At 71.6% G+C, this 56,934-nt stretch carries 47 protein-coding genes (2 of these 47 only partly in view); 18 read left to right on the top strand and 29 right to left on the bottom strand.

The features are described from left to right. A protein-coding gene (locus ACZ7HQ_RS06950) for a SpoIIE family protein phosphatase (protein WP_470987108.1) crosses the window boundary here: on the top strand, positions 1-670 show its 3' portion. The gene continues 2,018 nt to the left of window position 1, outside the view; 670 of the gene's 2,688 nt are visible here — the last part of the coding sequence; its start codon lies beyond the left edge, outside the window; it ends in the stop codon at positions 668-670. 462 nt (positions 671-1,132) lie between these two features. On the opposite strand, the gene acnA is transcribed toward ACZ7HQ_RS06950, so the two are convergent. Then, positions 1,133-3,850, bottom strand: a complete 2,718-nt coding sequence (gene acnA, locus ACZ7HQ_RS06945) for an aconitate hydratase AcnA (RefSeq protein WP_470985759.1) — start codon at positions 3,848-3,850, stop codon at positions 1,133-1,135. A 201-nt stretch (positions 3,851-4,051) separates the two neighbouring features. Then, positions 4,052-4,693, bottom strand: a complete 642-nt coding sequence (locus tag ACZ7HQ_RS06940) for a hypothetical protein (protein WP_470985757.1) — start codon at positions 4,691-4,693, stop codon at positions 4,052-4,054. 219 nt (positions 4,694-4,912) lie between these two features. Here ACZ7HQ_RS06940 and ACZ7HQ_RS06935 point away from each other — a divergent pair, with 219 nt between their 5' ends. The 6 genes from ACZ7HQ_RS06935 to sbnA all read left to right on the top strand — a co-directional run bounded on the left by ACZ7HQ_RS06935 (position 4,913) and on the right by sbnA (position 15,786). Next, positions 4,913-6,442 (top strand): helix-turn-helix domain-containing protein, encoded by a 1,530-nt coding sequence (locus ACZ7HQ_RS06935; protein WP_470985755.1) that lies wholly within the window; start codon positions 4,913-4,915, stop codon positions 6,440-6,442. Positions 6,443-6,714: 272 nt separating this feature from the next. Further along, entirely contained in the window at positions 6,715-9,321 is a 2,607-nt protein-coding gene (locus tag ACZ7HQ_RS06930) for a Pls/PosA family non-ribosomal peptide synthetase (RefSeq protein ID WP_470985752.1), read from the top strand. Positions 9,322-9,334: 13 nt separating this feature from the next. Then, positions 9,335-12,598: a non-ribosomal peptide synthetase gene (locus ACZ7HQ_RS06925; RefSeq protein WP_470985749.1), complete on the top strand. Its 3,264-nt coding sequence runs from the start codon at positions 9,335-9,337 to the stop codon at positions 12,596-12,598. Positions 12,599-12,640: 42 nt separating this feature from the next. After that, positions 12,641-13,645 (top strand): TauD/TfdA family dioxygenase, encoded by a 1,005-nt coding sequence (locus ACZ7HQ_RS06920; protein ID WP_470985745.1) that lies wholly within the window; start codon positions 12,641-12,643, stop codon positions 13,643-13,645. Then, entirely contained in the window at positions 13,642-14,712 is a 1,071-nt protein-coding gene (gene sbnB / locus ACZ7HQ_RS06915; RefSeq protein WP_470985742.1) for a 2,3-diaminopropionate biosynthesis protein SbnB, read from the top strand. Before ACZ7HQ_RS06920 ends, sbnB begins: the two co-directional genes overlap by 4 nt. Before the next feature lie 36 nt (positions 14,713-14,748). Next, positions 14,749-15,786 carry a 2,3-diaminopropionate biosynthesis protein SbnA gene (gene sbnA / locus ACZ7HQ_RS06910; RefSeq protein WP_470985739.1) on the top strand — a complete coding sequence of 346 codons (1,038 nt, stop codon included), beginning with the start codon at positions 14,749-14,751 and terminating at the stop codon, positions 15,784-15,786. On the opposite strand, the gene ACZ7HQ_RS06905 is transcribed toward sbnA, so the two are convergent. From ACZ7HQ_RS06905 to ACZ7HQ_RS06865, 9 genes are all read right to left on the bottom strand, one after another. Continuing rightward, the gene (locus tag ACZ7HQ_RS06905) at positions 15,754-16,941 is read right to left on the bottom strand and encodes an MFS transporter (RefSeq protein ID WP_470985736.1); all 1,188 of its coding nucleotides are present in this window, start codon (positions 16,939-16,941) and stop codon (positions 15,754-15,756) included. The genes sbnA and ACZ7HQ_RS06905 overlap by 33 nt on opposite strands. Continuing rightward, the gene (locus ACZ7HQ_RS06900) at positions 16,941-17,444 is read right to left on the bottom strand and encodes a GNAT family N-acetyltransferase (RefSeq protein WP_470985733.1); all 504 of its coding nucleotides are present in this window, start codon (positions 17,442-17,444) and stop codon (positions 16,941-16,943) included. Before ACZ7HQ_RS06900 ends, ACZ7HQ_RS06905 begins: the two co-directional genes overlap by 1 nt. Then, complete coding sequence (locus ACZ7HQ_RS06895; RefSeq protein WP_470985730.1) at positions 17,441-18,631, bottom strand: type III PLP-dependent enzyme; 1,191 nt, start codon at positions 18,629-18,631, stop codon at positions 17,441-17,443. Before ACZ7HQ_RS06895 ends, ACZ7HQ_RS06900 begins: the two co-directional genes overlap by 4 nt. After that, positions 18,628-19,884 (bottom strand): DUF6271 family protein, encoded by a 1,257-nt coding sequence (locus ACZ7HQ_RS06890; protein ID WP_470985727.1) that lies wholly within the window; start codon positions 19,882-19,884, stop codon positions 18,628-18,630. Before ACZ7HQ_RS06890 ends, ACZ7HQ_RS06895 begins: the two co-directional genes overlap by 4 nt. After that, a complete protein-coding gene (locus ACZ7HQ_RS06885) occupies positions 19,881-20,915 on the bottom strand; it encodes a phytanoyl-CoA dioxygenase family protein (RefSeq protein WP_470985724.1) in 1,035 nt (344 codons plus the stop codon). The genes ACZ7HQ_RS06890 and ACZ7HQ_RS06885 overlap by 4 nt, the downstream gene beginning before the upstream one ends. A 100-nt stretch (positions 20,916-21,015) precedes the next feature. Continuing rightward, positions 21,016-22,527, bottom strand: coding sequence for a glycoside hydrolase family 3 protein (locus ACZ7HQ_RS06880; protein WP_470985721.1), 1,512 nt, complete (start codon positions 22,525-22,527; stop codon positions 21,016-21,018). Between the two features lie 8 nt (positions 22,528-22,535). Further along, the gene (locus ACZ7HQ_RS06875; protein WP_470985718.1) at positions 22,536-23,366 is read right to left on the bottom strand and encodes a carbohydrate ABC transporter permease; all 831 of its coding nucleotides are present in this window, start codon (positions 23,364-23,366) and stop codon (positions 22,536-22,538) included. After that, positions 23,363-24,361 (bottom strand): carbohydrate ABC transporter permease, encoded by a 999-nt coding sequence (locus tag ACZ7HQ_RS06870; protein WP_470985715.1) that lies wholly within the window; start codon positions 24,359-24,361, stop codon positions 23,363-23,365. The genes ACZ7HQ_RS06875 and ACZ7HQ_RS06870 overlap by 4 nt, the downstream gene beginning before the upstream one ends. A gap of 99 nt (positions 24,362-24,460) precedes the next feature. Then, positions 24,461-25,744 carry an extracellular solute-binding protein gene (locus ACZ7HQ_RS06865; RefSeq protein WP_470985712.1) on the bottom strand — a complete coding sequence of 428 codons (1,284 nt, stop codon included), beginning with the start codon at positions 25,742-25,744 and terminating at the stop codon, positions 24,461-24,463. A 324-nt stretch (positions 25,745-26,068) separates the two neighbouring features. On the opposite strand from ACZ7HQ_RS06865, the gene ACZ7HQ_RS06860 reads away from it, so the two are divergent. Further along, positions 26,069-26,887, top strand: coding sequence for a GntR family transcriptional regulator (locus tag ACZ7HQ_RS06860; RefSeq protein WP_470985709.1), 819 nt, complete (start codon positions 26,069-26,071; stop codon positions 26,885-26,887). A 67-nt stretch (positions 26,888-26,954) separates the two neighbouring features. Here ACZ7HQ_RS06860 and ACZ7HQ_RS06855 read toward each other — a convergent pair whose 3' ends face one another. After that, positions 26,955-27,386 carry a DUF6299 family protein gene (locus ACZ7HQ_RS06855; RefSeq protein WP_470985706.1) on the bottom strand — a complete coding sequence of 144 codons (432 nt, stop codon included), beginning with the start codon at positions 27,384-27,386 and terminating at the stop codon, positions 26,955-26,957. A 234-nt stretch (positions 27,387-27,620) separates the two neighbouring features. Here ACZ7HQ_RS06855 and ACZ7HQ_RS06850 point away from each other — a divergent pair, with 234 nt between their 5' ends. Beyond that, positions 27,621-27,824, top strand: a complete 204-nt coding sequence (locus ACZ7HQ_RS06850; protein ID WP_470985703.1) for a DUF5999 family protein — start codon at positions 27,621-27,623, stop codon at positions 27,822-27,824. 9 nt (positions 27,825-27,833) lie between these two features. Here the strand turns inward: ACZ7HQ_RS06850 and ACZ7HQ_RS06845 are convergent, their stop codons facing one another. Both ACZ7HQ_RS06845 and ACZ7HQ_RS06840 read right to left on the bottom strand, forming a co-directional pair. Next, positions 27,834-28,232 (bottom strand): RidA family protein, encoded by a 399-nt coding sequence (locus tag ACZ7HQ_RS06845; protein WP_470985700.1) that lies wholly within the window; start codon positions 28,230-28,232, stop codon positions 27,834-27,836. Next, a complete protein-coding gene (locus tag ACZ7HQ_RS06840) occupies positions 28,229-29,365 on the bottom strand; it encodes an acyl-CoA dehydrogenase family protein (protein ID WP_470985697.1) in 1,137 nt (378 codons plus the stop codon). Before ACZ7HQ_RS06840 ends, ACZ7HQ_RS06845 begins: the two co-directional genes overlap by 4 nt. A 271-nt stretch (positions 29,366-29,636) precedes the next feature. On the opposite strand from ACZ7HQ_RS06840, the gene ACZ7HQ_RS06835 reads away from it, so the two are divergent. Together ACZ7HQ_RS06835 and ACZ7HQ_RS06830 are read left to right on the top strand one after the other, a co-directional pair. Further along, positions 29,637-31,229, top strand: coding sequence for an AMP-binding protein (locus tag ACZ7HQ_RS06835; protein ID WP_470985694.1), 1,593 nt, complete (start codon positions 29,637-29,639; stop codon positions 31,227-31,229). Positions 31,230-31,244: 15 nt separating this feature from the next. Then, positions 31,245-32,057, top strand: a complete 813-nt coding sequence (locus tag ACZ7HQ_RS06830) for a PaaX family transcriptional regulator (protein ID WP_470985691.1) — start codon at positions 31,245-31,247, stop codon at positions 32,055-32,057. A gap of 11 nt (positions 32,058-32,068) precedes the next feature. Here ACZ7HQ_RS06830 and ACZ7HQ_RS06825 read toward each other — a convergent pair whose 3' ends face one another. From ACZ7HQ_RS06825 to ACZ7HQ_RS06815, 3 genes are all read right to left on the bottom strand, one after another. Next, the gene (locus ACZ7HQ_RS06825; RefSeq protein WP_470985688.1) at positions 32,069-32,485 is read right to left on the bottom strand and encodes a hypothetical protein; all 417 of its coding nucleotides are present in this window, start codon (positions 32,483-32,485) and stop codon (positions 32,069-32,071) included. Positions 32,486-32,563: 78 nt separating this feature from the next. Beyond that, entirely contained in the window at positions 32,564-34,855 is a 2,292-nt protein-coding gene (locus tag ACZ7HQ_RS06820) for a bifunctional salicylyl-CoA 5-hydroxylase/oxidoreductase (RefSeq protein ID WP_470985685.1), read from the bottom strand. A 6-nt stretch (positions 34,856-34,861) separates the two neighbouring features. Next, a complete protein-coding gene (locus tag ACZ7HQ_RS06815; protein ID WP_470985683.1) occupies positions 34,862-35,689 on the bottom strand; it encodes an enoyl-CoA hydratase family protein in 828 nt (275 codons plus the stop codon). Between the two features lie 297 nt (positions 35,690-35,986). Here ACZ7HQ_RS06815 and ACZ7HQ_RS06810 point away from each other — a divergent pair, with 297 nt between their 5' ends. Continuing rightward, positions 35,987-36,442 carry an ATP-binding protein gene (locus ACZ7HQ_RS06810; RefSeq protein WP_470985681.1) on the top strand — a complete coding sequence of 152 codons (456 nt, stop codon included), beginning with the start codon at positions 35,987-35,989 and terminating at the stop codon, positions 36,440-36,442. Here ACZ7HQ_RS06810 and ACZ7HQ_RS06805 read toward each other — a convergent pair. The 6 genes from ACZ7HQ_RS06805 to ACZ7HQ_RS06780 form a co-directional block, all read right to left on the bottom strand. Next, positions 36,399-37,847, bottom strand: a complete 1,449-nt coding sequence (locus ACZ7HQ_RS06805; protein ID WP_470985678.1) for an amino acid permease — start codon at positions 37,845-37,847, stop codon at positions 36,399-36,401. The two genes, ACZ7HQ_RS06810 and ACZ7HQ_RS06805, sit on opposite strands and share 44 nt — an antisense overlap. Before the next feature lie 124 nt (positions 37,848-37,971). Further along, a complete protein-coding gene (gene argF / locus ACZ7HQ_RS06800; RefSeq protein ID WP_470985675.1) occupies positions 37,972-38,982 on the bottom strand; it encodes an ornithine carbamoyltransferase in 1,011 nt (336 codons plus the stop codon). A gap of 60 nt (positions 38,983-39,042) precedes the next feature. After that, the gene (locus ACZ7HQ_RS06795) at positions 39,043-40,266 is read right to left on the bottom strand and encodes an arginine deiminase (RefSeq protein ID WP_470985672.1); all 1,224 of its coding nucleotides are present in this window, start codon (positions 40,264-40,266) and stop codon (positions 39,043-39,045) included. 93 nt (positions 40,267-40,359) lie between these two features. Continuing rightward, positions 40,360-42,906, bottom strand: a complete 2,547-nt coding sequence (locus ACZ7HQ_RS06790; protein ID WP_470985669.1) for a polynucleotide kinase-phosphatase — start codon at positions 42,904-42,906, stop codon at positions 40,360-40,362. Further along, positions 42,903-44,366 (bottom strand): 3' terminal RNA ribose 2'-O-methyltransferase Hen1, encoded by a 1,464-nt coding sequence (locus ACZ7HQ_RS06785; RefSeq protein WP_470985667.1) that lies wholly within the window; start codon positions 44,364-44,366, stop codon positions 42,903-42,905. Before ACZ7HQ_RS06785 ends, ACZ7HQ_RS06790 begins: the two co-directional genes overlap by 4 nt. Before the next feature lie 57 nt (positions 44,367-44,423). After that, entirely contained in the window at positions 44,424-45,353 is a 930-nt protein-coding gene (locus tag ACZ7HQ_RS06780; protein WP_470985665.1) for a hypothetical protein, read from the bottom strand. A 145-nt stretch (positions 45,354-45,498) separates the two neighbouring features. Between ACZ7HQ_RS06780 and ACZ7HQ_RS06775 the strand changes: the two genes are divergently transcribed. Then, complete coding sequence (locus tag ACZ7HQ_RS06775; RefSeq protein ID WP_470985662.1) at positions 45,499-46,416, top strand: D-alanyl-D-alanine carboxypeptidase family protein; 918 nt, start codon at positions 45,499-45,501, stop codon at positions 46,414-46,416. A gap of 44 nt (positions 46,417-46,460) precedes the next feature. Here ACZ7HQ_RS06775 and ACZ7HQ_RS06770 read toward each other — a convergent pair whose 3' ends face one another. Continuing rightward, the gene (locus ACZ7HQ_RS06770; RefSeq protein WP_470985661.1) at positions 46,461-47,384 is read right to left on the bottom strand and encodes an LLM class F420-dependent oxidoreductase; all 924 of its coding nucleotides are present in this window, start codon (positions 47,382-47,384) and stop codon (positions 46,461-46,463) included. 235 nt (positions 47,385-47,619) lie between these two features. On the opposite strand from ACZ7HQ_RS06770, the gene ACZ7HQ_RS06765 reads away from it, so the two are divergent. Continuing rightward, positions 47,620-47,766: a hypothetical protein gene (locus ACZ7HQ_RS06765; RefSeq protein WP_470985658.1), complete on the top strand. Its 147-nt coding sequence runs from the start codon at positions 47,620-47,622 to the stop codon at positions 47,764-47,766. 14 nt (positions 47,767-47,780) lie between these two features. Here ACZ7HQ_RS06765 and ACZ7HQ_RS06760 read toward each other — a convergent pair whose 3' ends face one another. From ACZ7HQ_RS06760 to ACZ7HQ_RS06745, 4 genes are all read right to left on the bottom strand, one after another. Continuing rightward, positions 47,781-48,272 (bottom strand): DUF6099 family protein, encoded by a 492-nt coding sequence (locus ACZ7HQ_RS06760; protein WP_470985655.1) that lies wholly within the window; start codon positions 48,270-48,272, stop codon positions 47,781-47,783. 166 nt (positions 48,273-48,438) lie between these two features. After that, positions 48,439-48,807: a nucleotide pyrophosphohydrolase gene (locus tag ACZ7HQ_RS06755; protein ID WP_470985652.1), complete on the bottom strand. Its 369-nt coding sequence runs from the start codon at positions 48,805-48,807 to the stop codon at positions 48,439-48,441. Further along, positions 48,804-49,985: an AAA family ATPase gene (locus ACZ7HQ_RS06750; RefSeq protein ID WP_470985649.1), complete on the bottom strand. Its 1,182-nt coding sequence runs from the start codon at positions 49,983-49,985 to the stop codon at positions 48,804-48,806. Before ACZ7HQ_RS06750 ends, ACZ7HQ_RS06755 begins: the two co-directional genes overlap by 4 nt. A 441-nt stretch (positions 49,986-50,426) precedes the next feature. Beyond that, positions 50,427-50,816: a cell division protein SepF gene (locus ACZ7HQ_RS06745; RefSeq protein WP_055706353.1), complete on the bottom strand. Its 390-nt coding sequence runs from the start codon at positions 50,814-50,816 to the stop codon at positions 50,427-50,429. A 279-nt stretch (positions 50,817-51,095) separates the two neighbouring features. Between ACZ7HQ_RS06745 and ACZ7HQ_RS06740 the strand changes: the two genes are divergently transcribed. Then, positions 51,096-52,805: a hypothetical protein gene (locus ACZ7HQ_RS06740; RefSeq protein WP_470985646.1), complete on the top strand. Its 1,710-nt coding sequence runs from the start codon at positions 51,096-51,098 to the stop codon at positions 52,803-52,805. A 12-nt stretch (positions 52,806-52,817) separates the two neighbouring features. Here ACZ7HQ_RS06740 and ACZ7HQ_RS06735 read toward each other — a convergent pair whose 3' ends face one another. Continuing rightward, complete coding sequence (locus tag ACZ7HQ_RS06735; RefSeq protein WP_470985644.1) at positions 52,818-53,333, bottom strand: YceI family protein; 516 nt, start codon at positions 53,331-53,333, stop codon at positions 52,818-52,820. A 114-nt stretch (positions 53,334-53,447) separates the two neighbouring features. Here ACZ7HQ_RS06735 and ACZ7HQ_RS06730 point away from each other — a divergent pair, with 114 nt between their 5' ends. The 3 genes from ACZ7HQ_RS06730 to scpA all read left to right on the top strand — a co-directional run. Beyond that, positions 53,448-53,957: a MarR family winged helix-turn-helix transcriptional regulator gene (locus ACZ7HQ_RS06730; RefSeq protein ID WP_470985641.1), complete on the top strand. Its 510-nt coding sequence runs from the start codon at positions 53,448-53,450 to the stop codon at positions 53,955-53,957. Positions 53,958-54,042: 85 nt separating this feature from the next. Then, positions 54,043-55,842 (top strand): methylmalonyl-CoA mutase family protein, encoded by a 1,800-nt coding sequence (locus ACZ7HQ_RS06725; RefSeq protein WP_470985638.1) that lies wholly within the window; start codon positions 54,043-54,045, stop codon positions 55,840-55,842. Continuing rightward, positions 55,842-56,934, top strand: partial view of a methylmalonyl-CoA mutase gene (gene scpA, locus ACZ7HQ_RS06720; RefSeq protein ID WP_470985635.1) — the 5' portion only. Its footprint extends 1,082 nt past the window's final position; 1,093 of the gene's 2,175 nt are visible here — the first part of the coding sequence; the start codon lies at positions 55,842-55,844; the stop codon falls past the right edge of the window. Before ACZ7HQ_RS06725 ends, scpA begins: the two co-directional genes overlap by 1 nt.

Below are 56,934 nucleotides of genomic sequence, written 5' to 3'. Positions count from 1 at the left end.
CCAGACGGCCGAGCTGGACCTCCCCGAGGGCAGCCAGCTCGTCCTGTACACCGACGGGCTCATCGAGGACCGCATGCGGGACCTGGACGTGGGCATGGAGCTGCTGCGCCGGGCGCTCGCGGGTCACCCCGACCGGTCGCCGGAGGAGAACTGCCAGGCGGCGCTGGACGCGCTGCTGCCCGAGCGGCCCGTGGACGACGTGGCGCTGCTGATCGCGCGCACCCGGGCGCTGCCGTCCGAGAACGTCGCCGACTGGGACGTGCCGCGCGACCCGGCGGCCGTGTCGGGCATGCGCGCCGCCGTCTCCGAGAAGCTCGACACGTGGGGCCTGTCCGAGCTGGGCTTCGGCATGGAACTGGTACTGAGCGAGCTGATCACCAACGCCATCCGCTACGGCTCCGATCCGATCCATGTGCGGCTGATCCACGACCGCACGCTGATCAGCGAGGTGGCCGACGCCAGCAGCACCTCGCCGCATCTGCGGTACGCGGCGACGACCGACGAGGGCGGCCGGGGCCTGTTCCTGGTCTCGCAGCTGGCCGAGCGCTGGGGCACCCGCTACACGGGCCAGGGCAAGGTGATCTGGGCCGAACTGGCCGTCCCGGGCCCGGAGACCGGCCCGGGCGCCCTGCCGGGCCTGGGCGACTTCCTCCTCGACGACATCGACTAGGGCCTGTCCGGCGAATCGGGCCGGCTCCGGGCGACGGCGTCGTGTCGGTGCGGGCGAGCGGGGCAGGGTGCGTCCCGCTGCACGGCGGAGGCAAGCGCCGACGCGGAGCCCACGGCCCGGCGACAACGCCGCAGACGGGCATGCCACGCCCATCCGCCGGACAGGCCCCAGGAGCTCCGGCCGGGCGAGGCCAGGGGGCGTGGCTTGCCCGGGGTGGTTTCCCGCTCGTGGGGGACGGCGGGGCGGGCAGGCTCGTCGGCCGCGTCGAGGTGGCTCGTGAACACGGTGCGGCCGGGCTCGCTGTGTACGTCGGTGTGCCCTCCGTGTGCGCCTGATCGCCGCCGCGGCCGCCGGCCCCGGCCCCGAGCCGCCCTCGGCGTGGCCCGTCGTGGGAACGGGCGGACGGCGAAGGGCCGCACCCCGGCTGTCGGGGTGCGGCCCTGAACCGCTCAGCCGTGCCGCTTACTTGCGGATCAGGTTGCGCAGGACGTACTGCATGATGCCGCCGTTGCGGTAGTAGTCGGCCTCACCGGGGGTGTCGATGCGGACGACCGCGTCGAACTCGACACCGGTGTCGGTGGTGACCTTGACCGTGCGCGGCGTGGTGCCGTCGTTCAGCTCGGTCACGCCGGAGATGGAGAAGGTCTCCTCGCCGGTCAGGCCGAGGGAGGCGGCGGTGGCGCCCTCCGGGAACTGCAGCGGGAGCACGCCCATGCCGATGAGGTTCGAGCGGTGGATGCGCTCGTACGACTCGGCGATGACGGCCTTCACGCCGAGCAGCGCGGTGCCCTTGGCGGCCCAGTCGCGGGACGAGCCGGAGCCGTACTCCTTGCCGGCCAGGACGACCAGCGGCACACCGGCCGCCTGGTAGTTCTGCGAGGCGTCGTAGATGAAGGAGACCGGGCCGCCCTCCTGCGTGAAGTCACGCGTGTAGCCGCCCTCGGTGCCCGGCGCGATCTGGTTGCGCAGGCGGATGTTGGCGAACGTACCGCGGATCATGACCTCGTGGTTGCCGCGGCGGGAGCCGTAGCTGTTGAAGTCGCGGCGCTCGACGCCGTGCTCCGTGAGGTACTTGCCGGCCGGGGTGTCGGCCTTGATCGCGCCGGCCGGCGAGATGTGGTCGGTGGTGACCGAGTCGCCCAGCTTGGCGAGCACGCGGGCACCGGAGATGTCGGTGACCGGGGCCGGCTCGTGCGCCATGCCCTCGAAGTACGGGGGCTTGCGGACGTACGTCGACTCCGCGTCCCACTCGAAGGTGTTGCCGGTCGGGATCGGCAGCGCCTGCCACTGGGCGTCGCCGGCGAAGACGTCGGAGTAGGACTTGGAGAACATGTCCTCGCCGATGGCGTTCGCCACGACGTCGTTGACCTCGGCCTCGGAGGGCCAGATGTCCTTCAGGTGGACCGGGTTGCCGTCCTGGTCGATGCCCAGGGCGTCACGGGTGATGTCCACCTTCATGGAGCCCGCGATGGCGTAGGCGACGACCAGCGGCGGGGACGCCAGGTAGTTCATCTTGACGTCGGGGTTGATCCGGCCCTCGAAGTTCCGGTTGCCGGAGAGGACCGAGGTGACCGCGAGGTCGTGGTCGTTGACGGCCTTGGAGACCTCCTCCGGCAGCGGGCCGGAGTTGCCGATGCAGGTGGTGCAGCCGTAGCCGACCAGGTTGAAGCCGACCTTGTCGAGGTACGGGGTCAGGCCCGCCTTCTCGAAGTAGTCGGTGACGACCTTGGAACCCGGGGCGAGGGTGGTCTTGACCCAGGGCTTGCGGGTCAGGCCCTTCTCGACCGCCTTCTTGGCCACCAGGGCGGCGGCGACCATGACGTACGGGTTGGAGGTGTTGGTGCAGGAGGTGATGGCCGCGACCGTCACCGCACCGTGGTCCAGCTCGTAGGTCGTGCCGTCGGGGGCGGTGACCTGGACCGGGTTGGTCGGGAAGCCGTTGGGGTGGACGGCCGGGGCGTCGGAGGCCGGGAAGGACTCCTTGCCCGCCTCGTCGATGTCGTCCACGTAGTTGCGGACGTCCAGCTTGAACTGCTCGGCGGCGTTCGCGAGGACGATGCGGTCCTGCGGGCGCTTCGGGCCGGCGATGGACGGGACGACCGTGGACAGGTCCAGCTCGAGCTTCTCGGAGAAGTCCGGCTCGGCCTTCGGGTCCAGCCAGAGGCCCTGCTGCTTGGCGTACGCCTCGACGAGGGCGACCTGCTGCTCGGAACGGCCGGTCAGGCGCAGGTAGTTCAGGGTCTCGTCGTCGATCGGGAAGATCGCGGCGGTGGAGCCGAACTCCGGCGACATGTTGCCGATGGTGGCGCGGTTGGCGAGCGAGGTGGCGGCCACACCCTCGCCGTAGAACTCGACGAACTTGCCGACCACACCGTGCTTGCGCAGCATCTCGGTGATGGTGAGCACGAGGTCGGTGGCGGTGGTGCCGGTGGGCAGCTCGCCGGTCAGCTTGAAGCCGACGACGCGCGGGATGAGCATGGAGACCGGCTGGCCGAGCATGGCGGCCTCGGCCTCGATGCCGCCGACGCCCCAGCCGAGGACGCCGAGGCCGTTGACCATCGTGGTGTGCGAGTCGGTGCCGACCAGGGTGTCCGGGTAGGCCTTGCCGTCGCGGACCATCACGACGCGGGCCAGGTGCTCGATGTTGACCTGGTGGACGATGCCGGTGCCCGGCGGGACGACCTTGAACTCGTCGAAGGCGGTCTGGCCCCAGCGCAGGAACTGGTAGCGCTCCTTGTTGCGGCCGTACTCCAGCTCGACGTTCTGCTTGAAGGCGTCGTTGGTGCCGAACTTGTCGGCGATGACGGAGTGGTCGATGACCAGCTCGGCCGGGGCCAGCGGGTTGATCTTGGCGGGGTCGCCGCCGAGCTCCTTCACGGCCTCACGCATGGTCGCGAGGTCCACGACACAGGGCACGCCGGTGAAGTCCTGCATGATCACGCGGGCCGGCGTGAACTGGATCTCCTGGCTGGGCTGGGCCTGGGAGTCCCAGCTGCCGAGGGCACGGATGTGGTCGGCGGTGATGTTCGCGCCGTCCTCCGTGCGGAGCAGGTTCTCCAGCAGGACCTTGAGGCTGTACGGCAGGCGGGCCGAGCCCTCCACCTTGTCCAGCCGGAAGATCTCGTACGACTCGTCGCCCACCTGCAGCGTGCTGCGGGCGTCGAAGCTGTTCGCCGACACGACAGTCTCCTTCATTGATGTGCGCGTACCACCGTCAATCCTGCCGCCACGCCGGCTTGGCCGATCCGATAAGGTCAGGCTAAGTTAGGCAAGCCTTACCGGGGCGGCGGCTACGGTGCGCCTCGGGTAGATATCTCGATGTCGAGATAACTCTAGTACATGGGCGCTGGATGGTCATGCCCGACCCGGCCCGGCCGGTGGCTACCAGCTCAGATCGGCGTCCATCTTGGCGGGGGCCAGGGCGGTCACGTGGCCGTGGTCGCCGTACACGGACTGCCGCCAGCGGGCGAACGCCTTGGCGGCGTCGTTCAGCTCACGGTCCTGCCACACCCCGTAGTCGACCCACACGTCGGCCTCCGTGCGGCCACTGTCGTCGGGCGTGCGGATGCAGACCCGGGTGACATGGGCGGCGATGGCGGCGTCCCCCTTCGGGGCGTTCGCCGTCAGGTAGGCGCGGAATTCGCGCGCCATCGAGAACCAGCGGTGCGGACCGGCCTCCGGCGCACCCCCGCCGTCCTCGGTGGTGTCACCCGGGGGCGCCCCCTGGTCGTCGGTGGTGGTGTCGGGGAGCTCCTGCTGGTCGTCGGACGTCGTGTCCGCAGACCCCTGGTCCGCAGGCCCCTGGTCGTCGGTGGTGGTGTCCGGAAGCTCCTGGTCGTCGTCCGTACTGTCCGGAACATCCTCGATGTCGCATGACCTGTCGACCGTGGACGATTGCGGTACCGGCGACTTCCCCTGCGCGGCGCCCACGCGCTGCGTGCCGCAGGAGACGAGCGCGCAACAGCCGGCGAGCAGCGCGGCGACGAGGTGGCGGCGCATCGTGACCCCCATGTGTATGCCCATGTGTATCCCCCTTCGGGGACAGAGAGGGGCACGTGTGGGCCGGGGTTGCCCGGGTAACCGAGTGTCATGCCGAGCCTCGTACAACGCTGTCCGATTTGCCCAGGTCTTTCCGAGTATCGTCCTACCGTGACACCAGGGCACACTGACGGGCCGTCACGGGCGTCACCCGAACGGACCCCCCAACAGGCACCATCTCATATCTGAGATAACCTCAACCTCATGGCAGACGACTACCTCGTACGCATCGGCAAGCTCATCCGTGATGCCCGGCAACACCGAGGCTGGACACAGACGCAGCTCGCGGAGGCACTCGGCACCAGCCAGAGCGCGGTCAACCGCATCGAGCGCGGGAACCAGAACATCAGTCTTGAGATGATCGCCCGAATCGGTGAAGCCCTGGACAGCGAGATCGTGTCGCTGGGATACGCGGGTCCGATGCATCTGCGGGTCGTCGGCGGCCGCCGGCTGTCCGGTGCCATCGACGTCAAGACCAGCAAGAACGCCTGCGTGGCGCTGCTGTGCGCCTCGCTGCTCAACAAGGGGCGCACGGTGCTGCGCCGGGTCGCCCGGATCGAGGAGGTGTACCGCCTGCTGGAGGTGCTGAACTCCATCGGCGTACGCACCCGCTGGATCAACGACGGCGTCGACCTCGAACTCGTCCCGCCCGCCGAGCTGGAGATGGCGGCGATCGACGCGGACGCCGCCGTACGCACCCGCTCCATCATCATGTTCCTCGGCCCGCTGCTGCACCGCATGGACGCCTTCAAGCTGCCCTACGCCGGCGGCTGCGACCTCGGCACGCGGACCATCGAGCCGCACATGATCGCGCTGCGCCGGTTCGGCCTGGACATCGCGGCCACCGAGGGCCAGTACCACGCCCGGGTCGACCGCACGGTCCGCCCCGACCGCCCGATCGTGCTGACCGAGCGCGGCGACACCGTGACCGAGAACGCGCTGCTGGCCGCCGCCCGGCACGATGGTGTGACGGTCATCCGCAACGCCTCCTCCAACTACATGGTCCAGGACCTGTGCTTCTTCCTGGAGGCCCTCGGCGTCAAGGTCGAGGGCATCGGCACCACCACCCTCACCGTGCACGGCGTGCCGAACATCGACGCCGACGTCGACTACTCCCCCTCCGAGGACCCGGTCGAGGCGATGAGCCTGCTGGCCGCCGCCGTGGTGACCGAGTCGGAGCTGACCGTGCGCCGGGTGCCGATCGAGTTCCTGGAGATCGAGCTGGCGGTCCTGGAGGAGATGGGCCTCGACCACGACCGCAGCCCCGAGTACTTCGCGGACAACGGCCGTACCCGCCTGGTGGACCTGACCGTCCGGCCCTCCAAGCTGGAGGCGCCGATCGACAAGATCCACCCGATGCCGTTCCCGGGTCTGAACATCGACAACGTCCCGTTCTTCGCGGCCATCGCGGCGGTCGCGCAGGGCCAGACGCTCATCCACGACTGGGTGTACGACAACCGCGCGATCTACCTCACGGACCTCAACCGCCTGGGCGGCCGGCTGCAGCTCCTCGACCCGCACCGGGTGCTGGTCGAGGGCCCGACCCGCTGGCGGGCCGCCGAGATGATGTGCCCGCCGGCGCTGCGCCCCGCCGTGGTCGTCCTGCTGGCGATGATGGCGGCCGAGGGCACCTCGGTGCTGCGCAACGTGTACGTCATCAACCGGGGTTACGAGGACCTCGCCGAGCGACTGAACTCGATCGGCGCCCAGATCGAGATCTTCCGCGACATCTGACCCCTCTCCCGGCATCCGGCCGCCGCACCCCTCCGCCCGCACAGGTACGGGCCGAGGGGTGCGGCGTGTTCCGGGCCCGCCGTTCGGGTGATTCCCGGGTGTGCCCCATTCGTGCGCGGAACCAGGGAACACGCACCCCGCGAGCGTTCCTCGGGCGCGGGGCGATCGACGAGAAGTGGCAGCCTGTCGTCTGCCTGGCCACACTGAATCTGCCGGTTCGTGATCAGGGAAGAACCAGCCACTGGCTTTTCACACGTTCTCCGGGAGATCGCATGGTGGAGCAGTCCTCCGAGGTCCCTATATCCGGGCCGGACAAACCCGCCGTCACATCGAGCGACAGCGGCCCAGACCGGACGGAGACCGAGCGCAGGCTCGCGGAGGCCCTGGCCGATGTCACCGGAGCCGAGCGCGTCCCGGTCGACAGTCACTTCTTCACCGACCTCGGCGCCAATTCCCTGGTCATGGCCCAGTTCTGCGCACGGATCAGGAAAAGGGCGGATCTGCCGTCCCCGTCCATGAAGGACATCTACCGGCACCCGACCGTCCGGAGCCTGGCCGAGGCCCTGGGGGAGGCCGCTGCGGCGCCTGCCGAAGCGGCGGCCGCCGCGTCGGCGCCCGCGCCCGCGACGTCCTCGGAGCCCGCGCCGCCACCGGCCGTACGGGAAGGCCGAAAGCGGCTGAACCACCTCCTGTGCGGCACTTTCCAGTTGCTGGTCTTCCTCGGGTACTCCCTTGTCTCCGGTTTCGTCACGGCCACGGGATACGAGTGGGTCGCCACCGGTTCGGGCATGGCCGGCATCTATCTGCGGTCGCTTCTGTTCGGAGGAATCGGGTTCACCGTTCTGTGCGCATTCCCGGTCGCCGCGAAATGGCTTCTCATCGGCCGCTGGAAACCGCGTGAGTTTCCCGTATGGGGCCTGACGTATGTGCGGTTCTGGCTCGTCAAGGTCCTGCTCCACGCGAATCCGATGGTTTTCCTCACCGGAACTCCGCTGTACGTGCTGTACCTGCGGGCCCTCGGCGCGCGGATCGGCAAGGGCGTCACGGTCCTCTCCCACTCCGTCCCGGTCTGCACCGACCTGCTGACGATCGGCGCCGGCACGGTGATCCGCAAGGACTCCTTCCTCCTCTGCTACCGGGCCCACGCGGGACTCATCCAGACCGGCCCGATCACGCTCGGCCGGGACGTGTACGTCGGTGAGAAGACCGTCCTCGACATCGACACCTCGATGGGCGACGGCGCACAGCTCGGGCATTCCTCCGCCCTGCACCGCGGCCAGGCGGTGCCGGACGGTGAGCACTGGCACGGCTCGCCGGCCGAGCCCACACGGATCGACTACGTCCGGGTCGCGCCGGCCAGGTGCGGCACCGCGCGCCGGGCCTGGTTCGGCCTCGGCACCCTGCTGCAGCTGTTCCTGCTGTACATTCCCCTGGCCGTCGGCGGGGTGTACATGCTGTTCACCCAGGTGCCGGCGATCGGCAGTCGCCTCGACCCGCAGTTGGCCCCGCTGAAGAGGGCCGAACTGGTCCCCGACGCGCTGGAACTCTCGCTGGTGCTGTTCTTCGGCTTCGTCGTCCTGGGCCTCGCCGCCCTGTACACCGTTCCGCGTCTGCTGCGTCTGGCCGTCAGACCCGACCGGGTCTATCCCCTCTACGGATTCCACTACGCGCTCCACCGGGCGACCGCCCGGATGACGAACGTCAAGTTCTTCGCCTGGCTGTTCGGGGACAGTTCGTACATCGTCCACTACCTCCAGGGCCTCGGGTACGACCTGTCACGGGTCGAGCAGACCGGGTCGAACTTCGGCACCGAGGTGCAGCACGAGACCCCCTTCCTCGTCTCCGTCGGCAGCGGAACGATGGTCGCCGACGGGCTGTCCGTCATCAACGCCGACTACTCCAGCACGTCCTTCCGGCTGTCCTCCGCGTCGATCGGGCCGCGCAACTTCCTCGGCAACAACATCGCCTATCCCGCGGGCGGCAGAACGGGGGCCAACTGTCTGCTCGCGACGAAGGTGATGGTCCCGCTCGACGGTGAGGTGCGGGAGAACGTGGGGCTGCTCGGTTCGCCCTGCTTCGAGATCCCCCGGTCGGTGGAACGTGACGCACGGTTCGACGACCTCAGGACCGGCGACTCACTGCGCCGCCGTCTCGCCGCGAAGAACCGCTACAACCTTCGCTCGATGGCCGTCATGCTGTTCGTGCGGTGGCTGCACACCTTCGCCCTCACGCTGTTCGGGCTCGCGTCCGTGGACCTGTACGGAGTGGTCGGACATGTGGTGATCGGCGGGTACCTGGCCATCACGCTCGCGCTCAGCACCCTCTACTTCGTGCTGGTGGAGCGGTTCATCACGGCGTTCCGCGCGCTGCGGCCCCGGTTGTGCTCCATCTACGACCCGTACTTCTGGTGGCACGAGCGCCTGTGGAAGGTGCCGGACCATTACCTCAACATCTTCAACGGAACTCCCTTCAAGGCCCTCGTCTGGCGGCTGCTGGGCGTGCGCATCGGCCGCAGGGTGTTCGACGACGGCTGCTACCTGACCGAGCGGACCCTCGCCGCCATCGGCGACGAGTGCACCCTCAACGTCGGCAGCAAGATCCAGTGCCACTCGCAGGAGGACGGCACGTTCAAGTCCGACCGCTCCACGCTCGGCACCGGCTGCACGCTGGGCGTCGCCGCCCATGTGCACTACGGCGTGACCGTGGGCGACGGGGCGGTGCTGGCCCCCGACTCCTTCCTCATGAAGGGCGAGGAAGTCCCCCCGCACGCCCGCTGGGGTGGCAATCCGGCCGTGGACATGCCGGCGGACGACAGCCGGCCGCACGGCGCCGGACGGGCCACGCCGGCAGCCAACGCCCCTGCGGCAACCGTGAGTTGAGGAGAGACGTGCCATGGGAACGCGCGCGCGGACGGACCGGCTGGACCGGGAGTTCTGGAGCCGTGTACTGACGGCCGGCGGTGCCACCGCCGTGCCCCGGTGGACACGGGAGCGGGTGCCGGGAACGGCCGAGCAGGAGGCCGCGGTCCCGGACGACGTGGCGGACGCGATACGGGACCTGGTACGGCGTTCGGGCATGCCGATCAGCGCCCTGCTGCTGGCGGCGCACGCCAAGGTGCTGGCCGCGCTGTCCGGCGAGCAGGAGGTGGTGACCGGGTACACCGCCGGCGTGCACGGCGAGCCGTTGCCCTGCCGCCTCACCGTCTCCCCGGGGTCCTGGCAGGACCTCGTGGCGGCCACCGAGCACGCGGAGGCGGAGGTACTGGCGGGCCGCGAGTTCCCGGTGGCGGAGCTGCGCCGGGAACTGGGCCTGACACAGCCGCCGTACGAGGTGGTGTTCGGGCCCATGGGGGACGACGAGGCCCACGTCGACGACGGTGTGCTGCAGGTGCGCTGGTCCGACCGGAGTGGACGGCTGATGCTGCGCCTGAGGTACCGCACGGACGTGCTGGACGCCGCGGCCGTGGCCCGGATCGGCGGCTACCACCTGACGGCACTGCGGTGGCTTGCGGCGGACGTGCACGCCGACCACACACGGCAGAGTCTGCTCTCGGCGGACGAGGTGCGTGAGCAGGTGGAGGGTCTGGCCGGCCCGCACCGGCCGCTGCCGGACGCGCGGGCGCACGAACTGTTCGAGCAGCGGGTACGGGCGCATCCGCAGGCGGTGGCGGCCGTGCACGGCGGGCGGGAGTGGACGTACGGGGAACTCAACCGGCGCGCGAACCGGCTGGCGCGGGCGCTGCGGGCGAGGGGGCTCGGCGCGGAGGACGTGGTCGCCGTCGTCACCGAGCGCGATCTCGACTGGCCGGCGGCGACGCTGGCGGTGTTCAAGGCGGGCGGCGTGTACCTGCCGATCGAGCCGCACTTCCCGGCCGACCGCATCAGGGCAACGTTGTCGCGGGCGGGGTGCCGGCTGGTCCTGGCCGCGTCCGGCAGCACCGACACCCTCGACCAGGCGCTGGCGGCATTGCCCGGATGCGAGAGGCTGCTGATCGACACGGCGTACGCGGAGGCGCACGACGACGGCGATCTCGGCGTGCGGGTCGACGCCGGTCAACTGGCCTACATCTACTTCACCTCCGGGTCCACCGGTGAGCCCAAGGGCGCGATGTGCGAGCACGCGGGCCTGCTCAACCATCTCCACGCCAAGATCGACGACCTGGGCATCGGCGAGGGCAGCGTGGTGGCGCAGACGGCGCCGCAGTGCTTCGACATCTCGCTGTGGCAGCTGGTCTCGGCCCTGCTGGTCGGCGGCCGGACCCTGCTGGTCGAGCAGGACGTGATCACGGACGTGGAGCGTTTCGTCGACACGCTCGAACGCGGCCGGGTCGCCGTGGCGCAGGTCGTCCCCTCCTACCTGGAGGTCGTCGTCTCGTACCTGGAGAAGCACCCCCGCACGCTGCCGGACCTGCGCTGCGTGTCGGTGACCGGGGAGGCGCTGAAGCGGGAGCTGGTGCAGCGCTGGTTCGCGGTCCAGCCGGGCATCAGGCTGCTCAACGCCTACGGGCTGACGGAGACTTCGGACGACACCAACCACGAGGTCCTGGACGGCGTACCCGACCGGGTGCTGCTGGGCCGCCCGGTGGGCAACGTACGTGTCTACGTCGTGGACGAGCAGCTGTCCCTGGTACCCCTGGGCGCCCCGGGGCTGATCGCGTTCTCCGGGGTCTGCGTGGGCCGGGGGTACGTCAACGATCCCAAGCGGACGCGTGAGGCGTACCGGACGGACCCCTACCGGCCCGGTGAGCGGCTCTACCTGGGCGGTGACTGGGGACGCTGGCATCCCGGCGGCAAGCTGGAGTTCCTCGGCAGGCGGGACAACCAGGTCAAGATCCGCGGCTTCAGGATCGAGATCGGCGAGATCGAGAACTCCCTGCTGCGGGTGGACGGTGTCCGGGACGCCGCGGTGGTGGTCGCCGAGCGGTCCGGCGGGAGCAAGCAGCTGATCGCCTTCCACACCGGCGAGCAGCGGCAGCCGGAGGTGCTGCGCGAGGCACTCGCCGCGGCGCTGCCCGCCTACATGGTCCCCTCGGCGTTCCACTGGCGCGACGGCCTCCCGCTGACCGCCAACGGCAAGATCGACCGCAAGGCCCTGACCCGGCTGGCGGAACAGACGGCGCCGGCCCCCGCGGCAGACGGTGCGGGCACGGGCGTTCTCAGCCCGGCCGAGCAAAGGCTCGCGGCGGCCTGGGCCGAACTGCTGGGGGTGCCCGAGCGGCAGATCGGCCGGACGGACCACTTCTTCGACTCCGGGGGCACCTCCCTGACCGCGGTCAAGCTCAGCATCGCGCTGGACCGCGCGGTGTCCCTGAAGGACATCACCCGGCACCCCGTGCTCGCCGACCTGGCCGCCCTCCTGGACGGCACCTCCCGCCCGCACGCGGAGCTGCTGCAGCCGCTGGCGGCCGAGGGCGGTGCGCCGGAGTGCGCCCTGGTGTGCTTCCCCTACGCGGGCGGGAACGCGGTCAACTACCAGCCGCTGGCGAGCGCGTTGGCGGGCAGCGGCATCGCGGTCCTCGCCGTGGAGCTGCCCGGCCATCACCTGGCCGCCCACCCCGAGCCGTTCGCGTCGATCGAGCAGGTGGCCGAACAGGTCGCCGCCGAGATCACGGCACGCGGCCTGCCCCGGGTCATGCTGTGGGGCCACTCCTCGGGCACCGCGCCGGCCGTCGAGACGGCCAGGAGGCTCCAGGAACGCGGAGTGCGGGTGACGCGGGTGTTCCTCGGTGCGCACCTGCTCGGCACCGCCGCCGACCGCGACGCCGCCATCGCCGCACTGGCGAGCCGGAGCGACGCCGAGATCGCGGCACGGCTGACCGCGGACGGCGGCTACGCCGAACTCGCGGAACTGAACGAGCAGCACGCCCGGCACATCGGTGCCGCCTACCGGCACGACTGTGTGTCCGCGCACACCTATTTCCGCGCCGCCCTGGACAGTCCGCCGCCGGTGCGGCTGACCGCTCCGGTCCTGGTGGTCGTCGCCGCCGACGACCCGTACACGGGCGGCTACGCCGAACACCACCGCGACTGGCTGCTCCTGGCCGACCATGTCGACCTCCACGAACTGGCCGACGGGGGCCACTACTTCCTGCGCACCCGTCCGGCCGAGGCGGCGCAGGCCGTCCTGAACGCCGCCGTCCCCCTCGCCTCCTCCTGAACGCCGTCGGATCCCCAGGCGGTCGACCGAAAGGAAACCGAGATGCCGTCCTCATCCCTGGCATCACCCCTCGACGTGGAGCTGCGGCCGGACCGGCCCGCGCTGCTGTGCGTCGACGTCCCGGGTGACGCCCCGAACTGGGCAGCCGAGCACCGCGAGGCGCTGCGTGCGCAGGTCACCGAGCACGGGGCGCTGGTCGTCCGCGGCCTCGGGCTGCGGGACACGGACACCGTCGGTGCCGTCTTCGCGCGGCTGGCCGGCGACCTCATGACGGAACGGGAGGCGTTCGCGCCGCGTGAGGCCCACGGCCCGGGGCTGTACTCCTCGACACCGTGGCCGGCCAACCAGCCGATGTGCATGCACCACGAGCTGAGTTACGCGCTGCAGGTGCCCGGCCTGATGCTGTTCGCGTGCCTGCAGGCGCCCGAGCAGGGCGGGGCGACGGCGGTGGCCGACGCCGAAGAGGTCCTGCGCGCGCTGCCCACCGGGCTGACCGAACGGTTCGAGCGGGAGGGCTGGCTGCTGACCCGCTCCTACAACGACGAGATCGGGGCGTCGCTGGCGGAGTCGTTCGGCACCGCCGACCGCGCCGAGATCGAGCGCTACTGCCGGGCCGGCGCCATCGACTTCACCTGGCTGGCCGACGGGTCGCTGCGCACCGAACAGCGCCGCAGCGCCGTCGTCCGGCATCCGGTCACGGGCAGGCGCTGCTGGTTCAACCAGATCGCCTTCCTCAACGAGTGGACGCTCGCCCCTGAGGTCCGCGAGTACCTGGTGGACCTCTACGGCCCGGACGGTCTGCCGTTCAACACCCGTTACGGAGACGGCAGTCCGATCGGCGAGGACGTCGTCCAGCTGCTCAACGACACCTACGAGGCGCACACCCGGCGCGAGCCCTGGCAGGCCGGTGATCTGCTGCTCGTGGACAACATCCGCACCGCGCACAGCAGAGAGACCTTCACCGGTGAGCGGCAGGTCCTGGTCGGCATGGGCGAGCCCCTGCGGCCGGCCGACGGCTGCCCGACCCCGGAGGCGAGTGAGCGATGACCGATGTGCTGTCGGCCGCCGCCGAGCGGTCCGTACCCGGCCGGCCCTCGGTGCCGTCCTTCGCGGTGATCTCCGGTGAGCAGGTGCAGCGGGCGCTGAGCGGGCGCGAGAAACAGCTCGTGGAGCTGGTCGAGACCGCCTACCGGCTGCACGGCGCCGGGGACTCGGTGAACCCGCCGTCGTACTTCCTGCGCTTCTCCGACCGCCCCACCGCGCGGATCATCGCGCTGCCCGCGTCCATCGGCGGGCAGGTCCGGGTGGACGGCCTGAAGTGGATCTCCAGCTTTCCGGAGAACGTGAGTGCAGGTCTCCCCCGGGCCTCCGCCGTGCTCATCCTCAACGACCACGACACCGGCTACCCGTTCGCCTGCCTGGAGAGCTCGATCATCAGCGCCACCCGGACAGCGGCGTCCGCGGCGCTGGCCGCCGACTGGCTCAGCCGCAGCCGGCCCCGCCCCAGGCGGGTGGGGTTCTTCGGTACGGGCCTGATCGCCCGGTACATCCACACGTTCCTGGACGGCACGGACTGGGCGTTCGACACGATCGGCGTGCACGACGTGTCCCGCGACAGCGCCGACGGCTTCTGCGGCTGTCTGCGGCGGTCCGGCACCACCGCCCGGATCACCGTGCACGACAGCGCCGAGGACCTGGTCCGCGCCAGCGACCTCGTGGTCTTCGCCACCGTGGCCGGTGAGCCGCACGTCACCGACCCGTCCTGGTTCGGCCACAACCCGCTGGTCCTGCACGTGTCCCTGCGCGACCTGGCCCCCGAGATCCTGCTCGGCTCGGCCAACTTCGTCGACGACGTCGAGCACTGCCTGAAGGCGGACACCTCCCCCCATCTGGTCGAACAGCGCACCGGAAACCGGGACTTCCTGAACGGCACCCTCAACGACGTGATGCTCGGAAGGGCCGCTCCGCCGGCCGACCGGCCGGTGATCTTCTCGCCCTTCGGACTCGGCGTCCTCGACCTCGTCGTCGGCAAGTACGTCTACGACGAGGTAGCCCGGGCGGGGAACCTCCGCCTCATCGACGACTTCTTCCACGACCTGCGCCGATACGGCTGAGGCGACCGTCCCCGGCCTGGCACCAGGAGGCCCGCCGTGCCTGTCATTTCCGCTCCCTACGCCTTCAACGAGGGCCATCTCTTCGTCGACCTGGAGTCGATCTGCGGACAGCCCCTCTATCTGAAGTGCGAGGGTTTCAACTTCGCCGGCTCCATCAAGCTGAAGGCCGCGAACGAGATGGTGGAGAGCGCCGAGCGTGACGGACTCCTGACGCCGGACTCCGTCCTCGTCGAGTCCTCGTCCGGGAACCTCGGCGTCGCGCTCAGCATGATCGCCGCCAGCAAGGGCTACCGGTTTCTGTGTGTGACGGACTCACGGTGCAACCTGTCGACCAGGCTGCTGATGGAGGCCCTCGGCAGCGAGGTCCACATCGTGGCCGACCAGGACTCCAACGGTGGCTTCCTGGGCAGGCGCATCGAGTACGTCCGTGCGCTGTGCGCGGCCGACGACCGGTACGTCTGGCTCAGTCAGTACACCAACGCGGGCAACTGGCTGGCGCACTTCCGCACCACGGCCCCGGAGATCGCCTCCGAGTTCCCGGAACTGGACGTCCTCTTCGTCGGGGCGGGCACCACCGGAACCCTGATGGGCTGCGCGCGCTGGTTCCGGCAGTGGCACCGGCCGGTGCGGATCGTCGCCGTGGACGCCGTGGGTTCGGTGGCGTTCGGCGGCGAGCCGGGCCGCCGGATGATCCCCGGCCTCGGCATGAGCATGCGCCCGCCGCTGCTCGACGAGTCGTATGTCGACGAGGTGCTCCGCGTGGAGGAGACGGACACCATCCGGATGTGTCACCGCATGGCCAGACACGGTTTCCTGTTCGGCGGCTCCACCGGAACGGTGGTCAGCGGCGCGACGGACTGGCTAGCCCGGCACGACACCCGTGGCCTGACCGCGGTGGCCGTGGCGCCGGACCTCGGCGAGCGCTACCTCGACACCGTCTACCAGACCAACTGGCTGCAGGACCTGTACGGCGACCACGTGCTCGACGCCGAACTCGCCGCCGAAGCGGTCCGCCGCGTGCCGCGGGAGCCCAGGTCCGCGTCACGGGCGACGGGCCGCCGGCGAAGACCGTAGGGGGACGGCGGCCCGGGGCCGCCACGGGATCCAGGTCGCCGTCAGCGTGACGATCAGCGCGCAGGCGGCGACCGTGGCCATCCCCGGGCCGAGGCCCGCGGCGCCCGCGACGAAGCCGATCAGGGCCGGGCCTGCCAGCAGGCCCGTCGTGCCCATCGCGGCGACGAGGGCGAGCGCCCCGCCGCCGTGTTCGGCGGCGGCGACGTACACGCACGGGGTCACGGCCGCAGCGCCGAGACCGACGCAGGCGAAGCCGAGGAGCGTGGGCACCACCCCGCCCGTGAGCAGGGCGAGGGCGAGCCCGGCGGCGGCCACGGCGCTGCCGGTGCGGACCACGCGGCCGTCGCCCCAGCGGGTGCGCCAGCGGTCCGCGCACACCCGGGCCAGCAGCATCGTCACCGAGACGACCGCGATGCCCAGCGGTGCCACGGTCGCCGAGGCCTTGACGACGTCCTTCAGGTAGAGCGTCGACCAGTCGTTCATCGCGCCTTCGGTGATGGTGCCGAAGGCCATCGCACAGCCCATCAGCAGGGTGGTGGCGGAGGGCGGCGTCCGGCGGCGGCGTCGCCCGGCCCCGTCCGGTGGCCCGGGGTCCGTGGGGGCGAGCAGGCCCGGGCGGGAGCAGACCAGCAGGAGCAGCAACAGGGTGCCCGCCAGGGCGAAGTGGGCCGGGACGGACCCGGTCAGGGTGGTGACGCCGGAGGTCAGCAGGGCGGCGGCGAGCAGGCCGGCGCTGAAGGTGGCGTGCAGCTGGGACATGACGGTGCGGCCGTACGCGGTCTCCAGGGCGGCGCCCTGCGCGTTCATCGCGACGTTCAGGCAGCCCACCGCGACTCCGTCGGCGCAGACGGCGAGCAGCGCGAGCGGATAGCCGGGCACGGCGGACAGGGCCGCCAGTACGGCGACCAGGCAGACGGCGGAGGCGAGGGCCAGGCGGCGGGCGCCCAGGCGGCGCATCAGGACGGCGACGAGCGGGAAGGAGGCCGCCGCGCCGGCTCCGCAGGCCATCAGCAGCAGGCCCACCTCCCCGGCGCCCAGGTCCAGCCGGGTCTTCAGCGCGGGCAGGCGGGAGACCCAGGTGCCGTACTGGAAGCCGAGGAAACAGAACAGCGCCGCTACGGACCACTTGGCGCGCCGGAAGGAGGGGGTGGGCATCAGCTCGCCTTCTGTACGGCGGCGAGCTGCGCTGACATGTACACCGCACGGGGACCGTAAGCGGCGGGGAGGCGCGCCTCGGGGTGGGCGCGGTAGCCGTTGGCCCGCCAGAAGGGCTCCTTGCCGGCGACCGCGATCAGGGACATGGTCCGGAACCCGCGGGCGAGGGCCACGTCCGCCAGCCGGCGGGCCATACGGCTGCCGAGCCCTCTGCGCCGCAGCGGCGCGGTGACGACGAGGTCGTGCAGGTGCAGGTTGGCGGAGCGGTGGGTGGTCTCCTCGGGCCCGGCCAGGTCGGGGTAGCGGAATCTCGGGTAGGGCAGGGCCAGCGCATAGCCCGCGATCCGGCCGTCGAGGTCCAGGACGAGGCAGGTGCCCGCCGCGGCCCGTGAGCGCAGCGCGGCCTCCCCCTCCGTGAGCGCGGTGTCCGCGTACGCCTCCGCTTCCAGGGCCATGACCGCCGGCCAGTCGGGCTCGGTGAGGCCGCGTATCAGGTGTGTCACGTCAGTGGTCCTTCCTGGCCCCGGACGCACACGCACGGCAGCGGGCGGATGCCGTTGAAGCCCTGGGTCATGTAGCTGGTGGCGTAGGCGCCGGCGGAGAGGATCCACACCGGGTCGCCCGAGCCGACGGACCGGGGCACGCGCACCGGGTGCCGGCCGCCGCCGTAGGCGTCGTCGCTGTCGCAGGTGGGGCCGGCGACGATCGCGGAGACGTACTCGTCTGCTCCGAGGTGGTCGTGGCCCGGGAAGAACAGCCGGTGCGTCAACTGGTCCATTTCGTACAGTCCGTTGAACTTCCCGCAGCTCAGGTACAGCCAGTACGCGTCCTCGCCGTCCGGCCCGCGGCGCCGGGTCAGCCGGGAGACGTGGGCGCGGACGGCACCGTGGTCGGCGACCAGGTGGCGGCCTGGTTCCATCACGAGGTCGAGCGGGGAGGAGGTGAGGCCGCGCAGGTGGTCCATGCCCTCGCGGAGCACGGTGAAGATCTTGTCCAGGGGCGGGTCGAGGGGGTTGCCGTGGCGGTCCCGGTAGCCGAGTGCGGGCAGGCCGCCGCCGAGGTTGACGTGGTCGGGCACGATCCCCCGCCCGGCCAGCGCGGTCAGGGTTGCGGCGAGCGTGTCGACGGCCTGCTGCCAGGCCTCGCCGGTCATCTGCTGGGAGCCGACGTGCACGGACAGGCCCGCCGGGGTGAGACCGGCCGCGCGGGCCGTTTCCAGCACGTGGACGGCGTCGTCCGGGGCGCAGCCGAACTTGCGGTTCAGGCCCCACAGGGCGCCGTCCCCGCTGGTGGCGAGGCGGCAGAAGACGCGGGCGCGGGGCGCGTGCGCGGCGATCGCGGTGACGTCCTCGACGCTGTCGGTGGCGAAGGTGCGGACACCCTGGCGGTGGGCTTCGGCGATGTCCCGGTCGGACTTGATGGTGTTGCCGTAGTGGATGCGGTCGGCGGGGGCGCCCGCCCTGAGGGCCTGGCCGATCTCGGCGGGGCTCGCCGCGTCGAAGCCGGCGCCGCGCTCCGCGAGGGTGCGCAGGACGTCGTCGACGGGGCATGCCTTCAGTGCGAAACGGATCCGCACTCCGGGCAACTCGCCAAGCAGCGCGTCGTATTGGCGCTCGATGCCGGTGAGGTCGTAGACGATGCGGTCGGTCGTGGACGCGGCGAGCTCCCCGCGCCCCTGTGCGGCGCTCATGTGCGGGCCGCCGCCGTCAGGGCCGGCCAGGCCTCGATCAGGTGCGCGAAGTCCTCGATGTCCCGTGCCGCCTCGTCCAGTAACCGGCCCCGTTCCTCGGCGAGTCGTTCCGCGAACGCGGCGTAGCGACCGCCCAGTTTGCGGTACGCGGTGTCGACCCGGTCCAGGCGCCAGACGTTCTCGGTGCGGTCCAGGTGCGTGCTCTCCCGCAGGAACTCCACGATCCGGTCGGTGCCCTCGGCGGCCATGCGGTCGTAGACCTGGTGGAAGTAGAGCATCGACAGCAGGAACTTCACGAAACGGCGCTGGTAGGCCGGGAATCCGGTGTCCGTGCGGCGTGCGGGGGTGTGGAAGTTCTCGATGTGCCGGTTGTGCAGGATGCCGGGCAGGCGGGCGTCGTGCACCAGGTGGAGGAGGAAGTAGTCGCTGCCGATGGTGTCGGTGGCGGGTGGCAGCGGAGTGCGTTCGTAGACCGCGCGGTCGAAGGCGATGTTGCACATGTCGACGCGCATCGGGTCGACGACGGTGAGGGTGGAGTGGTCGGAGGTGAACGGGGTCGTGCCCGCTCCCGTGAACGACTCCTCCACCAGCTCCCGTTTACGCTCCTCCGGCCAGTCGGCCGGCGCCCACAGGCTCACCACGTCGTGGTAGACGTGCCCGTCCAGCCGGCGTATCTCGGCGATGTCGACGGAGAGTTCACCGATGAAGGAGGCGCCGGCGAGGGAGACCGGGCGGTGCAGCAGCTCCGGGGCGAGGTCGGTGTGGGTGACCGTGGCGGTGGCCTCGGCGGCGGGGCGGCCGAGGTGCGGCAGCTCATGGTGGACGGGGAACACCGGTCGGCCGGCGTGGAGCTGGTAGGTGCTGTCGGAGTCCCTGCGGTGCAGCGAGTCGCAGCCGAGGGCGGCGGCGAACAGGAAGGCGCGGTTGGTGCAGGCGCCGTAGGAGACGGCCGGCGGGAGCATCAGGTGGAGCAGCCGGTCGGGCTCGGGCAGGCCGGCCGCCTCGATCGTGCGGAGCAGGAAGACGCGCTGGGCGTCCTCGTCGAGGTGGTGCACGGTGACGCCCGGCGTCGGGTGGAGTCCGGCGACGACCCGGGCGTGCTCGGCGCGGGTGCGGGCGTCGGAGGAGTCGAGGATCAGGAGCTCCACGTCGGCGCCGTGGTGGCGCGCGGCGTACGCGGCCTCGGCGTGGATCGCGGTGAGGGTGGCGGAGCAGGCCCGGTTCGTGGGCAGGCAGAGGCAGATGCGGTTCACTGTGCCTCTTCCGCGGGGTCGGTCCACGCGTCCAGGCCGAGCAGTCTTCTGCCGAGGGGGGTGAGCGTGGCGGGCCCGTAGCGGTGGGCCTCCGGCTCGCGGGCGTCGCCGAGGAGGGTGGCGTTCCAGTCGGGCGTCGCGAGGGTGCGCCAGGACTCGACGCGGGAGTCGCGCAGGGCGGTGTGCTCTTCCAGCGCGGGCATCATCGACAGGTACTGGACGGCTCTGACACCGTTGTCGGAGAGGTTCGGTGCGACGCCGTGGGCGAGGAGCCCGTTGAAGATCAGCAGGTCGCCGGCCTGGAGGTCGGGGCGGATCACCGGGAAGTCGGCGCGGTCGGTGCCGGGGCGCACCGGGTCACGGCCGGGCGGCTGCGCCACGCGCCACTCCTCGAAGCGGCGGAAGAGCTCCGGGGCGCACTGGAAGCCGCCGAGTCCGGGCCGGGTGTCGGTGAGGGCGATGACGCCCTGGACGCGCTGCGGGAGCACGGCGAGGGTGGTGTCGACGTCCCAGTGCAGCTCGATGTCGAAGCCCTCGTCGGTGGGTTCGATCAGGGAGCGGGAACGGGTGCGTGTGTTGGGCGGGTTGAGGTTGAGCCGGTCCAGCGTGACCCACAGTTCCTCGCAGTCCCAGACGTCCACGAAGGCGTCGTAGACCCGCTGGGTCTGGCGGCTGTCCCAGATGAGCTGGTGGTGGTAGGCCTCGACGAAGCCGTAGATGAACAGGTGCCGGTCGAGTTCGGAGCGGAACCGCGGTTCCGTGTACCAGGAGTCGGGGGCGTCGGGGTCCAGCCGCTGGAACCGCCAGGCGAACTCCAGGAGTTCCTTGGCCTCGCCCGGGGTGATGGCCTCGCGGACGACGACGTAGCCGTAGGTCTGCCAGAAGGCGAAGTCCTCCTCGGACAGCACCCTGAGGGGCCGGCACTTCTCTATGTGGCGCAGGGGGGTCGGGGCGAGGTAGGTCTCGCCGTCGGCGCTGAAGTAGGGGCGGTCGGAGGCCGCGCGGTGGAGGTGGGGGTGGGGCGTCTGCATGTGGTTCCTCTGGAACACAAGGTGCGGTGGGGATCCGGGAGAACAGCGAGAGCGAGTGGGCCGCCCGCGCATGGGCGGGCGGCCGGTGCGGGCGTTTCGGTCAGCCCGCGGTGACGGCCTCGGCCGCCGCGACACCGCACACCCGGGCGGCGCCGTACGTGGCGATGTGCAGCGCGCCGCGCGGGGCGGCCTGCGGCAGGCCCATCTCCACGACGGTGGTGTCGGGGCGGGCGGCGAGCAGGGTGTCGAGGGCCGCGGCCATCCAGGGGTGCCGGTGTTCGTCGCGGACCACGGCGACGATCCGGCGGCCGTCGGCGGCGGCGAGGGCGGCTTCTCCGGCGCCGTCGCCGGTGAAGGAGCCGGCGGCGGTGCCGGGCAGCAGCCGCTGGAGCTCGGCGGCCACACCCCAGGGGGTCTGGTCGCCGACGGCGATGTTGCGGGCCGGCTCGAACTGGGCGACGTACACGGGTGCGGTGACCGGTGCCGCGGAGCCGGCGCGGGTCACGGTGAGTGCGCGGCGGGCCGCGACCAGGCCGATCTCCGGCGCGGGCTCGGTGTCCGCCGCGCTCCTGCGTGCCTGTGCGGTCCAGCGGGCCAGCGCGCGGACGCGGGCGGCGGCGTCGGCGAGCCGTTCCTCGGGCAGTGCGCCGGAGCGTACGGCGGCCACGAGGGCGTCCCGGAGCCCGAGTACGGTGCCCTCGTCGCACAGTCCGCCGCCGACGCAGATGGCGTCGGCGCCGGCCGCGATCGCCAGGACCACGCCGTGCTCCAGGCCGTAGGTGCCGGAGATGGCGCGCATCTCCATGCCGTCGGTGACGATCAGACCCTGGTAGCCGAGTTCCTCGCGCAGCAGCTCGGTGAGGATCCGGCGGGAGAGGGTGCCGGGGCGGTCGGGGTCGAGGGCGGGGACGAGGATGTGCGCGCTCATGACGGCGCGGGTGCCGGCGGCGATGGCGGCGCGGAACGGGGGCAGTTCACGCTCGTACAAGGTCTTCGCGTCGACGTCGATGCGGGGTACGGCGTGGTGGGAGTCGACGTTGGTGTCGCCGTGGCCCGGGAAGTGCTTGGTGCAGGCGGCGACGCCGGTGGACTGCAGGCCCTCGACCCAGGCCGCGGTGTGCCGGGCGACCAGGTCGGTGCTCGCGCCGAAGGAGCGCACCCCGATGACGGGGTTGTCGGGGTTGGCGTTGACGTCCGCGGAGGGCGCCCAGTCGAAGTTGACGCCGCAGGCCGCCAGGCGCCGGCCCAGCTCACGGGAGACGGCCCGGGTGAGGTCGGGGTCGTCGACGGCGCCGAGGGCGTGGTTGCCGGGGAAGGACGAGCCGGTGCGCACATCGAGGCGGGTGACGTCACCGCTCTCCTCGTCGATGGCGACCAGCAGGTCGTCGCGCTCGGACCGTAGCTGGGCGGTCAGGGCGGCGACCTGGTCCTCGCTGACGACGTTGCGGCCGAACAGGGCGACCGAGGCGAGGCCCTCACCGAGGCGGCGGCGCACCCAGTCGGGCGCGGTGGTGCCGTCGAACCCCGGCTGCAGCACCGCGAGGGCGTCCCGGGTGAGGGTGGTGCCCGCGGCGGAGCCGCTTCCAGACCCGGTGGTGGCGAGTGTGGTCATCGGCGGGGTCATCCCTTCACGGCGCCGTCGGTCAGACCGCTGACAGCCTTGCGTTGCAGGAAGATGAAGAGGATCAGGATGGGCAGCGCGAACAGGGACGAGGCGGCCATCGTGGCACCCCAGTCGTCGCCGAAGGCGGTCTGGAACTGGGACAGCCACAGCGGCAGCGTCTGCTTCTCGATGTCCTTGTTGAGGATCAGGACGAGCGGGAACTCGTTCCAGGCGGTGATGAACCCGAACAGCGAGGTGGCCATGAGGCCTGGCGCGAGCAGCGGGAAGATCACCTTGCGGAAGGCCTGGACGCGGGTGCAGCCGTCGACCATCGCCGACTCCTCCAGCTCCCTCGGCACGGCGGCGATGTAGCCGCGCAGCGTCAGGATGGTGAGGGGCAGCACCATCATCGTGTAGAAGACGGTGAGCGGGACGAGGCTGTTCAGCATGTCGTCGTCCCGCACGATCATGTAGATGGCGATGATCATGACCTCCCAGGGGGCCATCTGCGCCAGCATGAACGTGACGATGATCCCGCGCCGCCCCCTGAACCGCAGCCGGGCCACGGCGAACGCGGCGAGCAGGGCGATGACGAGGGAGAACAGCACCGAACTGAGGGTGACGGTGACGGAGTTGCCGACCAGCGTCCAGAAGTGGTCGGCGTCGACCGCCTTCTTGAAGTGGCTGAGGGTGACGTTCGTCGGGAACCACACCGGGGTGTCGGCGATGATGTCGCCGGTGGGCTTGAAGGCCGTGGCGAACATCCAGTACACGGGGAACACGAAGCCGGCGAAGAGGACGACGGCGGTCGCGTTGGGCCAGATCCGGCCGAAGAGCGAGCGCTTCACAGCTCCTCCTCCTCTTGCTTGAGCACCATGCGCAGGTAGTACGAGGTCAGGACGAGCAGCACCAGGATGGTCAGGAAGGAGATCGCCGCGCCGACTCCGAAGTGCTGGTTGCCGACGCCCTCGACGTAGGCGTAGACCGGCAGGGTCTCGGTGAGGCGGTCGGGGCCGCCCTCGTTCATGGCGAAGACCTGCGGGAACGCCTTGAAGACCCAGATGACCTCGAGGAAGGTCGTGGAGTACAGGAACGGCCTGAGGAACGGCAGGGTCACGGAGGTGAAGCTCTGCCAGGCGCCGGCGCCGTCCAGGGACGCGGCCTCGTACAGCTCCCTGGGGATGGTGGTGGTGGCGGCGTAGAGGTTGATCGCCACGAAGGGGATCGACATCCAGACGATCAGCAGGGTGATCACGGAGAACGTGGAGAACTGGCTGCCCAGCCAGTTGTGGTCGGCCATGGAGTGCCAGCCGAGCTGGTCCAGTACCCAGTTGACGACGCCGTAGCGCTGGGCGAACAGCCACTGGTAGACGGTGGTGGCCGCGATCGTGGGCATGGCCCAGGCGAGCACGAGGCCCACCAGGAGGGTGAGCCGCATCTTCTTGCCGAGGCGGGCGAGGAGCAGTCCGATCAGGGTGCCGAACACCATGATGAGCACGACGTTGGCGGCGGTGAAGAAGATCGTGCGCTCGACGACCTTCCAGAAGTCCGAGCCGGTCAGGACCTCCTTGTAGTTCTCGACGCCGTTCCACTCGGTGAGGTGCTGGATGAGCTGCCGCGGGTTGAGGTTCTGGAACGACAGCATGCCGTTCTTGACCAGGGGCCAGCCGAGCAGGACCACGGTGGCCAGCAGCGCGGGCAGCAGGAGGAGGTAGGGGGCGGCGGCGCCGCGGCGGGACGGGGTGCCCGAGGTGGGTTTCGCACCTCGCGGTGGCGCCGGCACCCGGGCCTTGCGGACAGCGGGCTGACCGGCCGTGTCCGTGCCTTCGGTCTGCACTGACATGAGTTGCCATCTCTTCCGTGGCCGTACGAACTCCCTGTGCCGTATGTGCGAACGGCACAGGGAGCCGGGGGCGCCTGCCGCGGCGCCCCCGGCGGGTCATCAGTTCTGCTGGGCCAGGCGCTTGTTGGTCTCGGCCTCGACGTCCTTGGCGGCCGCCGCGGGAGCCTTGCCGTTCAGCACCGCGGTCATGTAGGACTTGATCGGGTTCGGGGTGTTCTCGACCGCGGCCCACTCCGGGATCAGCGGGGTGGTGCCGCCGACGGCGGCGGCGGGCGCGGCGGCCTCGGCGGCGCCGTTGCCCTTGAGGTTGCTCTGCAGGGACGTCTTGTTCGGGATGACGCCGTTGAGCTTGGACAGCTCGCCCTCGTACTGGTCGGACAGGGCGATCTTCAGGAACTCCTTGGCCAGGGACTGCTTCTTGCTGCCCTGGGCTACGGCGAGGTTGGAGCCGCCGAGGAAGACGCCCTCGGGCTTGTCGGCGGTGGCGCCGGGGATGGTGAAGTAGCCGAGGTCCTTCTCGATGGCCTTGTTGGCCTGGATCGCGGTGCCGGCCTCCCAGCCCATGCCGATGAACGCGCCGGTCCTGCCCTTGGCGAAGATCGTGGCCTGCTGCGGCGTGGCCTCGTCCTTGTCCTTGGGCGCCTTGGAGTAGGAGGCGTACTTCTTGTAGATGTCCATGGCCGCGGCGACCTTGGGGTCGGCGAGGTTGGAGACGTACTTGTCGCCCTGCTTCTTCACCAGGTCGGCGCCCTGGCCGATGGTCAGGCCGTCGAAGAAGTACCAGTTCTGGCCGGGCAGGTAGAGGGGCTCGGCGTCGGTCTTCTTGCCGATGGTGTCCAGGTCCTTGAAGAACTCGTCGCGGGTCTTCGGGGTGGCCTTGATGCCGGCCTTCGCCCAGATCTTCTTGTTGTAGATGACGACGCGGTTGGCGAAGTACCAGGGGGCGGCGTACTGCTTGCCGTCGTACACGGAGGACTGGGAGACCGAGGGCGTCCAGTCGGCGCCGGTCTCCTTCTTGAGGTCGGCGAGGTCGGCGAGACCGCCGGTGGCCGCGTAGGCCGGGGTCTGGGTGTTGCCGACTTCCAGGACGTCCGGCGGGTTGTCCTCGGAGAGGGCGGTGGTGATCTTCTGCTGGATCCCGTCCCACTTCTGGATCTCGAACTTCAGCTTCGCGCCGGTCTTCTTCTCGAACGCGGCCTGGACGTCCTTGGTCCACTGCGGCGGCGCGGAGCCGTCCATGGTCCAGACCGTCAGGGTCTGGCCCTTCCAGCTGCCGGGTCCCGCGTCCTTGCCGCCGCTGTCCTTGCCGTCGTTTCCGCCACACGCCGCAACGGAGACCATCATGCCCGCGATCACGATCGCGGCAGCGAGCTTGCGCTTCACGCCACCCTCCTCAGGGATGCCACTAACCCCCCACGCCCTCGGCGGTGACCTGCGTACGACGCTGTTGCACGTAGGGCTCGGGACCTGGCCACTAATGGTGTAGACCAGTACGGTGGAGCTTGGCCTAGACCTTTCGGGGTGTCAAGGGTGGTCAGGGAAGCCGATTCCGGCCGTTACGAGAACGTCACCGGAGCGCGTCCGTCCACATCCGCCCCTTTCGCCGGGCGTCCGGCCGGACCGGATCCGACGGAGGCGAGTTGGACTAGACCATAAGGCAGTTGGTCGCTATAACGGGAGACCGTCGACACAGCCGGGAAGGCAGGCATGACCACCGACGTCAGCAGCGCCCAGCCGTACTCAGGGGCGTCCGGCCGCACCGCGCGCGTGCCGAAGTACTACCGGATCAAACAGCGGCTGCTCGCCATGGCCGAGGAGTTGCAGCCCGGCTCGGCCCTGCCGGCCGAGCGCCTGCTCGCCGTCCGGTTCGACACCTCCCGGACCACCATCCGGCAGGCGCTCACCGAACTCGTGGGCGAGGGCCGCCTCGACCGGATCCAGGGCAAGGGCACCTTCGTCGCCCACCCCAAGCTGTACCGCACGCTCCAGCTCACCTCGCACACCGAGGACATGCGCGCCCAGGGCCTCACACCCGCCTCGCAGGTGCTGGACATCGGGGAGGTCCCGGCGGACGAGCGGCTCTCGGGCCTGCTCGGCATCGGGATCGGCGAGCGGGTGCTGCGCATCGAGCGGCTGCGGCTGGCCAGCGGCGACCCGATGGCGATCGAGACGACCCATCTGTCCGCACGCCGCTTCCCCGGTCTGCGCGCGTCCCTGGCCACCTATCCGTCGCTGTACACGGCGCTGGCCGAGGTGTACGGCGTCCATCTCGCGGAGGCCGACGAGACCATCGAGACCTCGCTGTCGAACCCGCGCGAGGCGCAGTTGCTCGCCACCGACGTGGGCCTGCCGATGCTGCTGCTGTCCCGGCACTCACGGGACGCGGAGGGCAGACCGGTGGAGTGGGTGCGCTCGGTGTACCGGGGCTCGCGCTACAAGTTCGTGGCCGCACTGCGCCGCCCGGGCACCCCGCTGGTCCGCCGCAGAGCGGCCCCGCCGGACGAGGAGGGCGTCAGCCGCGCCTGAACCAGGGGGCGTTCGGCCAGGGGCCGCGGGCCGGGGTGCGGGGTGGCCGGCCCGCGCCGCACCGCCGTCACTTCCCGCTGAGCGTGACGTCCTTCTCCTGGACGGCGTGGAAGGCCGGCAGCAACAGCAGTCCGCCGGAACGCAGTTCCGTCACCGTGGCCTGGACGTGGGCCTTGCCGGCCTTGATGTCGTCCGGCGAGACCTTGCCGGAGTTCTCCCACCGGTGCTCGGCGCCGTCACACTCCGCGGCGCTGCCACCGATGCCGTACACGATCTTGCGGTTCTTGTCGGCCTGGCTGATCGAGGAGCTGACGAAGGCGATGCCCTCGGCCCCGGTGCACCGGTAGGTGCCGGAGAGGGTGACGGTGCCGTCCTTGGTGATGTGGCCGGTCTTGTCGACGGTCACGGTCTCGGACGCGTCGGCGGTGGCCGGGGCGACGGCGGCGCACAGCAGGGCCGCGGTGCCGAGGGCCGCGGCGAGGGCGGGGCGTGCCGGCATGGGGTACCTCCCGGTGTTGGTGGGCTCAGGGCCTCCACTGGTACCGGGCGGCCGGGCCGCGAGGCGTGACCGTCACTCCTTCGGTGGCGCGTCATGGGAACGTACGGGAGTTGTCCGCATGTTGTCACGCTTCACGGCGGGCGGTACCGGTGCGTTCACGGCGGGAGGATGGTCTGTGTACGGGGGTGGTGGCCGAACCGGCCGCTTCCCCCACAGCCGATGTGGAGGTGCGCCATGTGCTCCTGTCCGTCCTCCTCCGCCGGATGTGCCGCGTCCCGTACCGGCACGCCGCACCCGGTGGCCGCCCACCCCGAACAGGGCTGGACCCTGCTGTGCGACGGCTCCATCGTCTTCGACGACAGCGGGGAGCTGCACCCGGACGGCAGCGTGGTCCCGCCCCGCCGGGTCCCGGCCGAGCGGCTCGCGGTGGCCGCCTGATCCGGCCCGCTACGGCAGCACGGCGAACCCGTCCAGCTCCACCAGCGCCTGCTCGTCCCACAGCCGTACGACCTGTACGACGGCCATCGCGGGATAGTCCCGGCCCGCCAGGGTGCGCCAGATCCGGCCGAGTTCCGGGGCCTGGGCGCGATAGGCGGCCACGTCGGTGGCGTAGACGGTGACGCGGGCGAGGTCGGCGGGGGTGCCGCCGGCCGCGCGCAGGGCGGTGAGGAGGTTGGTGAGGGCCCGCTCGAACTGCTCGGGGAGCGCTGCGCCGGCGATCTTGCCGTCGGGGTCGAGGGCGGTCTGGCCGGCCAGGAACACCACGCGGGAGCCGGCCGCGACGACGGCGTGCGAGAAGCCCGTGGGCGGGGACAGCTCGGGCGGGTTGACGCGCTCGGTGCTCACCGGGCCTCCTCCTCTTGTGCCGTGGCGTACAGCTCCTTGGCGATGATGCCCCGTTGGACCTCGCTCGCCCCCTCGTAGACGCGTGGGGCGCGCACCTCCCGGTAGAGGTGTTCGAGCAGGTGGCCGCGGCGCAGGGCGCGGGCGCCGTGCAGCTGGACGGCGGTGTCGACGACGTACTGCGCGGTCTCGGTGGCGAGCAGCTTGGCCATGGCGGCACGCCGGGGGACGTCGGGGGCACCCTCGTCGTGGGCGGTCGCCGCCGCGTAGACCATCAGCCGGGCCGCCTCGGTGCGCAGCGCCATCTCGGCGACCTGGTGGGACACGGCCTGCAGGTCGCTCAACGTCCCGTGGAACGCCTCGCGTCGCCGGGTGTGCGCGACGGTCGCGTCCAGTGCCGCCTGGGCCATGCCGACCGCGAAGGCGCCGACGCTGGGCCGGAAGAGGTTGAGGGTGCCCATGGCGACGGCGAAGCCGCGGTCCCTCTCGCCGAGCACGTCGTCGGGGCCGACGGGTACGGCGTCGAAGTCCAGGGCGCCGATGGGGTGCGGCGAGAGCATCTCCAGTGCGCTGCCGGTGAGCCCGGGCCGGTCGGCCGGGACGAGGAACGCGGTCACGCCCCTGGCTCCGGCGCCGGGTGTGGTGCGGGCGAAGACGGTGTAGAAGTCGGCTTCGGGGGCGTTGGAGATCCAGCACTTGGCGCCGGTGAGCCGCCAGCCGTCGCCGCCGTCGGGCTCGGCAGCGAGGGACAGCGCGGCCGCGTCCGAACCGGCCCCGGGCTCGCTCAGCGCGAACGCGGCGACCGCGCTGCCGTCGGCGACCCGGGGCAGCCAGCGCTCGCGCTGTGCGGGGCTGCCGTGGGCGTGCACCGGGTGGGCGCCGAGGCCCTGCAGGGCGAGGGCGGTCTCGGCCTCGGTGCAGGCCTGGGCGAGGGACTCGCGCATCAGGCACAGGTCGAGCGCGCCGGAGGTGAACAGGCGCGCCAGCAGCCCGAGTCGGCCGAGTTCCGCGAGGAGCGGCCGGTTGACGTGGCCCGGTTCGCCCTTGTCGGCGAGCGGGCGCAGCCCTTCGGCGGCCAGCGTGCGCAGCTCGGCACACCAGGCGATCCGCTCCGGTTCGAGTGAGAATGCGGGCACTGCCGGTCCTCCCTCCGGGGCGGCCCGTCAGGGCCGTACCCCGTCGCCGTCCGGGTCGGTGCCGCCGGGGCCCTTCCCGTCCTGTTCCGGGGGCCGTTGTCCGGCTCCCGGCTCCACTGCCGTCCGAGGCGGACGTCCCCACCTCCGACGTTATCGCGCAAGCTTGACTGCCGTCACCAACACGATACGCTCGATTCGCGAGCCCACCAGGACGCCGGTGCCCACCACGACGCCCGTCTCGACGCCAGCCACGGCAAGGGGGCGAACCGCCATGCATCGCTCGGCCCATGTCGACACCTTCGCGCGCGACCACCTGCCGCCGCCGGACGAGTGGCCCGAGCTGCTGTTCGACCTGCCGGAGCTGCGTTACCCCGATCGGCTGAACTGCGCCGCCGAACTCCTGGACCACACCGATGCGTCCCGCCCGGTCTTCCACGTCGTGGACGGCCCCAGCTGGACGTACGGCGACCTGCGCGGGCACGTCGACCGGATCGCGCACGTGCTCACCGGCGACCTGGGCGTGGCCCCCGGCAACCGGGTCCTGCTGCGCGGCCCCACCACCCCCTGGCTCGCCGCCTGCTGGCTCGCCGTGCTGAAGGCGGGCGCGATAGCGGTCACCGTGCTGGCCCAGCAGCGCCCGCACGAGCTGGCCACCCTGTGCGGCATCGCCCTGGTGCGGCACGCGCTGTGCGACATCCGCTCGGTGGACGACCTGGCGAAGGCCGGCATACCCGGGCTGCGGATCACGACGTACGGCGGCGACGGCCCCGACGACCTCCTGAACCGCCCCGGGCCCGGCACGCCGTACCCGGCGGTCGACACCGCGGCCGACGACGTGGCCCTGATCGCGTTCACCTCGGGCACCACCGGTCGCCCGAAAGGGTGCATGCACTTCCACCGGGACGTGCTGGCGATCGCGGACACCTTCTCGAAACACGTGCTGCGCCCCCGGGCGGACGACGTCTTCGCCGGCAGTCCCCCGCTCGGCTTCACGTTCGGCCTCGGCGGTCTTGTGGTCTTCCCGATGCGGGCCGGCGCCAGCTCCCTGCTCCTGGAGGACGCGGGCCCGCGCCGGCTGCTGCCCGCGATCGCCGAGCACCGCGTCTCGGTCCTCTTCACGGCCCCGACCGCCTACCGCGCCATGCTGGAGCTGCTGGACGGGTACGACCTGACGTCGCTGCGGCGCTGTGTGTCGGCCGGCGAGAACCTGCCCGCGGCCACCTGGCGGGCCTGGCACGGACGCACCGGCCTGCGCGTCATCAACGGCATCGGCGCAACGGAACTGCTGCACATCTTCGTCTCCGCCGCGGACGAGCGTATCCGGCCGGGCACCACGGGCGTCCCGGTGCCGGGCTGGCAGGCGCGGGTGCAGGACGCGCACGGCACACCGGTGCCCGACGGCGAGCCCGGCCTGCTCGCCGTGCGCGGTCCGGTCGGCTGCCGCTACCTCGCCGACCCACGGCAACGGGAGTACGTGCGCGGCGGCTGGAACGTCACCGGCGACACCTACGTCCGTGAGTCCGACGGCTACTTCCGCTATGTGGCCCGCGCCGACGACATGATCATCTCCGCCGGGTACAACATCGCCGGACCGGAGGTGGAGGACGCGCTGCTACGGCACCCGGACGTGGTGGAGACAGCGGTCGTGGGCCGGCCCGACGAGGCCCGCGGACAGGTCGTGGTGGCCTACACCGTGCTGCGCGACGGGGCCGCCCACGACCCGGAGTCCCTGCGCGCCTTCCTCAAGTCCGAGCTGGCGCCGTACAAATGCCCGCGCGAGTTCGTCTTCCTCGACGCCCTGCCCCGCACGGCCACCGGAAAACTGCAGCGGTTCCGGCTGCGCACCGAAGGTGACCGGCAGTGATGCCGACGACCTAAAATGATCAACGTGTCCGAGCAGCACGCCCCCAGGTCCCTCATCGTCACGCTCTACGGCGCGTACGGCCGCTTCATGCCCGGCCCGGTGCCCGTCGCCGAGCTGATCCGGCTCCTGGCCGCGGTCGGCGTGGACGCGCCCTCCGTCCGCTCCTCGGTGTCCCGGCTCAAACGGCGCGGTCTGCTGCTGCCGGCCCGCACCGAGCAGGGCGCCGCCGGCTATGAACTCTCGCCGGACGCACGCCAGTTGATGGAGGACGGCGACCGGCGCATCTACGCGACCGCGCCGGTGGAGGACGCCGGCTGGGTACTCGCGGTGTTCTCGGTGCCCGAGTCGGAGCGGCAGAAGCGGCATGTGCTGCGCTCCCGGCTGGCCGGCCTGGGCTTCGGCACGGCGGCCCCCGGCGTGTGGATCGCCCCGGCCCGGCTGTACGAGGAGACGCGGCACACCCTGGGCCGGCTGGGGCTGGATCCGTACGTGGACTTCTTCCGCGGGGAGCACCTGGGCTTCGCGCCCACGGCCGAGGCGGTGGCCCGCTGGTGGGACCTGGCCGCGATCGCCAAGGAGCACGAACGCTTCCTGGACGCGCACGCCCCGGTCCTGCGCGCCTGGGAGCGCCGGCCGGACACCCCGCCGCAGGAGGCCTACCGCGACTACCTCCTCGCCCTCGACTCCTGGCGCCACCTGCCCTACGCCGACCCCGGTCTGCCCACCCGGCTGCTGCCCGCCGCCTGGCCGGGTGTGCGCTCGGCGGAGGTGTTCCAGGGACTGCACCACCGGCTGCGCGACGCGGGGGCCGAGTTCGCCGGGGTGTGACGGGCCGGTGCTCAGAAGCGGCGCAGCCGCATCGCGACGCCGTGCCCGACCGCGAGGTAGAGCACCGCGGGCAGCCCGTAGTCGAGCAGGACCCGGAGGTTCTCGGTGTCCGTCGTGAAGACGTCCTGCGACCACCAGGCCAGCGAGTCGGCCGCGTCCTGCACGAACCCCACGAAGACGTTCGCGTGATTGGCCTGCAGCAGGTACAGCAGGATCCACAGGCCCAGGAACGCCGCCGCGACGTCGGCGACCGAGTGGATGACCAGTGCGGCACGCCGGGTGCCCGAGCCGTCCCTGCGGCGCTGCGGGGCGGGCGCGGCGGGCGGCGCCGGGGGTTCCGCGTACCGCGCGTACGGGGGGTCCTGGGCCTGGGCGTGGCCGTATCCGTATCCGGGCGGCTCGGGCAGCGGCGGCCTCGTGTCAGTCATCGCGGTCTCGATCCCTGTGCGTCCTGTGTCTTCCGAATGGCTCGAAAGAACCTAGACAGGCGCCGATAACGGGGCGCGTCAGGAGCGGTGCGGATCGCGTGGAGGGTGTGTGAGCGACAGCCGCGGCTTCGGGGCGTCCGTGCGGCCGGTCCGGGGGCGCCTGCTGCCGGCCCGGTAGGGGGCGGGCCAGACGGCGCCGGGGCCCTCGTAGCCCTGCTCGGCCGCCGCGTGCAGGGTCCAGTGCGGGTCGTACAGGTGCGGACGGCCCAGCGCGCACAGGTCCGTACGCCCGGCGAGGATCAGGGAGTTGACGTCGTCCCAGGACGAGATCGCGCCGACCGCGATCACCGGGACACGGGCCCCGTGCCGGATCCGGTCGGCGAACGGCGTCTGGTACGACCGCCCGAACTCCGGCCGCTCCTCCGCCACCACCTGCCCGGTGGAGACGTCGATCGCGTCGGCGCCGTGCTCGGCGAAGGCGCGGGCGATCTCCACCGCGTCCTCGGCGGCCGTGCCGCCCTCGGCCCAGTCGGTCGCGGAGATGCGCACCGTCATGGGCCGCTCGGCCGGCCACACCGCGCGTACGGCGTCGAAGACCTCCAGCGGGAACCTCAGGCGGCGCTCCGGCGAGCCGCCGTAGGCGTCGGTGCGGTGGTTGGTGAGGGGCGAGAGGAAGCCGGAGAGCAGGTAGCCGTGCGCGCAGTGCAGTTCCAGCAGGTCGAATCCGGCGCGGGCGGCCCGCCAGGCGGCGGCGGTGAACTGCTCGCGGATGTCGGTGAGCTGGGCGCGCGAGAGCTGCCTGGGGGTCTGGCTGCCGGGCTTGTACGGCAGCGGGGAGGCGGCGACGAGCGGCCAGTTGCCGTGCGGCAGCGGCTCGTCCATGCCCTCCCACATCAACCTCGTGGAGCCCTTGCGGCCGCAGTGGCCCAGCTGGACGCCGATCGCAGTGCCGGGTGCCTCGCGGTGCACGAAGTCGGTGACGCGCCGCCACGCCTCGGCCTGCCGCCCGGTGTACAGCCCGGCGCAGCCCGGCGTGATCCGGCCCTCCTCGCTGACGCACACCATCTCGGTCATGACGAGCCCGGCCCCGCCGAGGGCCCGGGCGCCGAGGTGGACGAGGTGGAGGTCGCCGGGGACGCCGTCGGTGGCGGAGTACATGTCCATCGGCGACACGACGACCCGGTTGCGCAGGGTCAGTCCGCGCAGCCGGAACGGGGTGAACATCGGGGGCGTTCCGGGCGGGCAGCCGAACTCGCGCTCGACGGCCCCGGTGAAGCGGGCGTCGCGCAGCCGGAGGTTGTCATGGGTGACACGGCGGCTGCGGGTGAGCAGGTTGAAGGCGAACTGGCGGGGCGGCTGGCCGAGGTACAGGCGCAGGTTCTCGAACCATTCCAGGCTCGCCCGGGCCGCCCGCTGGGTGGAGGCGACGACGGGTTTGCGCTCCTCCTCGTACGCCGCCAGCGCGCTCGGCACATCGGGGTGTTCCCGGAGACAGGCGGCGAGGGCGAGGGCGTCCTCGACGGCGAGTTTGGTACCGGAGCCGATCGAGAAGTGCGCGGTGTGCGCGGCGTCGCCGAGCAGGACGACGTTGCCGTGCGACCAGTGGTCGTTGACGACCGTGCGGAACGTCGTCCACGCCGAGTTGTTGGAGCGCAGGGGCCGGCCGCGGAGCGCTTCGGCGAAGATCTTGGCGCAGCGCTCGACGGACTCGTGCGGAGTGACGTCGTCGAATCCCGCCGCCTGCCAGACCTCCTCGCGCATCTCGACGATCACGGTGGAGGCGTCGGCCGCGTACGGGTAGCCGTGCAGCTGCATCACGCCGTGCTCGGTCTCGGCGATCTCGAAGCGGAAGGCGTCGAAGGGGAAGTCGGCGGCGAGCCAGATGTAACGGCAGCGGTGTGCCGTCAACCGGGGTCCGAACGCGGGTGCCCAGGTCTCGCGGGTGGTGCTGTTGATGCCGTCGGCGGCGATGACGAGGTCGTACTCGGCGGAGAGGGTGTCCGGGTGGGGCGCCTCGGTGGAGAACCTCAGGTCCACGCCGAGCAGGCGGCAGCGCTCGTGCAGGATCTCCAGGAGGCGGCGCCGGCCGAGCGCGGCGAATCCGTGGCCGCCGGAGCGGTGTGTGGCGCCCCGGTGCACGATGTCGATGTCGTCCCAGCGGACGAAGTCCCGTTGCAGGGCCTCGTGGACCACGGGGTCGGCGTGTTCGATGCCACCAAGGGTCTCGTCCGAGAGGACCACGCCGAAGCCGAAGGTCTGGTCCGGGGCGTTGCGTTCCCAGACCGTGATCTCACGACCCGGGTCGAGCCGTTTCAGCAGCGCCGCCGCGTACAGGCCGCCGGGGCCACCGCCGATGACCGCCACACGCATGAAGGGTCACCTCCCCTGCCACTTCGGCGGGCGCTTCTCCGTGAAGGCCGCGTGGAACTCCGCGTAGTCCTCGCCGTTCATCAGGAGGGCCTGGGTCGAGGCGTCCAGTTCGATGGACGCCGCCAGCGGCATGTCCAGCTCGGCCGTCAGGAGGGCCTTGGTCTGGGCGTGGGCGAGGGCCGGGCCGTCGGCGAGGCGGCGGGCCAGCGCATGGGCCGTCTCGTCGGCTGCGCCCTCCTCCGTCAGTTGGCTGATCAGGCCGATGCGCTCGGCCTCGGGCGCCCGGACGGGCTCGCCCAGCATGAGCAGACGGGTGGCGTGCCCGAGGCCGACGACCCGGGGCAGCAGGTAGGCCGCGCCCATGTCGCCGCCGGACAGGCCGACGCGCGTGAAGAGGAACGCGAAGCGGGCGGTCGGGTCCGCCACGCGGAAGTCGGCCGCCAGGGCGAGGACCGCGCCCGCGCCCGCCGCCACGCCGTGCAGGGCGGCGATCACCGGGAAGGGGCACTCGCGGATCGCCCGCACCACCTGGCCGGTCATCCGGTTGAAGTCCAGCAGCCGGGCGGTGTCCATGGCGAGGGTGGCGCCGATGATCTCGTCGACGTCACCGCCGGAGCAGAAGCCCCGCCCCTCGCCGGCCAGCACCAGGGCGCGGATGGCGCGCTCCCGGGACAGCTCGGCCAGCAGGTCGCGCAGGTCGGCGTAGGCGCCGAAGGTGAGCGCGTTGAGTTTCTCGGGACGGCTGAGGGTGACGGTGGCGACCCCGTCGGCGAGCTGGAGCCGCAGGTGCTCCCAGTCGGAGGTGCGGGCGGCGGAGCCGGTGAAGGGACTCATGACGTGCGGCCTCCTAGGGCGGCGGTGCCGTACGTTGCGCTACCTCACGAAGCTATCACTTGTTTGTGACTGTCGTCACGAGGGCGCGACAGAGGTCGGGCCGATCGGCCGAGTCCGGTCACATGCGTCACCGCTCCTCGACAGCGCCGTAACAGTGGGCGCCGCCGGGCGAGGCGGGGCGTTCGCCTGGGTAAGCCGCCCGGTACCGGGGTCGAAGGCCCCGGGCGAAGCCCGACGACGGTCTGTGGTGGCCGGGCCCGTACCATTCCTACAGTCGAAAGCAGGACAGCCTGCTCCATGAACGGACTCGCCTTGCACGAACGCCCCACGGAACCGGCCTCCTGGCGCATCGCGCTGCCGCACACGGCCGCGGCGGTGCCCGTCGCGCGCGCCCTGGTGCGCACGGCCCTCACCGAGGTGGAGCATCCGGCCGACCACGACACCGCCGAGCTGCTCACGGCGGAGCTGGTGGCCAACGCGGTGGAGCACACCGCCGGGCGCGGCCCGATCGAGCTGGTGGTGCAGCTGTTGCCGACGGGCTGCCAGGTCGAGGTGCACGACCCGGACCCGGCGCCGCCCGGGCATCTGACCCGGCCGGTGTTCGAGGAGCCCGACGTCTGGCAGGAGGGCGGGCGCGGGCTGCTGCTGATCCGCGCCCTCAGCTCGTCCTGCGGTCACCGCCCCACCCCGTCGGGCAAGGCGGTGTGGTTCAGACTGCCTGCGGTTCCCGCTCAGCGGCGGCGCTCGGCGTGACCTCGACGGCCGCCTGGGCCAGCGTGGAGTGCCGGCGGCCGTAGACGGCGTAGATCGCCAGGCCCACCGCGAGGAACACGGCGAACTGGATCCAGGTCGTCCAGCCGGTCTCGTACATCAGGTACAGGCAGAAGGCGACGCCGAGCAGCGGGCCGACGGGGTAGAGCGGGACGCGGAAGCTGCGGGTGAGGCCCGGTTCGCGGCGGCGCAGGGCGATCACGGCGATGTTGACGACGGCCATGACGGCGAGCGTGCCGATGGTGCACAGGTTCATCACCGCGTCGAGGGAGGCGAAGGCCGCCGGGACCGCGAAGACGACGGCGACGATCAGGGTGCCGGCCACCGGGGTGGAGGTCTTCGGGTTCACCTTCTCGAAGACGCGCGGGATCAGGCCGTCGCGGGACATCGACATCAGGATGCGGGTCTGGCCGTACATCACCGCGAGGACGACCGAGGCGATGGCGACGACCGCGCCGAAGGCGATCACGCCGCCGCCGACGGTGGAGCCGGTGACCTCGTTGACGACGTAGGAGAGGGCCGCGGGGCGGCCGGCGACCTGCTTGCCGCCGATGGCGCCGATCGCCGCGAGCGCGACCGCGCAGTACAGCAGGGTCACGATGCCCATGCAGACCATGATCGCGACCGGGATGTCCCGGCGCGGGTTCTTGGCCTCCTCACCGGCGGTGGTGATCGCGTCGAAGCCGATGTAGGAGAAGAACGCGGCCGTGGTGCCCGCGCCGATGCCGCCGAGGCCGGCCGGCGAGAACGGGGTGAGGTTGCCGTGCTTGAAGGCGCTGTAGCCGATGGCGCAGAAGGCCAGCAGGATGACGAGCTTGACGGCGGCCATGGCGGCCGTCGCCCGGGCGCTCTCGCGCACGCCGCGCACCAGCAGCACGGAGGCCATGGCGATGACGATCACGGCCGGGAGGTTGACGATTCCGCCGTCTCCCGGGCCCGCGGACAGCGCGGCCGGCAGCTGCCAGCCGGTGAGGCTGTGCAGCAGCTCGTTGACGTACTGGCTCCAGCCGACGGCGACGGCCGAGATGGAGATGCCGTACTCCAGCAGCAGGCACCAGCCGACCAGGAAGGCGGTGGACTCGCCGAGGCCGGCGTAGGCGAAGGAGTACGAGGAGCCGGACACCGGGATCGCGCCGCCCAGCTCCGCGAAGGAGAAGGCGGTGAAGACGCAGGTGACCGCGGCGAGGATGAAGGAGACGACGACGGCCGGGCCGGCCTGGGCGACGGAGTCGGAGAGGCCGACGAAGATGCCGGTGCCGACGATGGCGCCGACACCGAAGCAGATGAGCTGGAAGAGGCCCATCGTGCGCTTCAGGCCGTGTCCCTCGCGGTCGGCGCCGGATTCGGCGACCAGCAGGTGCGGGGACTTGATGCGGGGAGCGGGCATTGCGGGTGGTGCTCGTTTCTGGTGGTGCGGGCGACCGGGGGTGTCGGTCGCGGCGACGGCGACGGAAGGGGTGATTCCGGGCCGCCGGTCAGGATAGGGCCTGGTCGGGGCGGTGGACCAGGGGTCAGCGCCCGAGTGTGGCGACCAGCACCGCCTTGATGGTGTGCAGCCGGTTCTCGGCCTCGTCGAAGACGACCGAGTGCGCCGACTCGAAGACCTCGTCCGTGACCTCGATCGAGTCCAGGCCGTAGGTCTCGTGGATCTCGCGGCCGACCTGGGTGCCGAGGTCGTGGAAGGCCGGCAGGCAGTGCAGGAACTTCACGTCCGGGTTGCCGGTGGCCCGCAGGACGTCCATGGTCACGGTGTACGGCGCGAGCGCCTTGATCCGCTCGGCCCAGACCTCCTTGGGCTCGCCCATGGAGACCCAGACGTCGGTGGCGACGAAGTCGGCGCCCGCGACGCCCTGGGCGACGTCCTCGGTGAGGGTGAGCCGGGCACCGCTGGAGGCGGCCAGCCGCTGGGCACGGTCGACGACCTCCTGTGCGGGCCAGTAGCTCCTGGGCGCGACGATCCGCACGTCCATGCCCAGCAGCGCGCCCGTGACCAGGTAGGAGTTGCCCATGTTGAAGCGGGCGTCACCGAGGTAGGCGAAGGCGATCTGTCTCAGCGGCTTGGGGCTGTGCTCGGTCATGGTGAGCACGTCGGCGAGCATCTGGGTGGGGTGCCAGTCGTCGGTGAGGCCGTTGTAGACGGGCACACCGGCGTGTGCGGCCAGCTCCTCGACCTTGGCCTGGCTGTCCCCGCGGTACTCGATGGCGTCGTACATCCGGCCGAGCACGCGGGCGGTGTCCTTCACGGACTCCTTGTGCCCGATCTGCGAGCCGGACGGCTCGAGGTAGGTGGTGTGGGCGCCCTGGTCGGCGGCGGCGACCTCGAACGCGCAGCGGGTGCGCGTCGAGGTCTTCTCGAAGATCAGCGCGATGTTCCGGCCGCGCAGGTACGGCGTCTCGGTCCCGGCCTTCTTGGCGGCCTTCAGCTCGGCCGCCAGCTCCACCAGGCCGCGGAACTCCTCCTCGGTGAAGTCCAGCTCCTTGAGGAAGTGGCGGCCGACGAGGGCGGTCGGGACTGTCGCCATGGGGCGCTCCAGAGGTACGACTACAGGGGACTCTGTAAGTCTATACGACCCTTCACATTTCTATACAGCGTCCCGCTCCACGGGACAGCTCATGCAGCGCGGCCCGCCCCGGCCCCGGCCCAGCTCGCTGCCCGGGATCTCGATCACCTCGATGCCCTGCTTGCGCAGATGCGTGTTGGTGGTCGAGTTGCGCTCGTAGGCGACGACGACCCCGGGCTCGACGGCGAGGACGTTGCAGCCGTCGTCCCACTGCTCGCGCTCGGCGGCGTGCACGTCCTGGGTGGCGGTCAGCACCCGGATCTCGCCGAGGCCGAGGGCGGCGGCGATCGCCCGGTGCATGTGCTCCGGCGGATGGTCGGTGACCTTCAGTTCCCTCTCCGAGACCCCCGGCTCGATGGTGTACGAGCGCAGCATGCCGAGCCCCGCGTACTGGGTGAAGGTGTCGCCGTCGACCATGGTCATCACGGTGTCGAGGTGCATGAAGGCGCGCCGCTTGGGCATGTCGAGCGCGACGATCGTGCGCGCGGAGCCGGCCGCGAACAGCTTGTGGGCCAGCATCTCCACGGCCTGCGGGGTGGTGCGCTCGCTCATCCCGATCAGCACGGCGCCGTTGCCGATCACCAGGACGTCGCCGCCCTCGATGGTGGAGGGGTGGTCGGCCTGCCCCTGGGACCAGACGCGGAACGTCTCGTCACGGAAGACCGGGTGGTGCCGGTAGATGGCCTCGAAGTGGACGGTCTCGCGCTGCCGCGCGGGCAGGCGCATGGCGTTGATGGCGACCCCGTCGTAGATCCAGGCGGAGGTGTCACGGGTGAAGAGGTGGTTGGGGAGCGGGCCGAGGAGGAAGTCGTCGAGGTCCATCACATGGAAACGGACGGACGTCGGCTCCGCGTGCGCCTGGAGGAACTCCCGCTTGGTCATGCCGCCCACGAGCGCCTCGGCCAGTTCACGGGCGGCCAAGGACTCGAAGGCGGCGCGCAGGTGGTCGGTGGCGAGCGGACCGTACTCCTTCTCGTCGAAGACCCGGTCGAGGACGAGGGTGCGGGCCTCGGGGAGTTCCAGGGTCTCGGTGAGGAGGTCACCGAAGAGGTGGACGGCGACGCCGCGGTCGCGCAGCACGTCGGCGAACCCGTCGTGCTCGGCGCGCGCCCGCCGCACCCACAGCACGTCGTCGAAGAGGAGGGCGTCCTTGTTGCTGGGCGTGAGCCTTTTGAGCTCGAGGTCGGGCCGGTGCAGGATCACCCGGCGCAGCCGACCGGCCTCGGAGTCGACGTGGTATGCCATGCCTCCATCCTGGCCGTCGCCGACCGTCTTCACGCCCTTCTCGACAGTTTCCGATCCTTCCTGTTTTCGTCACATCGACGAGAACCGTGCCGGCTACAGACGCGGGTCCACCGGCTCCGACTCCAGGGCCAGCACCCCGAACACCGCCTCGTGCACCCGCCACAGCGGCTCTCCGTCCGCGAGCCGGTCCAGGGCCTCCAGACCGAGGGCGTACTCGCGCAGGGCGAGGGACCGCTTGTGGTTCAGGAAACGCCCGCGGAGCCTCGCGAGGGTGTCCGGGCGGGTGTACTCGGGACCGTAGATGATCCGCAGGTACTCCCGGCCGCGGCACTTGATGCCGGGCTGCACCAGCCGGCCGTCATGGTCGCGGACCAGCGCGCCGACCGGCTTGACCACCATGCCCTCGCCGCCGCGGCCGGTCATCTCCAGCCACCAGTCGACGCCCGCGCGCACCGACTCCGCCTCGCCGGTGTCGACGTACAGCCGCCGGGTGGTCTGCAGCAGCCCGGTGGCGTCGTGCTCCACCAGCCGGTCGATCAGGGCCAGTTGCTCGTCGTGCGGCAGCGCGGCGAGGCTGCGGCCCTGGACGGCCAGCAGCTGGAAGGGTGCGAGGCGCACGCCGTCCAGGCCGTCCGTGGTCCAGCAGTAACGGCGGTAGGCGGCGGTGAACGCGGTCGCGTCGGCGGCGCGCTGCCGCTGCCGGTCCAGCAGCTCACCCACCTCCGTGCCCCGCGCGGCGGCGGCTTCCAGGGCGGCCAGCGCGCCCGGGAACACCGCGCCGGACGCGGCGCCGACGGCCGCGTACTGGCTGCGCAGCAGCCCCGAGGCCTTCAGCGACCACGGCATCAGCTCGGCGTCCAGCAGGAGCCAGTCGGTGGCCAGCTCGTCCCAGAGCCCGGCGTCCGTGATCGCCGCGCGCAGGCGGCCGAGGATCTCCTCGGTCACCTTCTCGTCGTCGAGGAACGGGCGGCCGGTACGGGTGTAGAGGGAGCCCGTGGGGCCGTCCACACCGAAGCGCTTCGTCGCCGCCGCCGCGTCCCGGCACACGAGGGCCACGGCCCGCGAGCCCATGTGCTTCTCCTCGCACACGACCCGCTCCACGCCGTCCGCCGCGTACTGTGCGAACGCCTCGGCCGGGTGCTCCAGATAGCCGTCCACCCGGGAGGTCGCCGTCGGTGCCATGGTCGGCGGCAGGTACGGCAGCAGGCGCGGGTCGGCCGCGAAGCGGCTCATGACCTCCAGGGCCGCCGCCGCGTTCTCCTCGCGGACCGCCACCCTGCCGGCGTGCCGGGTCTCCACGGCGCGGCGGCCGTGCACGTCCGCCAGGTCCAGCGGGCGGCCGTCCTGTCCGCCGGGCGCCTCGGAGCGCAGCGGACGCGCCGGCTCGTACCACACCCGCTCGGCCGGTACGTCGACCAGCTCGCGCTCCGGCCACCGCAGCGCGGTCAGCTTGCCGCCGAAGACCGCGCCGGTGTCCAGGCAGATGGTGTTGTTGAGCCAGGTCGCCTCGGGGACCGGGGTGTGGCCGTAGACCACCGCCGCGCGGCCCCGGTAGTCCTCCGCCCACGGGTAGCGCACCGGCAGCCCGAACTCGTCGGTCTCGCCGGTGGTGTCGCCGTACAGGGCGTGCGAGCGGACCCGGCCGGAGGTGCGGCCGTGGTACTTCTCGGGCAGGCCGGCGTGGCAGACGACCAGCCTGCCGCCGTCGAGGATGTAGTGGCTGACCAGGCCCGCCAGGAACTGCCGGACCTCCGCCTCGAACTCCTCGCTCTCGCCCTCCATCTGCGCGATGGTCTCGGCGAGGCCGTGCGTGTGCTGGACGTTGCGGCCCTTGAGGTAACGGCCGTACTTGTTCTCGTGGTTGCCGGGCACGCACAGCGCGTTGCCCGACCTCACCATCGACATCACCCGGCGCAGCACGCCCGGTGTGTCCGGGCCGCGGTCGACCAGGTCGCCGACGAAGACGGCGGTACGGCCCTCGGGGTGCACACCGTCGGCGTAGCCCAGCTTGGCGAGCAGGGCCTCCAGTTCGGCGGAGCAGCCGTGGATGTCGCCGATGATGTCGAAGGGGCCGGTGAGGTGGGTCAGGTCGTTGAAGCGCTTCTCCGTGACGACGGTGGCGTGCTCGGCCTCCTCGGCACCCCGCAGGACGTGCACCTTGCGGAAGCCCTCGCGCTCCAGGTGGCGCAGCGACCGGCGCAGCTCGCGGATGTGCCGCTGGATCACCCGGCGGGGCATGTCCGCGCGGTCGGTGCGGGCCGCGTTGCGCTCGGCGCACACCTCCTCGGGCATGTCCAGCACGATGGCGATGGGCAGCACGTCGTGCTTCCTGGCCAGCTCGATCAGCTGACGCCGGGCGTCCTGCTGCACACTGGTGGCGTCGACGACGGTGCGGCGCCCGGCGGCCAGCCGCTTGCCGGCGATGTAGTGCAGGACGTCGAAGGCGTCCCGGGTCGCGCTCTGGTCGTTCTCGTCGTCGCTGACGAGACCGCGGCAGAAGTCGGAGGAGATCACCTCCGTGGGCCTGAAGTGCCGGCGGGCGAACGTCGACTTGCCGGAGCCGGAGGCGCCGACGAGGACCACCAGGGAGAGGTCGGTGACGGGAAGGACCCGCCCCCTGTTCTCTGTCGCCTCGGTCATGCCGCCTTCGCCTCCTTCTCGTTGCTGAGTGTGAACACTGCCATCTGTGTGGGCGGACCCACCTCGGGGTCGTCGGGGCCGACGGGGGTGAACTCCACGCCGTAACCGTGCCGGCCGGCCACCGCCGTCGCCCAGGTGCGGAACTCCTCGCGGGTCCACTCGAAGCGGTGGTCGCCGTGCCGGACGTGCCCGGCGGGCAGGGACTCCCAGCGGACGTTGTACTCGACGTTCGGAGTGGTTACGAGGACCGTGCGGGGGCGGGCGTGCCCGAACACGGCGTACTCCAGGGCGGGCAGCCGGGGCAGGTCGAGGTGCTCGATCACCTCGCTGAGCACGGCGGCGTCATAGCCCTTGAGCCGCTTGTCGGTGTAGGCGAGCGAACCCTGGACGAGCCGGACCCGGGACGCCTGCCGCTCCCCCATCCGGTCCAGCTTCAGCCGCCGGGAGGCGATGGTGAGCGCCCGCACGGACACGTCGAGTCCGACGATCTCGGTGAACCGCACGTCCTTCAGCAGCTCCCGCACCAGCTCGCCCTGCCCGCAGCCGAGGTCGAGGACCCGGGCGGCGCCCGCGGCCCGCAGTGCGGTGATGATCGCCTCCCGGCGCCGCACCACGAGCGGGGCCGGCTTCTCCTCCGTCTCCGTCTCCTCGGCGACGGCGTTGTCGATCTCCTCGACCTCGCTGTCGTCGGCCTCGGCGAGGCGCACCAGCTCCAGCCGCTCCATCGCCTGCCGGGTCAGTGACCAGCGGCGGGACAGATAGCGGCTGGTGATCAGCTTCTGCTCCGGGTGCCCGGGCAGCCATCCCTCGCCGGCCCGCAGCAGCTTGTCGACCTCGTCGGAGGAGACCCAGTAGTGCTTGGCGTCGTCGAGGACGGGCAGGAGGACGTACAGGTGGCGCAGCGCCTCGGCGAGGGTCAGCTGCTCCGACTCCAGGAGCAGGCGGACGTAGCGCGAGTCGCCCCACTGCGGGAACTCGCTGTCGAGCGGGACCGGGTCGGCGGTCACCGTCCACCCGAGCGGCTCGAACAGCCGTCGTACCAGGTCGGGGCCGCCGCGGGCGGGCAGGGCCGGGACCTCGATGCGCAGCGGCAGCGGCGCGGCGGCCCGCTCGGGGCGGGCCGTGCACACCCCGCGCAGGGCGCTGGAGAAGACCCCGCTCAGCGCGACCGCGAGCAGCGAGGAGGCCGCGTACGGGCGGTCGTTGACGTACTGCGCCAGTGCCGCGTCGGGCGCTCCTGAGCGGCCCTTGCCCTTGCCCCGCCGGACCAGTGCGAGCGGGTCGGTCTCCAGCAGCAGCGCGGCCGTGCAGCGCCGGTCGTCCGCCTCGGGGTAGAAGACGTGCGCCGTGCCGTAGGACGTGGAGAACCTCTGCGCCTTGTCGGGGTGCTTGTGCAGCAGGTAGCCGAGGTCGGTGGCCGGGTGGGCGGCGTCGCCGCGCGTGGAGATCGTCAGGAACACATGCCCGAGTCTTCCGGTCGCAACCCCCGCTCACCACCGGTTTTCGGCAGTAGCCCGCTAACTGGCGTGACCGGTGATCGTCCGGGCGGTGCGCACCGCCCGTGCGTCCGCCGCCCGCAGAGCCTCCAGCTTCTCCTTGTGCTCGCCGATGGAGGAGTTCTGCGCGCGCACGTCGAGGGGCTGCACGGCGGGAACGTAGCCGGTGTCGAGTTTGCAGCGGGCGTCGGCTGCGGCCGTCCTCCGCTCCCTGTCCGACGGGGTGCTGCTGCGGAACCACTCGGAGTCGACGGAGGCCTTGTCCGGGTCGGGGTAGTGGAAGCCCTTCTTCCTCATGCAGGCCGACCACGCGCGGTCGGCCTTCTTCCACGCCGGGTCCCCGCTCGCCTCCTTGTGGGACTCGTACCACAGTTGCAGGGCCAGCGCGTAAGAGCTGGAGAGCTTCACGCCGTTGACGCTCATGGCCTTGGGCGGGGGGCCGTAGATCCTGCGCGCCGCCTGTCCAAGGCAGCCGCCCTCGGGGATCCGGTGCCCGTGCGTCATGTGGCTGTCCCCGGGTTCGAAGCTCCCGGTCAGCGCGGTGTACTGGTCGGCGGGCCACTCCTGGGGCTGGGCGGAGGTGTCCGGTTCCCGGTTGTGGTACCCGTGCTCGGACGCCAGGTCGGGGTCGACTACACCGTACGGGCTGTCGTCCCCGGGCATGTCCTCGTCCGTGAGCGTTCCCCGCCGCACCGGGTAGGTCGACTCGAGGGCCTTGGGGTCGAGCACCGCGAAGCCGGCGAAGCCGAGCCGGACCATGCACTTCTTCCCGAGGATCCACTGGGCCCCGCTGAGGGCCTTCGCGTCGTCCGACGCGGGGTCCGGAATGTAGGCGTGCAGCGGGAACGCCGCCCTGGTGTTGAGGCGGCGGGCCTCGTCGGCGGGGTCGTCGTGACCGGCGAACTGGCAGGCCGACAGGGCGAACAGGCCGGTGAGGGCGAGGGGAAGCATTCTGCGCACCTGGCCATCCGATCAAGCATCGACCGGTTCCGCTGTGGTGGAGCCCACACTTCCGACACAAGTCGTCCACAGTTACGGCATAGTGATCGACCGTCAACTGACCATTGACCACTGACCACTGACCGAAGGGGGAGCCATGAACCATGGCCACGGAGTCCGCGCCCGCAGAAGAGCCGTCGTCGCGGCACTGGCGGGTGCGGTCCTGAGCACGGGGGTCCTCGCGGCCGCGCCCGCCCACGCGGCCACGGCACCGCAGGTGTCGGCCGAGGGCGCGTACGCGCTGAACCCGGCCACGGGCAAGACGCTGTTCGGCCAGGCGCCGGACACACAGCTGCGGACCGGGTCCACGACGAAGATCATGACGGCGCTGGTGGTGCTGTCGCAGCCGCACCTGGACCTGGGCCGCAAGGTGAAGATCAAGAAGGAGTACACGGACTACGTCATCGACCCGGCCACGCACCAGGCGCGCTACTCCACCGCGCACCTGATCCTCGGTGACTCGATGAGCGTCGGGGACCTGCTGTACGGGCTGCTGCTGCCCTCGGGCTGCGACGCGGCCTACGCGCTGGCCGACACCTACGGCACGGGGTCGACCACGGCCCAGCGGACCAAGTCGTTCATCGCCAGGATGAACGGCAAGGCACACGAACTGGGGCTGACGAACACCTACTTCGACTCCTTCGACGGGGTGTCCAACGGCAACAACCACGCTTCGGCACGCGATCTGACGAAGCTGGCCGCGACCGCGCTGAAGAACAAGACGTTCAGGAAGGTCGTCGGCACCCCGGTGTACAAGGACATGAAGTCCTACCGGCCGGGCGGCGGAACGCACGCGATGGACGCGTGGAACAACAGCAACACGCTGCTCAGCACCTATCGGGGCGCGATCGGCGTGAAGACCGGCTCCGGGCCGGAGGCGAAGTTCTGCCTGGTGTTCGCGGCGACCCGCGGGGGCCGGACCGTCGTGGGCACGGTGCTCGCCGACACGTCGGCGGACCAGCGTTTCCAGGACGCGGCGAAGATCCTCGACTACGGCTTCGCACAGCGGGGCTGAGGCGGGTGGGGCCGCCGCCGCCCCGGCAGCGGCGGCCCCGTCGCTCACGCCAGCTGGGACTGGACCTGCGCCGAGATCAGCTCCAGGTGGTCCAGGTCGTCGAGGTCCAGGACCTGCAGATAGATCCGCCGGGAGCCGATGTCGGCGTACCGGCCGATCTTGTCGACGACCTCGGCCGGAGAACCGGCCAGCCCGTTGGCCTTCAGCTCGTCCACCTCACGGCCGATGGCCGCGGCGCGCCGGGCGACCTCCTGGTCGTCCCGGCCGACGCAGACCACGAGCGCGTTGGAGTACGTCAGCGCGTCCGCTCCGCGGCCGGCCTCCTCCGCGGCGGCCCGCACCCGGCCGAACTGCCGCTCGCTGTCCTCGACGGAGGCGAACGGGATGTTGAACTCGTCGGCGTACCTGGCGGCCAGCCGCGGCGTACGGGTGGCGCCGTGGCCGCCGACGAGCACCGGGACCTTCTTCTGGGCGGGCTTGGGCAGTGCGGGCGAGTCGGTCAGGTCGTAGTACGTGCCGTGGAAGTCGAAGGTCTTGCCGGGCTCGGTCGCCCACAGCCCGGTGACGATCGCGAGCTGCTCCTCCAGCCGCGCGAACTTCTCCTTCGGGAACGGGATGCCGTACGCCTTGTGCTCCTCCTCGAACCAGCCCGCGCCGAGGCCCAGCTCCACCCGGCCGCCGGACATCTGGTCGACCTGGGCGACCTGGATGGCGAGGACGCCGGGGAGGCGAAAGGTTCCGGCGGTCATCAGGGTGCCGAGCCGGATGCGCTTGGTCTCGCGGGCCAGGCCGGCCAGCGTGATCCAGGCGTCCGTCGGGCCGGGCAGCCCGTCGACGCTGCCCATGCGGAGATAGTGGTCGGAGCGGAAGAAGGCGTCGAAGCCGAGGTCCTCGCTGGCCTTGGCCACGGTGAGCAAGGTGTCGTAGGTGGCCCCCTGCTGGGGCTCGGTGAAGATTCGAAGGTCCATACATCTATCCTGCACGCCGCACACCACGTCAACCTCGCTGGTACGGCCGGTCACGGCCGTCCTCGGTCGGGTGAAAATCCGCCGTCCGGCGAGCCGGACGCCGTGCGGGCCAGTGACCGGCCCCCGTGGTGATCGTTGGGACGTCGGAGCCGGACCGTCCGGCGCCCGTGGCGGACGGTGGTCGCCGTCGCGCAGCACGGTCGGCCCTGGGGGGCCGGGGGGTGAGGAGACCGTCATGTCCGAAGAGCTTGGCTCCGCCGGTCAGTCGAGGGGGCTGCTGGAGGAGTTGGAGGAGCTGATGGCCGCGCTGAACGCGGACCTGTCGGCGTTGAACGACCTGCACGGTGGTCAGGGGGCCGCCGAAGAAGCGGACATCGGCTGAGGCGCCGCTCCCTCCTACAGGGCACCGGACGGGCTGTTCTGGTTCCCGTCCTTCTGTAACGCCTCCTCCCGCGCCGCCAGCTTGCGCAGCATCTCCAGGACGCGGTCCCGGGACTCGTCGGCCGCGTCGATGGCCTCCATGCACTGCCAGTACGTCGTCTCGTCGGCCGCGGCACTGGCCACGCCGACCAGGGCTATGCCGACCTCGCCGAGCAGACCCCCGAGGCAGAGCAGCGTCTCGCGGGCGTCGTCCAGCTCGGTGAGCCGGGCGGCGCGCAGGTCGCCCAGGTCCAGGTCGGGCGGGTCCAGGACTCCGCAGCCCCGGCCCGCGAGTTCCGTCAGGCCGAGCGCCTCGCCGCGCAGCTCCGGCGGGCCGGAGACCGCGAGCCGGCTGCCGATCGCCTGGGCCAGGGCCTGCGCCTGCCAGACCTCCGCCATGATCTCGTCCGCGTCGGCGCCGTCCGCCAGGGCTCGCCGGCCGGTGAGGATGAGCCGTACCGCATCCATGTGTCGCCCCCGTCCTTCCGCGTGTCGCCTCGCACGCCCGCTCGAACTTCCTTGTCCACTACCCAGAGTGAAGGCCCCAGGGGCGAAAAGCCAGAGGTAGACGGAAATCTGTGGACAACAATTCGGATTCGACAGGCAATTTGACTGCGGAGAGTAATAACGGAGTTCAGCACTCCGGCCGTTGCCGGCCCTCGGCCCCGTCGTCCGCCCCGGGCGCAGGAAAACGCTGTTCGTTGCGGTCGATCTTGGCTGACAGGGCGGCCAGCGGGTCGATGCCGAGTACGTCGCAGAACTGCAGCAGATAGGCGAGGACATCGGCGACCTCGTCGGTGACCCGGTGCCCGGTGTCGGGGTCGTCCATCACCCGGGCGGACTCCTCCGGGGTCAACCACTGGAAGATCTCGACCAGTTCGGAGGCCTCCACGCTCAGCGCGGCAACGAGGTTCTTGGGGGTGTGGTAGGGCTGCCAGTTCCGCGCGGCCGCGAACTCGGCGAGCCTGCGCTGGAGTCGGGCCAGGTCAAGAGGTTCCGTCACGCGTCCAGGTGTACCACTGTGACGCCCTCGGTCCCGGCCGCCCACGAGGCGTCGCTCACCGCGCCCACGCACCGGATGTGCCCGCGCTCGCCCATCCGGACCGCCGTCCGCAGCAGTTCCCGGCGCTGGAGCGGGTCGAGACAGCGGTCGAAGCCGTCGGCGAGGACGGTGAGGGTGCGCAGGGCGGCGGGCACCTCGCCCGGCGCGTCCACGTCCAGGACGCCGGGCCCGGTCAGCAGGACCAACGTCAGTGCGAGGTAGCGCAGTTCGCCGTCACCGAGCCGGGCGAGTTCGGCGTACGGGCCGGCACCCCGGCCGAGCAGCGCCCGTACCGTGCCGTCCGGCAGCGGTTCGGCGACCAGGTCCGTCACCGGGCCGGCGCAGCCCGCACCCAGCGCCTCGACCAGCATGCCGTGCCGGCGGGCGCACTCCGCGCGGGTGCGCCACAGCACGTCGGCGAGGTTGTCGCAGCCGGCCAGCAGCCGGCCGGAGCCGGTGGGGACGGGGGTGCGCATGTACTCGGGGCGCGGGTCGCACGGGAAGACGGAGCGCAGGGCGACCACCATCTGCTCGGCCGCGGCGAGTACCTGGCGCTGCCCGTCCGTCTTGCCGGCCACGCGCAACGGCAGCAGGGCGGTGCCGAGGCGGTCGTCGGGCAGGGGGGCGCGGGTCACCGGGGCGGAGCCCGCGGTGTGCCAGGCGGCCTGGACGGCACGGCGTCCGGGGTCGCGCAGCGCGGTCTCCAGCAGGACGACGCCGCCCGCGGTCAGCCTCTCCCCCACGATTCTGAGGTCCGGTTCGGCCTGTACGGCGACGTCGAGCCGGACCGGCCCCTCGGCGCCGTCGGCCGTGCACCCGATCCGGAAGCCACGCCGCCCTCCGGCGTCGGGCCGCGCCCGCTGCGGGACACAGGCGACCGGGTCCGGGAACACCTCGTGGAGCGAGGCTCCGCCACCGAGCCGGGCGAGCGCCTCGTACGCCGCGAGCGCTGTCGTCTTCCCCGCCCCGCTGGGCCCCGCGAACAGGGTGACGGGCCCCAGCGCGAACCCGGCCCGCCGATGTCCGGCGAAGGCCGACAGCCGCAGCTCGGTGATGCGGGCCCGCACATCGGGGCACGCGCGGGACCGGGCGGGGACGGTCGCGGTGGACGGCTCGACGGACACGGAGGGCACGGCCATGTCCGGACCGTAGGGCCCGGGCCACCTGCCGAACCGTTTCCTGACCGGCACCTTCCTACGATCGGGCGATCAGCCGGACGCCCACGGCACCGGGGCCACTCGGTCGGGTGACAGCGGCGCTCCCCGAGCAGGCAGCCGAGCCGGACACCGAAAGACATCCACCCACCCGCCACAGGTGCCAGGTGCCCACCTCGACGCCGGGCGCATCCGCGCAGCACCACAGCTGTCGCGCTCGACCGCCAGACGCATCCCACCCAGCACGACCGCCCGCCGGAGACGTCGGCCCAGCACCACGGACGCCCGCCTCGACCGCCGGGCACACCCGCCCAGCGACCGCGGCCACTGCACCGACCCAGCCATCCGCCCGCCCAGCACAGGCAACCGCGGCCGACCACCGCGCACAGCCAGCCCCCACAAGCACCCGCACAACCGCCGGAGGCCTCAGCCGCCCGACACGCCCACGCCCTCCATCAGGCCGCTGACCTCTGTGCCGGGTGGGGTGAGGAGGAACACATTGCGGTCGACGCGGTGCATTCCGCTGCCCAGACCGAAGACCACGCCCGTGCTGAAGTCGAGGACGCGCTTGGCCACCTCGGTCTCCGCGCCGGTCAGGTCGAGCAGCACCGGGGCGCCGGCCATCAGGGTCTCGGCGACTTCCCGGGCGTCGGCGAAGACGTTGACCCGCAGGACCACGAACCGGCGCCGGGTCTCGGTCTCGGCGTCCGGCAGCGAGCGGTGGTTCACCGCGGACGGCCAGGCGTCCCGGCCCCGCAGCGGCACCACCTGGGCGAGCCCTTCCCACTGTTCATCGGTGACGTCGTAACGGCTCACCGGCTCCCCCTGACCTGACTCGCACTCAATGCCTGCACCAGCCAATTCTTACGCCAAGTCACCCGTTCGGCCCAACAACGACACACTGCGCGACCGGTCCGATGCCGCCGCGCCAGGAACGACCCGCCGCACATGTACGCTTACGCCCGCTTCTTACCTCCCTCATACCGGACTCTTCACATGCCGCCACGTCGCGCTCACCGGCCACCACTAGCGTCCGGTGCCGTGCACTTGGCAGAAACACCACAGGTGACACCCGGCCGGCGGACGCTGTCGGCGGTGTCCGCCATCAGGGTTGCCCGCGCGGAGCTCCGTGAGCCTCCCGCGCAGTGGCACCGGGTACTGACACTGCTCGCCGACGTCAGCCTGTTCATCGGCACCCGCGCGGTGTGGACACAGGCGGCCACGCACAAGCTCGTCCTCGCGGGGATCATCTCCGTCTGCTACGCCTCGATCCTGGTGACCGGCGTGCTCGCGCTGGTGGTCCGCCGGACGCGCTCGCTGGCCCGCCTGGACGCCGTCGTACTGATGACCGCGATCGCGCTCACCCTGTGCACCTGGGCGCTGAACCACGCGGGCGGCGACGAGGCGGTCCTGACCACACAGGCCGCCAAGGAGATGGTCGCCGGACACCCGGTGTACGACCAGCCGTGGCCGTGGCTCTTCCACATCAAGGGCGTCGCCCTGACGGCCACGACCACCGGCGGTTACGACTACACGTACGGCTACCCCCCGCTGACCCCGCTGCTCACCGCGCCCTTCCTGTGGCTCCACCACACCGGGGCCCCGGCGACGCTGGCGGTGACGGTCGTACTGATCGTGGGCACGGTGGTGCTGTGGCGGCTGCTGCCGACGCCGTGGCGCTCGGCGGCCACGATGGTCTGCCTGGGCTTCAGTTTCCTGCCGATGTACGCCCGTCAGGGCTACCCGGCGATCGTCGGTCTGGTCCTGCTCGTGCCGGTGGTGGTGCGCTGGCCGCGGCTGGGCGCCGGGGGCCGGCTGGGTCCCGCCGGGATCGCGCGGGCCGCGTGCATCGGGGCCGCGTGCGCGGCACAGCAGCTCCCCTGGTTCGTCACCCCGTTCCTGCTGGCCGGGATCTACGCCGTGCGCCGCGGTGAACTCGGCGGGCGGGCGGCCACCCGGGTAGTGCTGCGGATCACCGGGATCGCCGTCCTCACCTGGGTGGCGATCAACGCGTACTTCGTCGTGAGCCAGCCGGGCCCGTGGCTGCGGGGCATCGCCCTGCCGCTGACCCAGGGCGCCGTGCTGCACGGCCAGGGTCTGGTCGACATCTCCCTGTACTTCACCCACGGCAGCGACCGGCTCGACTGGTACGGCCATGCGAGCATGCTGCTCGCCGCGGCCCTGCTGGCGCTGTTCGTGCTGTTCGTACGGCGGCTCGGCCCGGCCGCGACCGTACTGCCCTGGTGCGCCTTCTACCTGGCGACCCGGTCCCAGGACGGCTACTACCTGATGTACACGCCGCTGTGGCTGACGGCTGCGATCACCGTGCCCCTGTCGGAGTTCAGGAACGCCTGGCAGCCGCGGCCCCGGTGGCTGACCGGACCGCGCCGTCGGCCCGCCCTGGTCGCCGCGGTGGTCCTGCTGATCACGCCCGCGCTGGCGAGCGCGGCCCTCGCGGTGACCGGCAGGCCGCCGCTGCGGATGGACATCACGGCGGTCCGCAACGGCTCGGCGCGCACGCTGTCCACGATGACGGTGCGGGTGACCAACACGGGCGGCGACGCGCTGACCCCCCACTACATGCTGACGACGGGCCAGGGCATGAACCGGTACTGGTCGCTCGCGCACGGGCCGGCCACGCTTCCCGCGCACGGCACGGCGACGGTCGAGCTGCGGGCGCCCAAGGGCAGCTTCCCGCTGCCCGTGAAGAAGTACACGCACATCCGGCTGCGCGCCTTCACGGCGACCCCGCAGACGCTCTCCACCAAGGACGTGAGCCGGGCCGAGCTGGGCATCAAGGACTGAGCGGCCGGCGGCTCACGCCCCGGTGCGCGTGAAGCGCAGCCTCGCCGTCACCGTGGTGAGCCCGCGCATCATGCCCAGCTGGTTCCAGCCCATGCCGAACTGCTCACGGTCGACGGCGAGTTCGGCTTCCAGCGTGAGCGCGCCGGCGTCCGCGTCGGTCAGCCGCGCCGTGAAGGAGACCGGCCTGCTGACGCCCCGCACCGTCAGCTGGCCGGTGACCCGGACGCCCTCGCCGTCCAGCCGGTCGGCGCCGCGCACCGCGAAGGTGATCTCGGGGTGGTTGTCGGCGTCGAAGAAGTCGGCGGAGCGCAGGTGGGCGTCGCGCTTGGCGTGCCTGGTGTCCAGGGAGGCGGCCTGAAGGGTCACGGCACCGGTGGCCGATCCGTCGGCACGCACCTCGCCCGCGCCGGTGACGGCGGTGAACGTGCCTCTCACGGTGACGAGCCCCCACATGGTCCTGTGCCGCAGTCCCACGGTGGACGCGGCCGGGTCGAGCTGCCAGGTGCCTGTCTGCACGGCGACGGTCATGGTCGTACTCCGAAGTCGAGTGGTTCAAATTTGGATGACCCGTGTCACGCTAGCGCGTCATCCAAATTTGAACAACCACCTCGTCCAAAATTGGACGACAGGTAGACTCGGCGCATGTCCGCCTCCGACACGCCCCCCGCCGGCCAGTTCGCATGTCCCGCCACGGAAAGCGGGCTGCTGCCCGGCGAACTGCGGGCGTGGATGATCCTGCTGGCCGCGACGGGCGCCGTGGAGCAGCGGCTGCGGTCGGTGGTGAAGGAGACCCTCGACGTCTCCCACGACGAGTTCCTGATCCTGTGCCTGCTGGCGGAACAGCCCCGTACCGGACTGCGCATGACCCAGGTCGCCGACCTCCTCGGCCGCCCCAAGACCCGGCTCACCTACCAGATCGCCTGCCTCCAGCGGTCCGGCCTCGTCGCCCGCACCTCCGTGTGCGGCGACAAGCGCGGCGTGCAGGTCGCCCTCACCGACAAGGCGCGCGAGCTGCTGACCGAGACCTCCGCCCTGCTCGCCGGGACCGTCCGGCAGGCCCTCGCCGACTCCATGGGCCCCGACCAGCGCGCCGCCATGTGCGCGTTGGTGCCGGATCCGCCGGCCCCGGACGAGGGGCCGGCGGACGGCTGAGCGGCCCAGGTCACACGCGCAAGTGGAGAAACCTCACAGGCGTTCGTCCACACGCGCTTCAACGCGCTGCCCTAGCATCCGAGCCATGACGGTCCTGCCTGACGACGGGCTCTCACTGGCCGCCGAGTTCCCTGACGCGACACACGAGCAGTGGCAACGCCTGGTGGAGGGCGTGCTGCGCAAGTCGGGCAAGGAAGTCTCGGGCGAGGCAGCTGAGGACGCTCTGTCCACGACGCTGGAGGACGGGCTGCGCACCCGGCCCCTCTACACCGCGCGCGACGGCGCACCCGACCCCGGCCTGCCCGGCTTCGCCCCGTTTGTGCGCGGCAGCCGGCCCGAGGGCAACACCGCGGGCGGCTGGGACGTACGGCAGCGGCACACCGCCCTCGCCGACGGCGCCGTCCTGGCCGACCTGGAGAACGGCGGCACCTCGCTGTGGCTCGTGCTGGGCGAGGGCGGCATCCCCGTCGACAGCCTGGGCCGGGCGCTGGAGGGCGTGTACCTCGACCTGGCGCCGGTCGTCCTGGACGCGGGCCGGGACACCGGGCAGGCCGCCGAGGCGCTGCTGCGGCTGTACGCGGACAGGGGCGTCGACGCCGAGGCCGTACGCGGCAATCTGGGCGGCGACCCGCTCGGGTACGAGGCCCGTACCGGAACCGCCCTGGACTTCGCTCCGTACGCCGCTCTGGCCCGGCGCTGCGCCGAGCGGTACCCGGGGCTGCGCGCGCTCACCGTGGACGCGCTGCCGTACCACGAGGCGGGCGGTTCGGCCGCGCAGGAGCTGGGCGCCTCGCTCGCCACCGGGGTGGCCTGTCTGCGGTACCTCACCGAGGCGGGACTGAGCGTCGAACAGGCCGCGTCCCAGCTGGAGTTCCGCTATTCGGCCACCGCCGACCAGTTCCTCACCATCGCCAAGCTGCGCGCCGCGCGCCGGCTGTGGGCCCGGGTCGCGGAGATCTGCGAGGCCCCCGGCGCGCAGGTGCAGCACGCGGTGACCTCACCGGTGATGATGGCCCGCCGCGACCCGTGGGTGAACATGCTCCGTACGACGGTCGCGACGCTGGCCGCCGGGGTCGGCGGCGCCGACTCCGTGACCGTGCTGCCGTTCGACCACGCGCTCGGCCTGCCCGACGCGTTCTCCCGGCGGATCGCCCGCAACACCTCCACGATCCTCATCGAGGAGTCCCACCTGGCCCGGGTCATCGACCCGGCGGGCGGCTCCTGGTACGTCGAGCGGCTGACCGACGAACTCGCCCACGCCGCCTGGGAGTTCTTCCAGTCGATCGAGCGCGACGGCGGTCAGGCGGCCGTGCTGCGCTCCGGCCGGCTGCGCACCGACCTCGCGACGACCTGGGCGGAGCGCTCCAAGAAGCTCGCCAAGCGGCGCGAACCCATCACCGGCGTCAGCGAGTTCCCGCTCCTCGCCGAGAAGCCGGTGAAGCGCGAGCCCGCGCCCGAACCGCCGTCCGGCGGGCTGCCGCGGGTGCGTCGCGACGAGGCGTACGAGGAACTCCGCGCCCGCTCCGACGCCCACCTGGCCGCGACCGGCACCCGCCCGCGCGTCTTCCTCACGACGATCGGCTCGGCCGCCGAGTACACCGCCCGCGCGACGTTCGCCTCGAACCTCTTCCAGGCCGGCGGCGTCGAGCCGGTCACCGGGGGCCGCTTCGAGGACAGCGGGGCCACCGAGGCCGTGCTGTGCTCCAGCGACGCCCGGTACGCCGAACAGGCCGAACAGGCCGCCGAGGCGCTGCGCGCGGCCGGCGCCCGGCATGTGTTCCTGGCGGGCCGCGGCGAGTACGCCGGCATCGACAGTTACGTCTTCGCGGGCTGCGACGCAGTGGACGTGCTGTCCGCGGCCCTCGACCGCATGGGAGTGTCCTGATGGGAATCCCCGACTTCTCCGGCATCGAGCTGGGGACCCCGGTCGCCGACGGCGGTGCCGATCAGTGGCGGGCGGCCGTCAAGCGGGCGACCGGGAGCGAAGAGCCGCTGTGGGAGACCCCGGAGGGCATCGGGGTCAAGCCGCTGTACACCGGTCGTGACCTGGAGGGCCTGGACTTCCTGGGCACCTACCCGGGCATCGCGCCGTATCTGCGCGGCCCCTACCCGACGATGTACGTCAACCAGCCCTGGACGATCCGCCAGTACGCGGGCTTCTCCACCGCCGAGGAGTCCAACGCCTTCTACCGGCGCAACCTGGCGGCCGGTCAGAAGGGCCTGTCGGTCGCCTTCGACCTGCCCACCCACCGCGGCTACGACAGCGACCACCCGCGCGTGACCGGGGACGTCGGCATGGCGGGCGTGGCCATCGACTCGATCTACGACATGCGCCAGCTGTTCGACGGGATCCCGCTGGACAGGATGACCGTGTCGATGACGATGAACGGCGCCGTGCTGCCGGTGCTGGCGCTGTACATCGTGGCGGCCGAGGAGCAGGGCGTACCGCCCGAGAAGCTGGCCGGGACCATTCAGAACGACATCCTCAAGGAGTTCATGGTCCGCAACACCTACATCTATCCGCCGAAGCCGTCGATGCGGATCATCTCGGACATCTTCGCGTACACCTCGCAGAAGATGCCCCGCTACAACTCCATCTCCATCTCCGGCTACCACATCCAGGAGGCCGGTGCCACGGCCGACCTGGAGCTGGCGTACACGCTCGCGGACGGCGTGGAGTACATCCGGGCGGGCCGGGAGGCGGGCCTGGACGTCGACGCGTTCGCCCCGCGCCTGTCGTTCTTCTGGGCGATCGGCATGAACTTCTTCATGGAGGTCGCGAAGCTCAGGGCGGCCCGGCTGCTGTGGGCCAAGCTGGTCTCGCAGTTCGAGCCGGCGAACACCAAGTCGCTCTCCCTGCGCACCCATTCGCAGACCTCGGGCTGGTCGCTGACCGCGCAGGACGTGTTCAACAACGTCACGCGTACGGCCGTGGAGGCGATGGCGGCGACCCAGGGCCACACCCAGTCGCTGCACA

The sequence above is a fragment of the Streptomyces sp. NPDC037290 genome (assembly GCF_055603245.1).
Note: the sequence above shows the minus strand (reverse complement) of the source record. Positions and strands in the feature narration are given on the sequence as shown.

Bases quoted from the DNA above. Each gene is read 5' to 3' on its own strand.
- ACZ7HQ_RS06750 (WP_470985649.1), bottom strand. From the start codon at position 49,985: ATGGCCGTGCCCTCCGTGTCCGTCGAGCCGTCCACCGCGACCGTCCCC.
- ACZ7HQ_RS06850 (WP_470985703.1), top strand. From the start codon at position 27,621: ATGTGCTCCTGTCCGTCCTCCTCCGCCGGATGTGCCGCGTCCCGTACC.
- ACZ7HQ_RS06780 (WP_470985665.1), bottom strand. From the start codon at position 45,353: ATGCTTCCCCTCGCCCTCACCGGCCTGTTCGCCCTGTCGGCCTGCCAG.
- ACZ7HQ_RS06940 (WP_470985757.1), bottom strand. From the start codon at position 4,693: ATGGGCATACACATGGGGGTCACGATGCGCCGCCACCTCGTCGCCGCG.
- ACZ7HQ_RS06765 (WP_470985658.1), top strand. From the start codon at position 47,620: ATGTCCGAAGAGCTTGGCTCCGCCGGTCAGTCGAGGGGGCTGCTGGAG.
- ACZ7HQ_RS06835 (WP_470985694.1), top strand. From the start codon at position 29,637: ATGCATCGCTCGGCCCATGTCGACACCTTCGCGCGCGACCACCTGCCG.
- ACZ7HQ_RS06935 (WP_470985755.1), top strand. From the start codon at position 4,913: ATGGCAGACGACTACCTCGTACGCATCGGCAAGCTCATCCGTGATGCC.
- ACZ7HQ_RS06805 (WP_470985678.1), bottom strand. From the start codon at position 37,847: ATGCCCGCTCCCCGCATCAAGTCCCCGCACCTGCTGGTCGCCGAATCC.
- ACZ7HQ_RS06905 (WP_470985736.1), bottom strand. From the start codon at position 16,941: ATGCCCACCCCCTCCTTCCGGCGCGCCAAGTGGTCCGTAGCGGCGCTG.
- ACZ7HQ_RS06810 (WP_470985681.1), top strand. From the start codon at position 35,987: ATGAACGGACTCGCCTTGCACGAACGCCCCACGGAACCGGCCTCCTGG.
- ACZ7HQ_RS06815 (WP_470985683.1), bottom strand. From the start codon at position 35,689: ATGAGTCCCTTCACCGGCTCCGCCGCCCGCACCTCCGACTGGGAGCAC.
- ACZ7HQ_RS06725 (WP_470985638.1), top strand. From the start codon at position 54,043: ATGACGGTCCTGCCTGACGACGGGCTCTCACTGGCCGCCGAGTTCCCT.
- ACZ7HQ_RS06930 (WP_470985752.1), top strand. From the start codon at position 6,715: ATGGTGGAGCAGTCCTCCGAGGTCCCTATATCCGGGCCGGACAAACCC.
- ACZ7HQ_RS06885 (WP_470985724.1), bottom strand. From the start codon at position 20,915: ATGCAGACGCCCCACCCCCACCTCCACCGCGCGGCCTCCGACCGCCCC.
- ACZ7HQ_RS06855 (WP_470985706.1), bottom strand. From the start codon at position 27,386: ATGCCGGCACGCCCCGCCCTCGCCGCGGCCCTCGGCACCGCGGCCCTG.
- ACZ7HQ_RS06730 (WP_470985641.1), top strand. From the start codon at position 53,448: ATGTCCGCCTCCGACACGCCCCCCGCCGGCCAGTTCGCATGTCCCGCC.
- ACZ7HQ_RS06920 (WP_470985745.1), top strand. From the start codon at position 12,641: ATGCCGTCCTCATCCCTGGCATCACCCCTCGACGTGGAGCTGCGGCCG.
- ACZ7HQ_RS06895 (WP_470985730.1), bottom strand. From the start codon at position 18,631: ATGAGCGCCGCACAGGGGCGCGGGGAGCTCGCCGCGTCCACGACCGAC.
- ACZ7HQ_RS06790 (WP_470985669.1), bottom strand. From the start codon at position 42,906: ATGACCGAGGCGACAGAGAACAGGGGGCGGGTCCTTCCCGTCACCGAC.
- ACZ7HQ_RS06770 (WP_470985661.1), bottom strand. From the start codon at position 47,384: ATGGACCTTCGAATCTTCACCGAGCCCCAGCAGGGGGCCACCTACGAC.
- ACZ7HQ_RS06830 (WP_470985691.1), top strand. From the start codon at position 31,245: ATGATCAACGTGTCCGAGCAGCACGCCCCCAGGTCCCTCATCGTCACG.
- ACZ7HQ_RS06880 (WP_470985721.1), bottom strand. From the start codon at position 22,527: ATGACCACACTCGCCACCACCGGGTCTGGAAGCGGCTCCGCCGCGGGC.
- ACZ7HQ_RS06825 (WP_470985688.1), bottom strand. From the start codon at position 32,485: ATGACTGACACGAGGCCGCCGCTGCCCGAGCCGCCCGGATACGGATAC.
- argF (WP_470985675.1), bottom strand. From the start codon at position 38,982: ATGGCGACAGTCCCGACCGCCCTCGTCGGCCGCCACTTCCTCAAGGAG.
- ACZ7HQ_RS06860 (WP_470985709.1), top strand. From the start codon at position 26,069: ATGACCACCGACGTCAGCAGCGCCCAGCCGTACTCAGGGGCGTCCGGC.
- ACZ7HQ_RS06760 (WP_470985655.1), bottom strand. From the start codon at position 48,272: ATGGATGCGGTACGGCTCATCCTCACCGGCCGGCGAGCCCTGGCGGAC.
- ACZ7HQ_RS06775 (WP_470985662.1), top strand. From the start codon at position 45,499: ATGAACCATGGCCACGGAGTCCGCGCCCGCAGAAGAGCCGTCGTCGCG.
- ACZ7HQ_RS06735 (WP_470985644.1), bottom strand. From the start codon at position 53,333: ATGACCGTCGCCGTGCAGACAGGCACCTGGCAGCTCGACCCGGCCGCG.
- sbnB (WP_470985742.1), top strand. From the start codon at position 13,642: ATGACCGATGTGCTGTCGGCCGCCGCCGAGCGGTCCGTACCCGGCCGG.
- ACZ7HQ_RS06820 (WP_470985685.1), bottom strand. From the start codon at position 34,855: ATGCGTGTGGCGGTCATCGGCGGTGGCCCCGGCGGCCTGTACGCGGCG.
- ACZ7HQ_RS06925 (WP_470985749.1), top strand. From the start codon at position 9,335: ATGGGAACGCGCGCGCGGACGGACCGGCTGGACCGGGAGTTCTGGAGC.
- ACZ7HQ_RS06795 (WP_470985672.1), bottom strand. From the start codon at position 40,266: ATGGCATACCACGTCGACTCCGAGGCCGGTCGGCTGCGCCGGGTGATC.
- ACZ7HQ_RS06870 (WP_470985715.1), bottom strand. From the start codon at position 24,361: ATGTCAGTGCAGACCGAAGGCACGGACACGGCCGGTCAGCCCGCTGTC.